Origin of the sequence: Streptomyces griseoviridis (assembly GCF_005222485.1) — a bacterium.
Lineage (GTDB): Bacteria > Actinomycetota > Actinomycetes > Streptomycetales > Streptomycetaceae > Streptomyces > Streptomyces hintoniae.
In genome coordinates, this window is sequence record NZ_CP029078.1 from 6,129,544 (window position 1) to 6,186,177 (window position 56,634).

Annotated in this window: 49 protein-coding genes (2 of these 49 cut by a window edge); 38 read left to right on the forward strand and 11 right to left on the reverse strand. The window is 71.9% G+C overall.

The window, feature by feature from the left end:
• The 6 genes from DDJ31_RS26630 to DDJ31_RS26655 all read left to right on the forward strand — a co-directional run.
• Positions 1–1,012, forward strand: the 3' portion of a protein-coding gene (locus tag DDJ31_RS26630; RefSeq protein WP_127177843.1) for an ABC transporter substrate-binding protein. 782 nt of this gene lie to the left of the window's left edge; 1,012 of the gene's 1,794 nt are visible here — the last part of the coding sequence; the start codon falls outside the window, past its left edge; the stop codon is at positions 1,010–1,012.
• Between the two features lie 110 nt (positions 1,013–1,122).
• A complete protein-coding gene (locus DDJ31_RS26635) occupies positions 1,123–2,121 on the forward strand; it encodes an ABC transporter permease (RefSeq protein ID WP_127177842.1) in 999 nt (332 codons plus the stop codon).
• Positions 2,118–3,215 carry an ABC transporter ATP-binding protein gene (locus tag DDJ31_RS26640; protein WP_127177841.1) on the forward strand — a complete coding sequence of 366 codons (1,098 nt, stop codon included), beginning with the start codon at positions 2,118–2,120 and terminating at the stop codon, positions 3,213–3,215. The genes DDJ31_RS26635 and DDJ31_RS26640 overlap by 4 nt, the downstream gene beginning before the upstream one ends.
• A gap of 23 nt (positions 3,216–3,238) precedes the next feature.
• Complete coding sequence (locus tag DDJ31_RS26645; RefSeq protein ID WP_240678070.1) at positions 3,239–4,561, forward strand: ABC transporter ATP-binding protein; 1,323 nt, start codon at positions 3,239–3,241, stop codon at positions 4,559–4,561.
• A 96-nt stretch (positions 4,562–4,657) separates the two neighbouring features.
• Complete coding sequence (locus DDJ31_RS26650; RefSeq protein WP_127177840.1) at positions 4,658–6,049, forward strand: M1 family metallopeptidase; 1,392 nt, start codon at positions 4,658–4,660, stop codon at positions 6,047–6,049.
• 96 nt (positions 6,050–6,145) lie between these two features.
• Positions 6,146–6,802 carry a trimeric intracellular cation channel family protein gene (locus DDJ31_RS26655; protein WP_127177839.1) on the forward strand — a complete coding sequence of 219 codons (657 nt, stop codon included), beginning with the start codon at positions 6,146–6,148 and terminating at the stop codon, positions 6,800–6,802.
• On the opposite strand, the gene DDJ31_RS26660 is transcribed toward DDJ31_RS26655, so the two are convergent.
• A complete protein-coding gene (locus tag DDJ31_RS26660) occupies positions 6,711–7,931 on the reverse strand; it encodes an alpha/beta hydrolase (RefSeq protein ID WP_127177838.1) in 1,221 nt (406 codons plus the stop codon). The genes DDJ31_RS26655 and DDJ31_RS26660 overlap by 92 nt on opposite strands.
• Positions 7,932–8,179: 248 nt before the next feature.
• On the opposite strand from DDJ31_RS26660, the gene DDJ31_RS26665 reads away from it, so the two are divergent.
• On the forward strand, positions 8,180–9,040 hold the full coding sequence (locus DDJ31_RS26665; RefSeq protein WP_127177837.1) for a thioesterase family protein: 861 nt from the start codon (positions 8,180–8,182) through the stop codon (positions 9,038–9,040).
• On the opposite strand, the gene DDJ31_RS26670 is transcribed toward DDJ31_RS26665, so the two are convergent.
• The gene (locus tag DDJ31_RS26670; RefSeq protein ID WP_127177836.1) at positions 9,027–9,614 is read right to left on the reverse strand and encodes a TIGR03086 family metal-binding protein; all 588 of its coding nucleotides are present in this window, start codon (positions 9,612–9,614) and stop codon (positions 9,027–9,029) included. The genes DDJ31_RS26665 and DDJ31_RS26670 overlap by 14 nt on opposite strands.
• Positions 9,615–9,921: 307 nt before the next feature.
• Between DDJ31_RS26670 and DDJ31_RS26675 the strand changes: the two genes are divergently transcribed.
• Positions 9,922–10,293 (forward strand): hypothetical protein, encoded by a 372-nt coding sequence (locus DDJ31_RS26675; RefSeq protein ID WP_127177835.1) that lies wholly within the window; start codon positions 9,922–9,924, stop codon positions 10,291–10,293.
• Between the two features lie 61 nt (positions 10,294–10,354).
• On the opposite strand, the gene DDJ31_RS26680 is transcribed toward DDJ31_RS26675, so the two are convergent.
• Positions 10,355–10,981 (reverse strand): TetR family transcriptional regulator, encoded by a 627-nt coding sequence (locus tag DDJ31_RS26680; RefSeq protein WP_127177834.1) that lies wholly within the window; start codon positions 10,979–10,981, stop codon positions 10,355–10,357.
• Positions 10,982–11,124: 143 nt separating this feature from the next.
• Here DDJ31_RS26680 and DDJ31_RS26685 point away from each other — a divergent pair, with 143 nt between their 5' ends.
• From DDJ31_RS26685 to DDJ31_RS26695, 3 genes are all read left to right on the forward strand, one after another.
• Positions 11,125–11,304: a hypothetical protein gene (locus DDJ31_RS26685; RefSeq protein ID WP_127177833.1), complete on the forward strand. Its 180-nt coding sequence runs from the start codon at positions 11,125–11,127 to the stop codon at positions 11,302–11,304.
• 97 nt (positions 11,305–11,401) lie between these two features.
• Positions 11,402–11,671: a DUF4190 domain-containing protein gene (locus tag DDJ31_RS26690; protein ID WP_127177832.1), complete on the forward strand. Its 270-nt coding sequence runs from the start codon at positions 11,402–11,404 to the stop codon at positions 11,669–11,671.
• 86 nt (positions 11,672–11,757) lie between these two features.
• On the forward strand, positions 11,758–12,921 hold the full coding sequence (locus DDJ31_RS26695; RefSeq protein ID WP_127177831.1) for a cysteine desulfurase family protein: 1,164 nt from the start codon (positions 11,758–11,760) through the stop codon (positions 12,919–12,921).
• Between the two features lie 209 nt (positions 12,922–13,130).
• Here the strand turns inward: DDJ31_RS26695 and DDJ31_RS26700 are convergent, their stop codons facing one another.
• A complete protein-coding gene (locus tag DDJ31_RS26700) occupies positions 13,131–13,808 on the reverse strand; it encodes an N-acetylmuramoyl-L-alanine amidase (protein ID WP_127177830.1) in 678 nt (225 codons plus the stop codon).
• Positions 13,809–13,868: 60 nt separating this feature from the next.
• On the opposite strand from DDJ31_RS26700, the gene mnmA reads away from it, so the two are divergent.
• A complete protein-coding gene (gene mnmA, locus DDJ31_RS26705) occupies positions 13,869–14,999 on the forward strand; it encodes a tRNA 2-thiouridine(34) synthase MnmA (protein ID WP_127177829.1) in 1,131 nt (376 codons plus the stop codon).
• A 61-nt stretch (positions 15,000–15,060) separates the two neighbouring features.
• Here the strand turns inward: mnmA and DDJ31_RS26710 are convergent, their stop codons facing one another.
• Entirely contained in the window at positions 15,061–15,396 is a 336-nt protein-coding gene (locus DDJ31_RS26710; protein ID WP_127177828.1) for a DUF427 domain-containing protein, read from the reverse strand.
• A 50-nt stretch (positions 15,397–15,446) separates the two neighbouring features.
• Here DDJ31_RS26710 and DDJ31_RS26715 point away from each other — a divergent pair, with 50 nt between their 5' ends.
• The 13 genes from DDJ31_RS26715 (at position 15,447) to DDJ31_RS26775 (ending at position 28,686) form a co-directional block, all read left to right on the forward strand.
• Positions 15,447–15,986, forward strand: coding sequence for a TIGR00730 family Rossman fold protein (locus DDJ31_RS26715; protein ID WP_127177827.1), 540 nt, complete (start codon positions 15,447–15,449; stop codon positions 15,984–15,986).
• A gap of 22 nt (positions 15,987–16,008) precedes the next feature.
• Complete coding sequence (locus DDJ31_RS26720; RefSeq protein WP_127177826.1) at positions 16,009–16,707, forward strand: SDR family oxidoreductase; 699 nt, start codon at positions 16,009–16,011, stop codon at positions 16,705–16,707.
• A gap of 101 nt (positions 16,708–16,808) precedes the next feature.
• Positions 16,809–17,816: a methionine synthase gene (locus DDJ31_RS26725; protein ID WP_127177825.1), complete on the forward strand. Its 1,008-nt coding sequence runs from the start codon at positions 16,809–16,811 to the stop codon at positions 17,814–17,816.
• A 14-nt stretch (positions 17,817–17,830) separates the two neighbouring features.
• Positions 17,831–20,104 (forward strand): NAD-dependent DNA ligase LigA, encoded by a 2,274-nt coding sequence (ligA, locus tag DDJ31_RS26730; RefSeq protein ID WP_127177824.1) that lies wholly within the window; start codon positions 17,831–17,833, stop codon positions 20,102–20,104.
• Positions 20,105–20,473: 369 nt separating this feature from the next.
• Positions 20,474–22,726: a putative bifunctional diguanylate cyclase/phosphodiesterase gene (locus DDJ31_RS26735; protein WP_127177823.1), complete on the forward strand. Its 2,253-nt coding sequence runs from the start codon at positions 20,474–20,476 to the stop codon at positions 22,724–22,726.
• A gap of 123 nt (positions 22,727–22,849) precedes the next feature.
• Positions 22,850–23,146: an Asp-tRNA(Asn)/Glu-tRNA(Gln) amidotransferase subunit GatC gene (gatC, locus tag DDJ31_RS26740; protein WP_127177822.1), complete on the forward strand. Its 297-nt coding sequence runs from the start codon at positions 22,850–22,852 to the stop codon at positions 23,144–23,146.
• Positions 23,147–23,151: 5 nt separating this feature from the next.
• Positions 23,152–24,645, forward strand: coding sequence for an Asp-tRNA(Asn)/Glu-tRNA(Gln) amidotransferase subunit GatA (gatA, locus tag DDJ31_RS26745; RefSeq protein ID WP_127177821.1), 1,494 nt, complete (start codon positions 23,152–23,154; stop codon positions 24,643–24,645).
• The gene (locus DDJ31_RS26750; protein WP_127177820.1) at positions 24,642–24,884 is read left to right on the forward strand and encodes a hypothetical protein; all 243 of its coding nucleotides are present in this window, start codon (positions 24,642–24,644) and stop codon (positions 24,882–24,884) included. The genes gatA and DDJ31_RS26750 overlap by 4 nt, the downstream gene beginning before the upstream one ends.
• 15 nt (positions 24,885–24,899) lie before the next feature.
• Positions 24,900–26,414 carry an Asp-tRNA(Asn)/Glu-tRNA(Gln) amidotransferase subunit GatB gene (gatB, locus tag DDJ31_RS26755; protein ID WP_127177819.1) on the forward strand — a complete coding sequence of 505 codons (1,515 nt, stop codon included), beginning with the start codon at positions 24,900–24,902 and terminating at the stop codon, positions 26,412–26,414.
• Between the two features lie 138 nt (positions 26,415–26,552).
• Entirely contained in the window at positions 26,553–27,116 is a 564-nt protein-coding gene (locus DDJ31_RS26760; protein WP_127177818.1) for a GNAT family N-acetyltransferase, read from the forward strand.
• 77 nt (positions 27,117–27,193) lie between these two features.
• Positions 27,194–27,781 carry a hypothetical protein gene (locus DDJ31_RS26765; RefSeq protein ID WP_127177817.1) on the forward strand — a complete coding sequence of 196 codons (588 nt, stop codon included), beginning with the start codon at positions 27,194–27,196 and terminating at the stop codon, positions 27,779–27,781.
• A 382-nt stretch (positions 27,782–28,163) separates the two neighbouring features.
• Positions 28,164–28,403 carry a hypothetical protein gene (locus DDJ31_RS26770; RefSeq protein ID WP_127177816.1) on the forward strand — a complete coding sequence of 80 codons (240 nt, stop codon included), beginning with the start codon at positions 28,164–28,166 and terminating at the stop codon, positions 28,401–28,403.
• 70 nt (positions 28,404–28,473) lie between these two features.
• A complete protein-coding gene (locus DDJ31_RS26775; protein ID WP_127177815.1) occupies positions 28,474–28,686 on the forward strand; it encodes a DUF6191 domain-containing protein in 213 nt (70 codons plus the stop codon).
• Positions 28,687–28,884: 198 nt separating this feature from the next.
• Here DDJ31_RS26775 and DDJ31_RS26780 read toward each other — a convergent pair whose 3' ends face one another.
• Together DDJ31_RS26780 and DDJ31_RS26785 are read right to left on the reverse strand one after the other, a co-directional pair.
• On the reverse strand, positions 28,885–30,093 hold the full coding sequence (locus DDJ31_RS26780) for a PQQ-dependent sugar dehydrogenase (protein WP_127177814.1): 1,209 nt from the start codon (positions 30,091–30,093) through the stop codon (positions 28,885–28,887).
• Between the two features lie 189 nt (positions 30,094–30,282).
• Positions 30,283–31,281: an aldo/keto reductase gene (locus DDJ31_RS26785; protein ID WP_127177813.1), complete on the reverse strand. Its 999-nt coding sequence runs from the start codon at positions 31,279–31,281 to the stop codon at positions 30,283–30,285.
• Positions 31,282–31,354: 73 nt separating this feature from the next.
• Here DDJ31_RS26785 and DDJ31_RS26790 point away from each other — a divergent pair, with 73 nt between their 5' ends.
• From DDJ31_RS26790 to serA, 6 genes are all read left to right on the forward strand, one after another.
• The gene (locus DDJ31_RS26790) at positions 31,355–32,296 is read left to right on the forward strand and encodes a 2-hydroxyacid dehydrogenase (protein ID WP_127177812.1); all 942 of its coding nucleotides are present in this window, start codon (positions 31,355–31,357) and stop codon (positions 32,294–32,296) included.
• 460 nt (positions 32,297–32,756) lie between these two features.
• Positions 32,757–35,762 carry a putative bifunctional diguanylate cyclase/phosphodiesterase gene (locus DDJ31_RS26795; RefSeq protein WP_127177811.1) on the forward strand — a complete coding sequence of 1,002 codons (3,006 nt, stop codon included), beginning with the start codon at positions 32,757–32,759 and terminating at the stop codon, positions 35,760–35,762.
• A gap of 237 nt (positions 35,763–35,999) precedes the next feature.
• Positions 36,000–37,856 (forward strand): acetolactate synthase large subunit, encoded by a 1,857-nt coding sequence (locus DDJ31_RS26800; protein WP_127177810.1) that lies wholly within the window; start codon positions 36,000–36,002, stop codon positions 37,854–37,856.
• A 22-nt stretch (positions 37,857–37,878) separates the two neighbouring features.
• The gene (gene ilvN / locus DDJ31_RS26805) at positions 37,879–38,403 is read left to right on the forward strand and encodes an acetolactate synthase small subunit (protein WP_127177809.1); all 525 of its coding nucleotides are present in this window, start codon (positions 37,879–37,881) and stop codon (positions 38,401–38,403) included.
• A 108-nt stretch (positions 38,404–38,511) separates the two neighbouring features.
• Positions 38,512–39,510 (forward strand): ketol-acid reductoisomerase, encoded by a 999-nt coding sequence (gene ilvC, locus DDJ31_RS26810; RefSeq protein ID WP_127177808.1) that lies wholly within the window; start codon positions 38,512–38,514, stop codon positions 39,508–39,510.
• 275 nt (positions 39,511–39,785) lie between these two features.
• The gene (gene serA / locus DDJ31_RS26815) at positions 39,786–41,375 is read left to right on the forward strand and encodes a phosphoglycerate dehydrogenase (RefSeq protein ID WP_127177807.1); all 1,590 of its coding nucleotides are present in this window, start codon (positions 39,786–39,788) and stop codon (positions 41,373–41,375) included.
• A 162-nt stretch (positions 41,376–41,537) separates the two neighbouring features.
• On the opposite strand, the gene DDJ31_RS26820 is transcribed toward serA, so the two are convergent.
• Complete coding sequence (locus DDJ31_RS26820) at positions 41,538–42,833, reverse strand: PucR family transcriptional regulator (protein ID WP_127177806.1); 1,296 nt, start codon at positions 42,831–42,833, stop codon at positions 41,538–41,540.
• 142 nt (positions 42,834–42,975) lie between these two features.
• Between DDJ31_RS26820 and DDJ31_RS26825 the strand changes: the two genes are divergently transcribed.
• The 3 genes from DDJ31_RS26825 (at position 42,976) to DDJ31_RS39710 (ending at position 46,069) form a co-directional block, all read left to right on the forward strand.
• The gene (locus DDJ31_RS26825) at positions 42,976–43,902 is read left to right on the forward strand and encodes a proline dehydrogenase family protein (RefSeq protein WP_127177805.1); all 927 of its coding nucleotides are present in this window, start codon (positions 42,976–42,978) and stop codon (positions 43,900–43,902) included.
• Positions 43,903–43,935: 33 nt separating this feature from the next.
• A complete protein-coding gene (gene pruA / locus DDJ31_RS26830; RefSeq protein ID WP_127177804.1) occupies positions 43,936–45,567 on the forward strand; it encodes an L-glutamate gamma-semialdehyde dehydrogenase in 1,632 nt (543 codons plus the stop codon).
• 370 nt (positions 45,568–45,937) lie between these two features.
• Entirely contained in the window at positions 45,938–46,069 is a 132-nt protein-coding gene (locus DDJ31_RS39710) for a hypothetical protein (RefSeq protein WP_127177803.1), read from the forward strand.
• A gap of 56 nt (positions 46,070–46,125) precedes the next feature.
• Here DDJ31_RS39710 and DDJ31_RS26835 read toward each other — a convergent pair whose 3' ends face one another.
• The gene (locus DDJ31_RS26835; protein WP_127177802.1) at positions 46,126–47,721 is read right to left on the reverse strand and encodes a purple acid phosphatase family protein; all 1,596 of its coding nucleotides are present in this window, start codon (positions 47,719–47,721) and stop codon (positions 46,126–46,128) included.
• Positions 47,722–47,873: 152 nt separating this feature from the next.
• On the opposite strand from DDJ31_RS26835, the gene DDJ31_RS26840 reads away from it, so the two are divergent.
• From DDJ31_RS26840 to cimA, 3 genes are all read left to right on the forward strand, one after another.
• Positions 47,874–48,917: a 3-isopropylmalate dehydrogenase gene (locus DDJ31_RS26840; protein ID WP_127177801.1), complete on the forward strand. Its 1,044-nt coding sequence runs from the start codon at positions 47,874–47,876 to the stop codon at positions 48,915–48,917.
• 246 nt (positions 48,918–49,163) lie between these two features.
• Positions 49,164–50,252, forward strand: a complete 1,089-nt coding sequence (locus DDJ31_RS26845) for a branched-chain amino acid aminotransferase (protein WP_127177800.1) — start codon at positions 49,164–49,166, stop codon at positions 50,250–50,252.
• Positions 50,253–50,723: 471 nt separating this feature from the next.
• Positions 50,724–52,328: a citramalate synthase gene (gene cimA, locus DDJ31_RS26850; protein WP_127177799.1), complete on the forward strand. Its 1,605-nt coding sequence runs from the start codon at positions 50,724–50,726 to the stop codon at positions 52,326–52,328.
• A 108-nt stretch (positions 52,329–52,436) separates the two neighbouring features.
• On the opposite strand, the gene DDJ31_RS26855 is transcribed toward cimA, so the two are convergent.
• A complete protein-coding gene (locus tag DDJ31_RS26855) occupies positions 52,437–54,302 on the reverse strand; it encodes a ricin-type beta-trefoil lectin domain protein (RefSeq protein WP_127177798.1) in 1,866 nt (621 codons plus the stop codon).
• A 267-nt stretch (positions 54,303–54,569) separates the two neighbouring features.
• Here DDJ31_RS26855 and DDJ31_RS26860 point away from each other — a divergent pair, with 267 nt between their 5' ends.
• A complete protein-coding gene (locus DDJ31_RS26860) occupies positions 54,570–55,934 on the forward strand; it encodes a hypothetical protein (protein WP_127177797.1) in 1,365 nt (454 codons plus the stop codon).
• Between the two features lie 179 nt (positions 55,935–56,113).
• Here DDJ31_RS26860 and DDJ31_RS26865 read toward each other — a convergent pair whose 3' ends face one another.
• On the reverse strand, positions 56,114–56,634 hold the 3' portion of the coding sequence (locus tag DDJ31_RS26865; protein ID WP_127177796.1) for a YceI family protein. The gene runs 94 nt beyond the window's last position; 521 of the gene's 615 nt are visible here — the last part of the coding sequence; the start codon falls outside the window, past its right edge — the gene reads right to left on this strand; its stop codon occupies positions 56,114–56,116.

A 56,634-nucleotide genomic window follows, 5' to 3' on the forward strand; every position in this document is an offset into this window, starting at 1 on the left:
GGTGCGCAACCCGGAGTGGAAGCAGGCGTCGGACCCGGTCCGCAAGGCCTACCCGGACAAGATCACCGTCCAGTTCTTCTCGGACGCCAACCAGCTCGACCAGCGCCTGCTCAACGGTGACCTGGACCTGGACATCAACCAGACCGGCATGTCGCCGCAGGGCCGCACCACCGCCCTGAAGGAGCACAAGGCCAACCTGGACAACCCGGTCTCCGGCTACGTCCGTTACGCCGTCTTCCCGCAGAGCGTGAAGCCGTTCGACAACATCGAGTGCCGCAAGGCCGTCATCTACGGCGCCGACCACGTCTCGCTGCAGACCGCGCGCGGCGGCCCGGTCGCCGGTGGCGACATCGGCACCAACATGCTCCCGCCGTCCGTCCCGGGCGCCGAGGGCCAGAAGTACGACCCGTACGAGATCGCCGGTGCCAACAAGACCGGTAACGCCGACGAGGCCAAGAAGGCCCTGAAGGCGTGCGGCAAGCCGAACGGCTTCTCCACCACGATCGCGGTGCGCAACAACAAGCCGGTCGAGGTCGCCACGGCGCAGTCGCTCCAGGCGTCGCTGAAGAAGGTCGGCATCAACGCCCAGATCGACCAGTACGACGGTTCGCAGACGGCCGGCATCATCGGCTCCCCGTCGAACGTCAAGAAGAAGAACTACGGCATCATCATCATGGGCTGGGGCCCGGACTTCCCGTCCGTCCAGGGCTACGGTCTGCCCCTGTGGGACAGCAAGTACATCCTCGACAGCGGTAACAACAACTACGCGCTGATCAAGGACAAGGCGATCGACGGTCTCTTCGACACCTACGTCAAGACCCTCGACGACGCCGGCAAGACCAAGATCTCGACCGAGATCAACCACAAGGTCATGGAGGGCGCGTACTACCTGCCCTTCACCTTCGAGAAGTTCATCAACTGGCGCTCGGACAACCTGGCGAACGTGTACACGTCGAACGGCTACAGCGGCATGTACGACTTCGTCAACCTCGGTCTGAAGTCCGCGAAGTAATCCCGGCACACCCGCCGTACGGCACGAAAGGCAGGTGAAGGCCGGCGCGGCGGATCCGCGGGCCACCGGAAGACCTCCGGTGGCCCGCGGTCCGCAGCGGGCCGTTAGCTGTGCTCGCTTACCTCATCAGGCGGTTGTTCGCCGCCGCAGTGATGCTCGTGGTCATCGTCATGGTGGTCTTCGGCATCTTCTTCCTCGTCCCGAAGTGGGCGGGCGTCGACATCGCCGCGAGCTTCGTGGGCAAGCAGGCCGACCCTGCCGCCGTCGAGGCGGTCCGGGAGAAGCTCGGACTGAGTGACCCGATCTACCACCAGGTCTGGGAGTTCTTCAAGGGCATCTTCGTCGGACGCACCTACTCGGGCGGCGGCGACGTCACCGAGTGTGCCGCGCCCTGCTTCGGCTACTCCTTCCGCAGCGAGCAGGCCGTCTGGCCGGTGCTCACCGACCGCTTCCCGGTGACCCTGGGTCTCGCGCTCGGTGCCGCCGTGCTGTGGCTGGTCCTCGGCCTCGCGGCGGGTGTGCTCTCCGCGCTCAAGCGCGGCACCTTCTGGGACCGCGGCGCCATGGTCGTCGCCCTGGCGGGTGTCTCCCTCCCCATCTACTTCACCGGTCTGCTCAGCCTCGCGATCTTCGCGTTCGGGCTGCACTGGCTGGACGCCCAATACGTGCCCCTCGACCAGAGCTTCGGCGGCTACCTCGGCGGCATGATCCTGCCCTGGATCACCCTCGCGTTCCTGTACGCGGCGATGTACGCCCGGATCACCCGCGCCACCATGCTGGAGATCCTCGGCGAGGACTACATCCGCACCGCGCGCGCGAAGGGGCTCAAGGAGCAGGTCGTCATCGGCAAGCACGCCATGCGCTCCACGATGACGCCCATCCTGACCATGCTCGGCATGGACCTCGGCGCCCTCATCGGCGGCGCCATCCTGACGGAGTCGACGTTCAACCTGCCCGGCCTCGGCCGCGCGGTCCTCGACGCCATCAAGACCCAGGACCTGCCGATCATCCTGGGCGTCACCCTCATCACTTCTCTCGCGGTGCTGCTCGCCAACCTCGTGGTCGACATCCTGTACGCCGTGATCGACCCCCGAGTGAGGCTCACATGAGCGACCTGAGCAAGAGCGGCGCGGCCGTGGGCGAGCCCACCGGGGCCTCGCCCGCGCCGACGGCCTTCCTCGAGGTGCGCGACCTCAAGGTGCACTTCCCGACCGACGACGGCCTCGTGAAGTCCGTCGACGGACTCAGCTTCCAGCTGGAGAAGGGCAAGACCCTCGGCATCGTGGGCGAGTCGGGTTCCGGCAAGTCGGTGACCTCGCTCGGCATCATGGGCCTGCACACCGCCGGCCAGTACGGCAAGCGCAAGGCCCAGCTGTCCGGCGAGATCTGGCTGGACGGCACCGAGCTGCTGTCGGCCGACCCGGACCACGTGCGCAAGCTGCGCGGCCGCGAGATGTCCATGATCTTCCAGGACCCGCTGTCCGCGCTGCACCCGTACTACACGATCGGCCACCAGATCGTGGAGGCCTACCGGGTCCACCACGACGTCGACAAGAAGACCGCCAAGCGGCGCGCGGTCGAGATGCTCGACCGGGTCGGCATCCCGCAGCCCGACAAGCGGGTGGACAACTACCCGCACGAGTTCTCCGGCGGCATGCGCCAGCGCGCGATGATCGCCATGTCGCTGGTCAACAACCCCGAGCTGCTGATCGCGGACGAGCCGACGACCGCCCTGGACGTGACCGTCCAGGCGCAGATCCTGGACCTGATCAGGGACCTGCAGAAGGAGTTCGGCTCCGCGGTCATCGTCATCACCCACGACCTGGGCGTCGTCGCCGAACTCGCCGACGACATCCTGGTGATGTACGGCGGACGGTGCATCGAGCGCGGCCCCGCCGAGAAGGTGTTCTACGAGCCGAGGCACCCCTACACCTGGGGTCTGCTCGGCTCGATGCCGCGGCTCGACCGCGAACAGCAGGAGCGCCTGATCCCGGTGAAGGGCTCGCCGCCCTCGCTGATCAACGTTCCGTCGGGCTGCGCGTTCAACCCGCGCTGCCCCTACGCCGACATCCCGAAGGACAACGTCACCCGCACGGTCCGCCCCGAGCTGACCGAGGTCGACACCCGGCACTGGGCCGCCTGCCACATGACGCAGGAGCAGCGGGAGCGTATCTGGACCGAAGAGATTGCGCCGAAGCTGTGAGCGAGAAATCCAAGGACACGGCAGTGACCATTCCCGCCCAGGGTGACGGCGCGAGGACGGCCGACGACCCCGAGATCCTGCTGAAGGTGACCGGGCTCCAGAAGCACTTCCCGATCAAGAAGGGCCTGCTCCAGCGGCAGGTCGGGGCGGTGCACGCGGTCGACGGCATCGACTTCGAGGTCCGCGCGGGCGAGACGCTCGGCGTCGTGGGCGAGTCCGGCTGCGGCAAGTCGACGATGGGCCGGCTGATCACCCGGCTGCTCGAACCGACCGGCGGCACGGTCGAGTTCCAGGGCAAGGACATCACGCACCTCGGCATGGGCGGCATGCGCCCGCTGCGCCGCGACGTGCAGATGATCTTCCAGGACCCGTACTCGTCGCTGAACCCGCGCCACACCATCGGCACCATCGTGGGCGCCCCCTTCAAGCTGCAGAACGTCACCCCCGAGGGCGGTCTGAAGAAGGAGGTCCAGCGGCTGCTGTCGGTGGTCGGCCTCAACCCCGAGCACTACAACCGCTACCCGCACGAGTTCTCCGGCGGCCAGCGCCAGCGCATCGGCATCGCCCGCGCGCTCGCGCTCAACCCGAAGCTGGTCGTGGCGGACGAGCCGGTCTCCGCGCTCGACGTGTCGATCCAGGCGCAGGTCGTCAACCTGCTGGACGACCTCCAGCAGGAGCTGGGCCTGACGTACGTGATCATCGCGCACGACCTCTCGGTGGTCAGGCACGTCTCGGACCGGATCGCGGTGATGTACCTCGGCAAGATCGTGGAGCTGGCCGACCGCGAGTCGCTGTACAAGGCGCCGATGCACCCGTACACCAAGGCGCTGATGTCGGCGGTGCCGATCCCCGACCCGCGCCGCAAGGACGCCAAGAGCGAGCGCATCCTGCTCCGCGGCGACGTGCCCTCGCCGATCTCGCCGCCCAGCGGCTGCCGCTTCCACACCCGGTGCTGGAAGGCGACGGAGATCTGCAAGACGACCGAGCCGCCGCTGCTTGAGCTGCGTCCCGGTCAGCGGGTGGCCTGCCACCACCCGGAGAACTTCGAGGACCAGGCCCCGCAGGACACTGTGCTGCTGACGGTGGCGAAGGAGGCGGCCGAGCTGGTCGCCGACGAGGTGCTCGCGGAGTCGGCGGAGACGTCGGCGGCGGTCGCGGCCGAGGTCTCGGGCGCGACGACGGCTGAGACGACGGCGACGACGGCCGGGACGACGACGACGACGGACGCCTCAGGCGCGGAGGCCGGCACCGCGTCGACCGCGCCCGCGTCCACCGGCACCCCGGCGCCCGGCACCCCGGCGACCGGCACCGAGCCGGCCGCGGGTCAGGAGCCGACCGACAAGTAGCGCATGATGGCTTGGCAAAGTCATGTACATGTCTGAACGGGAGAGTTCAGAGTCGTCCGTGCCCGCATGATCGGTCACGCTCGAAAGGGACGACTCATGGAACTCTCCCGTTCGGCACGTCGGGGAGCCGTCGCGGTCGCGGCGGCTTCCTTCTTCGCCATCGCGGCCGCCCCGGCCCCCGCCCCCGGCGCCCCCGGCATCGGCGACCCCTACTTCCCCGAGCTGGGCAACGGCGGCTTCGACGCCCGCCACTACGCCCTCGACATCGCCTACGACCCGGACACCGACCGCCTCGACGGCCGCACCACGCTCACCGCCCGCGCCACCCGGAACCTCTCCTCCTTCGACCTCGACCTCCAGAAGCTCGACGTCACCGGCGTCCAGGTCGACGGCAGACGGGCCGCGTTCACCCGGCAGGGCGACGAACTGCGCGTCACCCCGCGCGCCTTCCTGCGCGAGGGCCGCGACTTCGACGTCACCGTCACCTACGGCGGGACACCCGAACCGCTGAACGGCCCCATCGTCTTCGGCTCCGACTACGGCTGGATGAAGACCCCCGACGGCGTCTTCGTCGCCTGCGAGCCCAACGCGGCCTCCACCTGGTTCCCGTCCAGCGACCACCCCTCCGACAAGGCCACCTACGACATCCGCATCAAGGCGCCCCGCGGCCTGACCGGAGTCTCCAACGGGCGGCTGGTGTCCACGCGCGACAAGGGCGGCTCCACGTACACCCACTGGCGCGAGTCGCGGCCCATGGCCAGCTACCTCGCCACCGCCACCATCGGGAAGTTCGACGTCAGGACCGGCCGGACACCCGGCGGCACCCCGATCTACGTGGCGATCGACCCGGTCCTCGCCGACAGCAACAGCGTCGACGTGTACGCCGTGACCGCCGCCGCCACCGACTACTGGTCGACGCTGTTCGGGCCCTACCCCTTCGAGGAGACCGGCGCGATCGTCGACGACATGCCGGAGGCCGGCTTCTCCCTCGAAGTGCAGTCGAAACCGGCCTACTCGGCGGTGCGCAGCGAGACGACGATCGTCCACGAACTGGCCCACCAGTGGTTCGGCGACTCCGTGTCGGTGGCCCACTGGAAGGACATCTGGCTCAACGAGGGCTTCGCCACCTACGCGCAGTGGCTGTGGGGCGAGCACCAGGGCACCCGCACCGCGCACGACGCGTTCCTGGCCGGCTACGGCTCCCGCCCCGCGGACAGCGCCTTCTGGCAGACCCTCCCCGGCGACCCCCAGCGCGACACCATGTTCGCCTCCGCCGTCTACCAGCGCGGCGCGATGACCCTCCAGATGCTGCGCGAACGCATCGGCGACAGGGCCTTCTTCGCGCTGCTGCCCGCCTGGACGAAGCTGCACCGCTACGGCAACGCGGACACCGCCGACTTCGTGCGGCTGGCCGAGAAGGTCTCAGGACAGCGGCTGGACGACCTCTTCGACACCTGGCTGTTCACGGCGGGCAAGCCCGCCCTGTAGCCCCTCGGCTACGAAAGTCGGGAAAGCCGGGCCGACGGGCCGCCGGGATTCCCGCCCCCGAACGGTCCGTTCCGGTTCCCGGGTGAGAATACGGGGGTGCTCCCGCAACTCTTCAATCCCTCCGTCCAGCACACCCTCGACCTCGTCGGGATCTTCGTGTTCGCCATCTCCGGCGCGCTGCTGGCGGTCCGCAAGAACTTCGACGTGTTCGGCATCGCCGTCCTCGCCGAGGTCACCGCGCTGGGCGGGGGACTCTTCCGCGACCTGGTCATCGGGGCCGTGCCGCCGGCCGCCTTCACCGACCTCGGCTACTTCCTCACCCCGCTGCTCGCCGCCCTCCTGGTCTTCTTCCTGCACCCCCATGTGGAGCGCATCCAGGCCGGGGTGAACGTCTTCGACGCGGCGGGCCTCGGCCTGTTCTGCGTCGCCGGGACGACGAAGGCGTACGAGTACGGGCTCAGCCTCACCTCGTCCGCGGTCCTCGGCCTGGCCACCGCCGTCGGCGGGGGTGTGCTGCGGGACGTGCTCGCCAACGAGGTGCCGTCGCTGCTGCGCTGGGACCGCGACCTCTACGCGGTCCCGGCGATCGTCGGCGCCACCATGGCCGTCCTGTGCATCCGTTACGACGTGCTCACCCCGCTCACCGGCGGCTTCGCGGCCGTCACCGCCTTCGCCCTGCGCCTGCTCGCGATGCGGTACCACTGGCGAGCGCCGCGTGCGTGGAACCGCCGCTCGACGGTGCGCGAGGAGTAGCGCCGCCGGCCGCCCGGCGCCCGCCCATCTGCTGGGTGAGCCACTGGAACGACGGCACCACCTGCGGCCGCCACAGCGCCATGGTGTGCCCGCCTGCGCTCTTCGGGACGTACACCACGTGCACGGTCGTCGGCGCCTTCGCGCTCTGCGCCAGGGCCACGGCGGCCTCGTAGCCGTCGTGCGGCTGGCCGGAGAGGTAGAGCGCGATGCGGGGCGGCGCGGCGGCCCCGCGCAGCAGCAGGTAGGGGTTGTTGGCCGCGCGCAGCGCGGGCGTCTGGGCGGCGAGCGAGGCGCGTTCGCCGATCGGGTCGTTGTAGCCGGACATGCTGACGGCGGCCAGATAGCGGTCCGGGTGCGCGATCGCCAGCTTGGTGGCGCAGTGGCCGCCCGCCGAGTACCCGGACACCGCCCACCCCCTGGGCGCGGGCTCGGCGCGGAAGGTGTCGAGGACCATGCGCGGCACGTCGACGCTGAGCCAGCTGTCGGCGTCGACCGTGCCGGGGATGTTGGCGCAGCCGGTGTCCACGCCTGCCAGCAGGTTGGTGCGCGGCGCGACCAGGATGAACGGCGTGATCCGGCCGTCGCGCATCAGCGGGGCGAGCTGCCGGGTGGCGTCCATCGACCCGAACCACGCCTTCGCCGAGCCGGGGTAGCCGGGCAGCAGCTCCACGACGGGGAACGCGTGGTGCCGGTAGGCCGGTTCGTCGTACTGGGGCGGCAGCCAGACGTAGACCTCGGCGTCGACCCCGGAGACGCGGCCCTTCAGCTGGGTGACGCGGACACCGGCCATGCCTGGACCGGTCGCGGGGGTGAAGGTCTGGCGCACCTTGGGCAGCCGTTCCAGCGCTATCCCGCCGGTGCCGTCGGCGCCCAGATCGGCGGCCCGCCGCACGTGGTCGCCGGTGCCGAGCAGGTCGGCCCAGTTGTCGTAGAGGCTGTTGGCGTTGTTGACCAGGACGAAGACCAGGGCGACCGCGGTGCCCTGGGCGAACAGCAGCATCAGTGTCCGGGCCGCGGCTCGCAGGGTCCTGGGGCCGCGCAGGCGGGACCAGAGGCCGAGGGGGAGGGCGAGTGCGATCGCGAACAGCACGATCAGCAGGTAGAGGAACGGAGTCCCGGTGAGGCTCATGTCCCGGTAGAGGGGGACGCGGAGGGCCCGGTTTCGGGCGGGTGGGGACACTTACCAAGAAATTGCCGGTCCCTCACCGAGGTCGAACCCCGCGCGGCGCACGGGCCCTGGGGGTCCCGCAGGTCCCGGGGGCCGCACGGGGCTCGGGGCCGCCCGGGTCTCAGGGGCGCGCGGCTCCCGGCCTGACAGGGCACGGGCCGCACGGGTGAAAGCTACCGCTTAGTAATGCCTTGTTGTACGGTTCGGGCATGTCAGACGCAGCTTCCGCGCCCGCCGTCCGGGCCGCGATCGGCGACAGCGAGTTCGACCGGGACACCGCCCTCGTCCCGCGCGGGCCCGGTGTCCACGACATCGACCTCTCGGCCGGCTGGACCATCATGAACGCCGTCAACGGCGGCTACCTCCTCGCCGTCATCGGCCGCGCCCTCGGACAGACGCTGCCGCACGCCGACCCGTTCACGATCTCCGCGCACTACCTCACCGCGTCCCGCCCGGGGCCGGCCGTCGTGCGCACCGAGACCGTCCGCACCGGCCGCACCCTCTCCACCGGCCAGGCCTCCCTCGTCCAGTACGACGACGACGGCACCGAGGTCGAGCGCATCCGCGTCCTCGCCTCCTACGGCGACCTCGACGCCCTCCCCGACGACGTCCGCACCACCGCCGAGCCCCCGGCGATGCCGCCGCTCGAACAGTGCGTCGGCGCCGAGGACGGACCCGCGCCCGGCTCCGTCAGCTCGCCCATCGCCGACCGGCTGCGGCTCAGGCTCGACCCCTCGACGCTCGGCTGGGCGGTCGGCGCCCCCTCGGGCCGGGGCGAGATGCGGGCCTGGTTCGCGCTCGCCGACGGCCGGGACGCCGACCCGCTCTCGCTGCTGCTCGCGGTGGACGCGCTGCCGCCCACCGCGTTCGAGATCGGCCTGTCCGGCTGGGTCCCGACGGTCGAGATGACCGTCCACGTCCGCCGCCGCCCCGCGCCGGGACCGCTGCGGGTCTCCATCACCACCCGCAACCTCGCCGGCGGCTTCCTGGAGGAGGACGCCGAGGTCTGGGACAGCGACGACCGGCTGGTCGCGCAGTCCCGCCAGCTCGCCCGGGTCAGGCTCGGCTGACCGGCTCCCGGCCGAGCCAGGCCGCCAACCGGCCGTAGACGTCGGCCCCTTCGGGGGCCGGCCGGGCCGACGCGAACGGCAGGCCCGAGCCCTCACGGTCCTCCGGCAGCATCTGCCGCGCCGACGCGAGCGCGAACTCGCCCACCACCGGGTCGAGTTCGACCGGGTGGCCGAGGGCGTCGGACAAGTCCCAGGTGTGCGCGACCAGTTCCATCACATACCCGGGCAGCGCCTCCCGGCCAGGCACCTCACCCCACGGCGCCCGCACCGGCGCCGCCATCCGCTCGTCGCTCTCCCAGGCCCGCAGCACCCGCACCCTGACCTCGTCGAAGGCGGCGGGCCAGCCGTCGTCGGGCACCCCCTCGGCGAGCGCCCGCACCCCGCCGCCGTCGCCGTTCTCGCCGACCACCGCGATCCTGAGGGTGCCGCCGACGATGTGCGCGAGCAGCGTCCGGACGTCGAACTCGGCGCAGGCCGTGGGACCGGCGAGCACCTCGGGCGTCACCGCCTTGATCACCGCGGCGGTCTGCTCGGTGGCGCGGGCGTAGAGCGGTCGGGGGTCGATGGCGTCCATGGCGGGCCTTCCTGTCCGGGGGTGCGTCGCCTGTGAGGTTCCCCCACGGGAGGTGACGGTATCCGCGGAGGGTGCCGCGAACGGCGGTCGCAGTGAGGTGAGTTGGGCCCGCGTGGGCGGACGTCCTGTCACGGAGCTGTACCGGTCGGCGGGCCGGTGCGGGCGTGAAGTGCCTGGTCGCAGACGGCACTTGAAGGTCCCTTTGCCTCGCTGACAGGCCGCCCACAGAGCAGCCCCAACGCCCGCCTAAGCGCCGTTGGTTGAGTGCCGGTCTAAGCCCCCCTCATCGTCCCTGGAGCTGTTCCTCATGAAGCGTGCGCGTCTCCTTTCCGCCGTGGCCCTGCTGGCGCTCTCGCCCCTGGCCCTGGCGGCCTGCGGCTCGGGCGACTCGTCGTCCTCGTCGAGCGGAGGCGGCTCCGGGCAGGGGCAGTCCTGCGCGCCGCCCTCCGGCATGCCGACCGGCAACGCCTCCGCCCGGCCCAGCGGCGCCCCCTCGGGCGCCCCCACCGGCGATGCCTCCGCCCGGCCGAGCGGTGCCCCCTCGGGCATGCCGTCCGGCGGTCCGGGCGGCGGCGAGGGGGGTCCCGGCGGGCAGGGCGGCGGCTGCGGCGGCCCCGGCGGCGGTCAGGGCGGTGCCGCGCCGAGCGGGGCCCCCAGCAGGCAGGCCACGGCGAACTGACGCCGGGGCGGGGGCGGTTGGCCCGCCGCCCGGGGGAGGGCCGCCCCGCCGCCGGTCCCGGTCAGTCCAGCCAGTGGGCGCGTCCGGTGCTGATCAGCCGCAGCTGCCGGGCCGCGAGGCGGGCCACCCGCTCGCGCTCCCCGGGCGCGTCCCGCGGGGTCTCCAGGAAGAGGGAGGCCGTGCTGAGCATCTGGTCCACGTAGAGGTGGGCCAGCATCAGCAGGTCGTCGTCGCTCCAGCCCGCCGCGTGCGGGTCCTTGGCCAGCTCCGCCTTCACCTCCCCGGCGAACCGGGCCAGTTGCTCCCCGATCGCCTCCCGCACCGGCTGCACCCCGCCGTGCCGCTCGCGCGCGACGAAGCGGACGTGCGCGGGATGGGCGTCCACATGGCCGGCGATCAGGGCGACCGCGCGGGCGATGCGGCGGTCGCTGTCGTCGTCGGGCGAGACCGTCGTCCCGATCATCGGGTGCAGGCTGTCGAGGGCCTCCTCGACCAGCGCCACCCCGAGGTCGGCGGTGGAGCGGAAGTGCCGGTAGAAGGCGGTCGGGGCGACCCCGGCGGCCCGGGTGACCTCGCGCAGCCCCAGGCTGCTCAGGCTCTGCTCCGCCAGCAGTCCGAGCGCCGCGTCCAGGAGCGCCTGCCGGGTCCTCCGCTTCTGGGCCTGCCGGACGCCGAGCGTGTGACTCATGTCATCCAGTTAACAACTGTTCTCCCTCTTGGGGAAGTGACCCGCGCGCTAGACTGGGTAGTCAGTGAACAACTGTTACCGCATTCGTTCACCGACATGACACGAGAGACGCCCGAGGCGTCTCGGAGGGGGTACTCCTTCCCATGCTGTTCCTCGTCGCCGCTCTCCTCCTGCTGGGCATCGTCATGGGCACCGTCGCCCACGCGCCCGTCCCCGTCAGCCTGGCCGCCGCCGCCGTCATCGGCGTCTGGCTCGTCGTCTTCGCGGTCCGCGAACGCCACGGCCGCCGCCGTGCCGCGTCGACCTCGACGACGGCGCGCTGACCCGCGGTCCCCAGGGGCCCGCAGGTCGCCCCGGCTGGACCCGCCGCGCGCACCGACCGTTCCCATCCCACCCCCGACCGTCGGGAGCTGATCCGTCATGCACCTCACCGCACCCGCCGCCGGCCGCCGGGCCGGCGCCCGTGACGCCGACGGCATGGCCGTCGCGTCCTTCGTCCTCGGCCTGCTCGGCCTGCTGGTCCTCAATGTCTTCCTCGGCCCGATCGCCATCGCGCTGGCCGGCGTCGCCCTCTGGCGCGGCACCGCCCGCCGGGGCCGCGCCCTGCTCGGCCTCGGCCTCGGCGTGGCCGACCTGCTGGTCCTGGTCGCCGCCATGCAGTGGAGCGACACCGTCTCCTGGAGCCTGTGACCCGCACCGGCCGCCCCGCGGACGACGGGGCGCCGCCGACCTGCCCCACGGACCGGCCGGTGCGGCGCCGTAGACTCGGGCCCACCATGGCTTACCTCGACCACGCCGCGACCACCCCGATGCTCCCCGAGGCCGTCGAGGCCCTCACGGCGCACCTGGGCACCACCGGCAACGCCTCCTCCCTCCACGCCTCCGGCCGCGGGGCCCGCCGCACCGTCGAGGAGTCCCGCGAGACGCTGGCGGAGGCGCTCGGCGCCCGCCCCAGCGAGATCGTCTTCACCTCCGGCGGCACCGAGGCCGACAACCTCGCCGTCAAGGGCCTGTACTGGTCCCGCAGGGACGCCGACCCGGCCCGCACCCGCGTTCTGTCGAGCCCCGTCGAGCACCACGCGGTCCTCGACGCCGTGCACTGGCTCGGCGAGCACGAGGGCGCCACCGTCGAGTACCTGCCGGTCGACCGCCACGGCCGGGTCCACCCGGACGCGCTGCGCGAGGCCATCACCCGCAACCCCGACGACGTCGCCCTGGCCACCGTGATGTGGGCCAACAACGAGATCGGCACCATCCTGCCGGTCCGTGAACTCGCCTACGTCGCCGCCGAGTTCGGCGTCCCGCTGCACGCGGACGCGGTCCAGGCGTTCGGCCAGGTCCCGGTCGACTTCGCCGCCTCGGGGCTCGCCGCGATGACCGTCTCCGCGCACAAGGTGGGCGGCCCCTACGGCATCGGCGCGCTGCTGCTGGGCCGCGAGCACACCCCCGTCCCCGTCCTGCACGGCGGCGGCCAGGAACGGCATGTGCGCTCCGGCACCCTGGACGTCCCGGCGGTCGCTTCCTTCGCGGTGGCCGGCCGGCTCGCCGCCGAGCGGCGCGCGTGGTTCGCCCGCGAGATCGGGGCCCTGCGCGACAGCCTCGTCGAGGCGGTCAGGGGCGCGGTGCCCGACGCGATCCTCGGCGGGGACCCGGCCCACCGGCTCCCCGCCAACGCCCACTTCACCTTCCCCGGCTGCGAGGGCGACTCGCTGCTGCTGCTGCTCGACGCCCAGGGCATCGAGTGCTCCACCGGCTCCGCCTGCACCGCGGGCGTCGCCCAGCCGAGCCACGTCCTGCTGGCCACCGGCACCGATCCCGACCTGGCCCGCGGCACCCTGCGCTTCTCCCTGGGCCACACCTCGACCCCGGCCGACGTCGAGGCCGTGGGCAAGGCGATCGGCCCGGCGGTGGAACGCGCCCGCGCCGCGGGCCTGACCTGACGGGCCCTGGCTCTCCGTCGCCATCAAGGGCGCCATCATGAAGTCGGAGGTGTCGTACCGGCCGATGGTGGGGACGGAGCCGGCAGCGGGCCAGGACCGCCGTGCGATCACCCTGGAAGCGCCGGGCTCTTGCTAGCTGGGCGAATTGCGGTGCCGCTGCTCACCCGGCGGGCGCGGGACGAGTCGGACACATGGTTCTCGGAGCCCGCTCACAACTCCGCCTTCGAGTGATCTGCGTCACGTTTCGCCTCGCGGACGAGCTTCATGTACCGCTTCCAGTCCCAGTGCGGACCCGGGTCCGTGTGGTCCGTCCCCGGCACCTCCACGTGCCCGATCACATGCCGCCGGTCGACGGGTATGCCGTACCGCGCGCAGATCCCCGCCGTCAGCCGCGCCGACGCCGCGTACATCGCGTCCGTGAGGTCCTGCGGACGGTCCACGAAACCCTCGTGCTCGATGCCCACGCTCCGCTCGTTGTACGACCGGTTCCCCGCGTGGAACGCCACGTCCAGCTCCCGGATCATCTGCGTGATCCGGCCGTCCTTGCGCACGATGTAGTGCGCGGCGGCCTGGTGCGACGGGTCCTTGAACACCCGCACCGCGCTCTGGTAGCTGCCCTGCGTGACATGAATGATCACGCGGTCTATCCGGTAGTCGTCCGGCCGCTGTGCCCACCGGAAGTTCCCCGACGACGCCGCCGTCCACAGCGCGCCCCTGAAGTCCACCGCGCCCTCGACCCGCGGCGTGCGGGGACCGGGCAGCCGCCCCCACAGCCGGGCCAGCTCGTCGCGGGCCAGCGCGGCCGTGCCGAGCGCCGCCGCGGCGCCGCCGATCAGCAGCCCGCGCCGGCCGAGGTGCCGGTCCGTGTCCTTCTTCGTCGCCCCCATGTGATCCACAACGGATATCCGCGAGATCCGGTTCCCGACCGCCCTTACCCTGGAAGGGCTATGACTGACACCCCGCAGCGTTCCCGTCCCCTCCGCGTCCTCGCCGCCATGTCGGGCGGCGTGGACTCCGCCGTGGCCGCCGCCCGCGCGGCCGACGCGGGTCACGACGTGACCGGCGTCCACCTGGCGCTCTCGGCCAACCCCCAGTCGTTCCGCACGGGCGCCCGGGGCTGTTGCACCATCGAGGACTCCCGCGACGCCCGCCGTGCCGCCGACGTCATCGGCATCCCGTTCTACGTCTGGGACCTCGCCGAACGCTTCCGCGAGGACGTCGTCGAGGACTTCGTCGCCGAGTACGAGGCCGGCCGCACCCCCAACCCCTGCCTGCGCTGCAACGAGAAGATCAAGTTCGCCGCGCTCCTCGACAAGGCGCTCGCCCTCGGCTTCGACGCCGTCTGCACCGGCCACTACGCCCAGGTCGTCACCCGCGCCGACGGCAGCCGCGAACTGCACCGCGCCTCCGACATGGCCAAGGACCAGTCCTACGTCCTCGGCGTCCTGGACGAGCGGCAGCTCGCGCACGCCCTCTTCCCGCTCGGCGACACCCTCACCACCAAGGACGAGATCCGCGCCGAGGCCGAACGGCGCGGCCTCGCCGTCGCCAAGAAGCCCGACTCCCACGACATCTGCTTCATCGCCGACGGCGACACCCAGGGCTTCCTCGCGAACCGGCTGGGCAAGGCCGAGGGCGACATCGTCGACGAGTCGGGCACGGTCGTCGGCTCGCACGAGGGCGCCTACGGCTTCACCATCGGCCAGCGCAAGGGCCTGCGGATCGGCACCCCGGCCGCCGACGGCAAGCCCCGCTACGTCCTCGACATCTCCCCGGTCGACAACACCGTCACCGTCGGCCCGGCCGCCGCCCTCGACGTCAGCGCGCTGACCGCCGTCCGCCCCCGCTGGTGCGGCACCGCCCCGATCGCCCCCGGCACCTACACCGCGCAACTGCGCGCCCACGGCGGCGAGACGGAGGTCCACGCGGCGCTCGTCGACGGCACCCTGGAGGTCACCTTCACCGAACCGGTCCGCGGGGTCGCGCCCGGCCAGGCGATCGTCCTGTACGACGGCACACGTGTGGTGGGGTCGGCGACGATCGCGACGACGGCGCGGGCGGCCACCGCCGACGTCTGACCGGCCCCGCACGGCGGAAGGCCACGGACGCGGGCTCGCACCCGCGCCCGTGACCCGCGGCTCAGGCCGCCTCCTCCAACTCCTCGACCTCGTAGAAGCACAGGTGGTCCTTGATCTCCGCCACCCCGGGCTTCGGCTCGGGGTAGGACCACACCAGGTCCGCCGCGTCCGGCAGCGACCAGTAGCGGGCGTCGCCCTTGAAGGGGCAGTGGGTGCGGGTGTCCGACGGCGTCAGCAGGTCGAGGCGGACGTCCTCGGCCGGCAGGTAGTAGCGCACCGGACAGCCCGTCTCTCTCAGCAGCAGGGGGCGCCCGCTCTCCGCCAGGATCTGGTCGCCGTGCCTGACCCTGACCCGCCGGGTGCCCTGTTCGATGGTGATCGTGTGTCCTTCGGCCATACCCGGAAAACGACTGCGGGGCCCCGGATGTTCCGCCGTACCGTGACCCCATGCGTATCTGTGTCTTCCTCTCCGCCGCCGACCTCGACGACCGCTACACCCGCCCCGCCGCCGAATTCGGGAAACTCCTCGGAGAGGGCGGCCACACCCTCGTCTGGGGCGGCTCCGACACGGGCCTGATGAAGGTCGTCGCCGACGGCGCCCAGGAGGCGGGCGGCCGGCTGGTCGGCGTCTCCGTCGGCTTCCTCGCCGCCAAGGCGCGCGCCGGCGCCGACGAGATGGTCATCGCGGCCGACCTCGCCGAACGCAAGCGGCTGCTCCTGGAGAAGGCCGACGCCGTGGTCGTCATGGTCGGCGGCACCGGCACCCTCGACGAGGCCACCGAGATCCTGGAACTGAAGAAGCACCGGCACACCGACAAGCCCGTCGTGGTGCTCAACACCGACGGCTTCTACGACGGCCTCAAGCAGCAGTTCCAGCGCATGGAGGACGAGGGGTTCCTGACCCGCCCCCTGACCGAACTGGTCCTCTTCGCCGAGGAGCCGGTGGGCGCGCTCGCCTTCCTGGAGGAGAGCCAGGGCATCCAGTAGCCGCCACCGGCGAGGTGCGAGCATGGCCGGCATGGCAACCCATGTGATCACCGGAGCCGGTTCCGGCATCGGCGAGGCCGTCGCCCACCGCCTGCACGCGCGCGGCGACGACCTCGTCCTGCACGCGCGCGACGCCGGCCGCGCCAAGGAACTCGCCGCCGCGTTCCCCGGCGCGAAGACCCTGGTCGGCGACCTCGCCGACCCCGACAAGCTGTCCTGGGCCTTCTCCCACCAGCCGCTGCCCGAGCGGGTGGACTCGCTGCTGCACATCGCGGGCGTCGTCGACCTCGGCCCGGTCGGCGACCTCACCCCCAAGTCCTGGCACCACCAGCTCAACGTCAACCTCGTCGCCCCCGCCGAGCTGACCCGGCACTTCCTGCCCCAGCTCCGCGCGGCCCGCGGCCACGTCCTCTTCGTCAACTCCGGCGCCGGCCTGGCCGCGCACGCCGACTGGTCCGCCTACGCGGCCTCCAAACACGGCCTCAAGGCGCTCGCCGACGCGCTGCGCAACGAGGAGCACGGCAACGGCGTCCGCGTCACCTCCGTCTACCCGGGCCGCACCGCGAGCCCCATGCAGGTCAAGGTCCACCAGCAGGAGGGCAAGGCGTACGACGCGGCCCGCTGGATCGACCCCGAGTCCGTCGCGACGACCGTCCTCACCGCCCTCGACCTGCCCAGGGACGCGGAGGTGACCGACCTGACGGTCCGCCCGGGGCGCTGACCGCGCGCCCACCCGCCGAACTGTCCACGCGCCCGCGTCCGCCCGGCGGCCGGTGGCGCCCGCCGTGCCCCGCCCCCCGCGCGGGCGCATAGTCTTCCCGGGTGAGTGACAACAGCCAGTTCACCTTCGGTCCCGCCACCGGTGTCGGCTCGATGCCGGGCGGCGACGCCCGGGAGACCGCCAAAACCGTCACCGGCTCCTTCGACGACTTCCCCCACCTCGCCGAACTGCCCGCCAGGGGACCGGGCGCCGACATGATCGGCCGCACCGCGGGGCTGCTCGTCGAGCTGTACGCGCGCGTGGAGCCCAGCGGCTGGCGGCTCGGCGACCGCCCCGGCCGGGACACCAAGCGGGCCAGGGCCTGGCTCGGCGAGGACCTGGACGCGCTGGAGGAGTTCACCCAGGGACACACCGGCCAGGTCAAGGTGCAGGCCGTCGGCCCCTGGACGCTCGCCGCCGCCCTCGAACTGCGCAACGGCGAGGCCGTCCTCTCCGACCCGGGCGCCTGCCGCGACCTCGCCGCCTCCCTCGCCGAAGGGCTGCGCCTGCACCTCGCCGAGGTCGCCCGCCGCGTCCCCGGCGCCCAGCTCGTCCTCCAGCTCGACGAACCCTCCCTCGTCGCCGTCCTCACCGGCCGGGTGCGCAGCGCCAGCGGCTACCGCACCCACCGCGCCGTCGACCGGCAGCTCGTCGAGTCCACCCTCCGCGACGTCGTCGGCGCGCACCCGGGCGGACCCGTCGTCGTCCACTCGTGCGCCCCCGACGTGCCGTTCGCGCTGCTGCGCCGGGCGGGCGCGGCCGGCGTCTCCTTCGACCTCTCCCTCCTCACCGAGCGTGACGACGACGCGATCGGCGAGGCCGTCGAAGGCGGCACCCGGCTTCTCGTCGGTGTCGTACCGGGCACGGACACGGCATTGTCAGACCCTGCCGGTAGCGTCATGGGGGTCAGGACGCTGTGGCGCAGGCTGGGGCTGCGGCCGGGGCTGCTCGCGGAGGCGGTCACCCTCACCCCGACGTGCGGACTCGCGGGAGCCTCCCCGCAGTACGCGCGCCAGGCCCTCGCCCACTGCGTCCGGGCGGCGAGATCACTCGCGGACAACCCTGAGTAACGGGAGGAAACACGGTGGCCGGCGACAAGCAGGCGGATACGACGGTGCCCAGTGAGGCACGGGAGAAGCACGCGCAGCTCGCTGAGCGGATCGAGGAGCACCGCTTCCGGTACTACGTGAACGACGCCCCGGTCGTCAGCGACGCGGACTTCGACGAACTCCTGCGCTCCCTGGAGGCGCTGGAGGAGGAGTACCCGCAGCTGCGCACCCCGGACTCCCCGACCCAGAAGGTCGCGGGCGCCTACCAGACGGACTTCACGTCCGTGCGCCACCGCACCCGGATGCTCTCCCTCGACAACGCCTTCAACGACGAGGAGCTGGCCGCCTGGGCGGAGCGGATCGCCAAGGACGTCGGCACCACCGACTACCACCTGCTCTGCGAGCCGAAGGTCGACGGCCTCGCCGTCAACCTCACCTACGAGCACGGCCGTCTGACCCGCGCCGCGACCCGCGGCGACGGCCGCACCGGCGAGGACATCACCCCCAACGTCCGCACCATCACCGAGATCCCGGACCGGCTCGCCGGCACGGTGGTGCCCGACCTCGTGGAGATCCGCGGCGAGGTCTACTTCCCGATGGAGGAGTTCCAGGCCCTCAACGCCCGGCTGGTCGAGGCAGGCGAGAAGCCCTTCGCCAACCCCCGCAACGCGGCGGCCGGTTCACTGCGCCAGAAGGACCCGCGGGTCACCGCGGGACGCCCGCTGCACATGGTCGTCCACGGCATCGGCGCCCTGGAGGGCTACGAGGGCCTCACCCGCCTCTCCCAGGCGTACGACCTCCTCAGGTCCTGGGGCCTGCCCACCGGCCGCCACAACAAGGTGGTCGAAGGGCTCGACGGCGTACGCGGGTTCATCACCTACTTCGGTGAGAACCGGCACTCCGTGGAGCACGAGATCGACGGCGCCGTCATCAAGCTCGACGAGATCGCCCTCCAGGGCAGGCTCGGCTCCACCTCCCGCGCGCCGCGCTGGGCCATCGCGTACAAGTACGCGCCCGAGGAGGTCAACACCAAGCTCGTCAACATCCGGGTGGGCGTCGGCCGCACCGGCAGGGTCACGCCGTACGCGCAGGTCGAGCCGGTCACGGTCGCCGGTTCCGAGGTCGAGTTCGCCACCCTGCACAACCAGGACGTCGTCAAGGCCAAGGGCGTCCTCATCGGCGACACCGTGGTGCTGCGCAAGGCCGGTGACGTCATCCCGGAGATCCTCGGCCCGGTCGCCGACCTGCGCGACGGCAGCGAGCGCCCGTTCGCGATGCCCGCCGAGTGCCCCGAGTGCGGGACCCCGCTCAGGCCGATGAAGGAGGGCGACGTCGACCTGCGCTGCCCCAACGCCCGCAGCTGCCCCGCCCAGTTGCGCGAGCGCCTGTTCTACCTCGCGGGCCGCAAGGCGCTGGACATCGAGAACTTCGGCTATGTCTCCGCGGCGGCCCTCACCCGGCCGCTCGAGCCCGCCGAGTCACCGCTGAGGGACGAGGGCGACCTCTTCGACCTCACCATCGAGCAGCTGCTGCCGATCAAGGCGTACGTCCTCGACCAGGACAGCGGGCTGCCGAAGCGGGACCCGAAGACCGGCGAGGAGAAGGTCGCCACCGTCTTCGCCAACCAGCAGGGCGAACCCCGCAAGAACGCCCTCGCGATGCTGGAGAACATCGCGGCCGCCAAGGAACGCCCGCTGGCCCGGGTCCTCACCGGCCTGTCGATCCGTCATGTCGGTCCGGTCGCCGCCGAGGCGCTGGCCCGCGAGTTCCGCTCGATCGAGCGCATCGAGCGGGCCACCGAGGAGGAGCTGTCGAACACCGACGGCGTGGGCGGCATCATCGCCGCCTCCCTCAAGGAGTGGTTCGCCGAGGAGTGGCACCAGGAGATCATCCGCAAGTGGCGGGCGGCCGGTGTGCGGATGGAGGAGGAGGGCTCGGGCGAGGACGAGGGCCCGCGCCCCCTCGAAGGGCTCACCGTCGTCGTCACCGGCACCCTCGAACGGTTCACCCGCGACGGCGCCAAGGAGGCCCTCCAGACCCGGGGCGCCAAGGTGACCGGATCGGTCTCCAAGAAGACGTCGTTCGTGGTCGTCGGCGAGAACCCCGGCTCGAAGCACGACAAGGCGGTGCAGCTCAAGGTGCCGGTGCTCGACGAGGCGGGGTTCGAGATCCTGCTGGAGCGGGGACCGGACGCCGCGGCCGAGGTCGCCCTCCGGGACGAGCAGACCGGCGAGCAGGCCGGCGAACCGACCGGCGAGCAGGCCCCGGCGGAGGGCGAGGCGCAGGCCGAGGGGCAGGCCGAGGCGTAGAGCGGCGGGCGGCGGCACCGGCCGAGGGGCCCGGCGAGGGGCCCGGCGGGGGGCCCGGCGAGGGGAGGGGACGATGGCCGGGAAACGGCCCAGGAGCAGCGACCTGGGGCGGTTGAAGGTCACCCGATCGGCGCATACCAGATGCATAAGGGTGGCGGGGGCGCATTCGGGCAACCGTCGGCGACCGCTGCCCCTGGAAGCCTTCCGCGGCCTACTGTTGAGGGATGCGCCTGCCGCGCCCAGCTGCGGTCGGGGCATCTTCCCGCTCCTGACGAGCGGGGCAAGGGCTTTCCGACGCGGTGCCGTTGAAGGCTGTCGGACAGCGGACCGCATGGCGTGGGCACCGCCGGCTGGGTGAGAGGGACGCGAATGGAACCGACCGAGAGCGCCGCCCCGGACTCCCGGCTGCCCCGACGCCGGGTCACCGGCCCCCTGCGGGCGGGCCGGTGGACGGTGCGGGCGTCGGAGCGTCCCGGCCTGGAGACCCGAGCCGTCGGACAGTTCGCGGTACCCACCGGGCCCGGCTCCCCGCGCCAGGGAGCGGGCCACCTCGGCGTCGGCCACCCGGCGGGGACCGCGCACGACGCCGAACGGCAGCCGGCCTGGCCCGCGCTGCCCGCGGCGGTCGTCACGGCGGCGGTCCTCGTCCTGGGCGCCGGTTTCTACCGGGCGTTCAGCGGAGCGCACGCGCTCTTCCCGGCCGGCACCGTCGGCTGGTCCCTCGCCCTGCTCACCGGCGTCATCGTCGGCCACCTCGTGATGCTCGGCCGCGCCCGCTGGTGGGGCGGCACCGGGTCGGGCGCCGCGCTCACCCTCGCCGTGCTGCTGCTGTACGGCTGGGTGCCGGCCGGCATGGTCAGCCTCGTCGTCGTCGTGCTGGTCGGCACCGCCCGCCGCAACCGCTGGCGCCAGGGCGTCAGACACGGCGCGGTCGACATCCTCGGCATCGGCGCGGGCGCCCTGGTGCTCAGCGCCTGCGGCCGGGTGCCGTCGGTCGAGCACCCCTGGAACCCGGACGGCTGGACCCTCTACACCGTCCCCGAGGTCCTCCTCGTCGCCGCCGCCTACCTCCTCGTCACCCGCGCCCTGCTCTGGTTCCTGAACGTGCCGCACCGCGGCGGACTGCCCACCGCCGCCCGCACCGCCCTGGTCAGACAGGGCCTGGTGGCCGTCGCGCTGCTCGGCATCGCCCCGCTGGTCTGCGTGGTCGCCGTCGCCCAGCCGGTGCTGCTGCCGCTGTTCGCGATCCCGCTGATCGCCCTCGACTCCACCCTGTGGATCGCCCGCGCCCGCGCCGAGGAGCAGCTGCGCGACCCGCTGACCGGACTCCCCAACCGGCAGTGGCTCCTCGAACGCATCTGGACCGCGCTCGACGACGCCGAACGCATCGGCGCCCGCTCCGCGCTGATGCTCATCGACCTCGACCGGTTCCGGTCCGTCAACGACACCCTCGGCCACCTCGCCGGGGACCGGCTGCTGCTCCAGATAGCGGACCGGCTGCGGGTGGCGCTGCCGCGCGGCGCGGAGGCCGCGCGGCTCGGCGGCGACGAGTTCGCGGTGCTGCTGCCGGTCGCCGACTCCACGACGTCCGCCACCCGGGTGGCCCGCGCCCTGGTCTCCGCGCTCTCCTCGCCGCTCGACCTCGACGGCCTCACCCTCGTCCTGGAGGCCAGCGCGGGCGTCGCCGTCTTCCCCGACCACGCGCTGGACGCCGAGGGGCTGCTGCGCCGGGCCGACGTGGCGATGTACCAGGCGAAGCGGGACCGCACGGGCGTCGAGGTCTACGAGTCCAAGCGGGACTCCAACACCCCCGACCGGCTCGGTCTCCTCGGCGATCTGCGCCGGGCGCTCGACGCCCACGAGGTGCAGCTGCACTACCAGCCCAAGGTCCGCTTCGACGGCCAGGTGGCCGGTCTCGAGGCGTTGGTGCGGTGGGTGCACCCGGAGCGCGGCAAGGTCCCGCCGGACGAGTTCATAGCGATCGCCGAGTCGTCGGGCCTCATGCCCCACCTCACCGAGTACGTCCTGGACACGGCGCTCGCGCAGGTCGCCAGGTGGCGGGCGCAGGGCCTGTACGTGCCGGTGGCCGTCAACGTCTCCCCGCGCGACGTGCACACCCCGGGGTTCGCCGGGTCGGTCGCCGCGCGGCTCGCCCGGCACGGTGTTCCGGCCGGCTCGCTCCAGCTGGAGATCACCGAGCACGTGCTCCTCGAGGACCCGCAGCGGGCCGCCGACACCCTCGCCGGGCTGACCGGGCACGGCGTCAAGATGTCCCTCGACGACTTCGGCACCGGGTACTCGTCGCTGGTGCACCTGCGGCGGCTGCCGGTCAGCGAGCTGAAGATCGACCGCTCGTTCGTGGCCCGGCTCGCCGTCGACACCGAGGACGCGGAGATCGTGCGCTGCACGGTCGACCTCGCGCACTCCCTCGGGCTGCTCGTCGTCGCGGAGGGCGTCGAGGACGACGAGACCTGGGAGCGCCTGCGCGACCTCGGCTGCGACGCCGTGCAGGGCTGGCTGGTCGCCGCGGCGATGCCTCCCGAGGAGACGACGGCCTGGCTGCTGGCCCGGGGCTCGCGGGGCTGGCAGCGCCCGCGCGCCGTGCTCCCGGCCGCCGAGTGACCCGCGGGCCGCGCCTCCTCGCGCCCGCGGCCCGGGGCCCCCGCGAAACCGTTTAACGGGTATCCGGTCGCGCGGCCTAGGATTGGGCCCACATCACTCCCACTCACCCCAGAGGAACGCTGCATGCCTGGCATCACGCGCGAGGAGGTCGCCCACCTCGCCCGGCTGGCGCGTCTGGAGCTGCAGAGCGAAGAACTCGACCACTTCGCGGGACAGCTGGACGACATCATCGGCGCGGTCGCCCGCGTCAGTGAGGTCGCCGACCAAGACGTGCCGCCGACCTCGCACCCGCTCCCGCTGACGAACGTCATGCGGGCGGACGAGGTCCGTCCGTCGCTCACCCCCGAGCAGGCGCTCTCCGGCGCCCCGGCCCAGGAGCAGCAGCGTTTCAAGGTGCCGCAGATCCTGGGGGAGGACTAACCACCATGACGGACATCATCAAGCTCACCGCGGCCGAGACCGCGGCGCGGATCGCCTCGGGCGACCTCACGGCCGTCCAGGTCACCGAGGCGCACCTGGCCCGCATCGAGGCCGTCGACGAGAAGGTGCACGCCTTCCTGCACGTCGACCGCGAGGGCGCGCTGGCCCAGGCCCGCGCCGTCGACGACAAGCGCGCCCGGGGCGAGAAGCTCGGCCTGCTGGCCGGCGTCCCGCTCGCGCTGAAGGACATCTTCACCACCGAGGGCATCCCGACGACCGTCGGCTCCAAGATCCTCGAAGGCTGGATCCCGCCGTACGACGCGACCCTCACCAAGCGCCTGAAGGCCGCCGACGTGGTCATCCTCGGCAAGACCAACATGGACGAGTTCGCCATGGGGTCCTCCACCGAGAACAGCGCGTACGGGCCCACCGGCAACCCCTGGGACCTGACGAAGATCCCCGGCGGCTCGGGCGGCGGTTCCTCCGCCGCGCTCGCCTCCTTCCAGGCGCCGCTGGCGATCGGCACCGACACCGGCGGCTCCATCCGCCAGCCCGCCGCGGTCACCGGCACGGTCGGCGTGAAGCCGACCTACGGCGCGGTCTCCCGCTACGGCATGGTGGCGTTCTCGTCCTCCCTCGACCAGGGCGGCCCGTGCGCCCGTACGGTCCTGGACGCGGCGCTGCTGCACGAGGTCATCGCCGGTCACGACCCGCTCGACTCGACGTCGATCGACGCGCCGGTCCCGCCGGTCGTCGAGGCCGCCCGCAGCGGCAGCGTCGACGGCATGCGCGTCGGCGTCGTCAAGCAGTTCCGCGGCGAGGGCTACCAGGCGGGTGTCATCCAGCGGTTCGACGAGTCGGTCGAGCTGCTGAAGTCGCTGGGCGCCGAGATCGTCGAGCTGGACTGCCCGTCCTTCGACCTCGCCCTTTCGGCCTACTACCTGATCGCGCCCTCGGAGTGCTCCTCGAACCTGGCGCGCTTCGACGGTCTGCGCTACGGCGCGCGGACCGGCGACGACGGCACCCGTTCGGCCGAGGAGGTCACCTCCCTCACCCGTGAGGCCGGCTTCGGACCCGAGGTCAAGCGGCGCATCATGCTCGGCACCTACGCCCTGTCCAGCGGCTACTACGACGCCTACTACGGCTCGGCCCAGAAGGTGCGCACCCTCATCACGCGCGACTTCGAGCGGGCCTTCGAGCAGGTGGACGTGATCGTCTCGCCGACGACCCCGACCACCGCCTTCGCGATCGGCGAGCGCGCCGACGACCCGATGGCGATGTACCTCGCGGACCTGTGCACCATTCCGACCAACCTGGCGGGCAACGCGGCCATGTCGCTGCCCTGCGGTCTGGCCCCCGAGGACAACCTCCCGGTCGGGCTCCAGATCATCGCCCCGGCGCTGAAGGACGACCGCCTTTACAAGGTGGGTGCCGCCGTCGAGGCCGCCTTCGTGGAAAAGTGGGGTCACCCGCTGCTTGAGGAGGCACCGTCGCTGTGAGCAATGCACTGACCAAGGCCAAGGGCTTCAAGAAGTCCAAGTCCGGCACGTACCTGTCCATGGCAACCACGGCCTTCGGCGCGCTGAGCGTCGCCAAGCAGATCAAGAAGGCCCGGACCGAGCAGGACACCCTGCGGCTGGTCGACGCCACCGTCTCGGCGGTCGCGATCGCCACCGGCCTCGCCATCCTGTACCGCGAGCTGAAGCGGCTGGGCGACGACGACGTCCTGCTGGGCTGAGAGGGAAGTTTCACCGTGACCACCACGACCGACCTGGTGTCGTACGAGGACGCGCTCGCGTCCTACGACCCCGTCATGGGCCTTGAGGTCCATGTCGAACTCGGCACCAGGACCAAGATGTTCTGCGGCTGCTCGACCGAGCTGGGCGCCGAGCCCAACTCGCAGACCTGCCCGACCTGCCTCGGCATGCCCGGCGCGCTCCCGGTCGTCAACGCGATCGGCATCGAGTCCGCCATCAAGATCGGTCTCGCGCTGAACTGCGAGATCGCCGAGTGGTGCCGGTTCGCCCGGAAGAACTACTTCTACCCGGACATGCCGAAGAACTTCCAGACCTCCCAGTACGACGAGCCGATCGCCTTCGACGGCTACCTCGACGTACAGCTGGAGGACGGCGAGACCTTCCGGGTGCAGATCGAGCGCGCCCACATGGAGGAGGACACCGGCAAGTCCACCCACGTCGGCGGTGCGACGGGCCGTATCCACGGCGCCTCGCACTCGCTCCTGGACTACAACCGGGCCGGCATCCCGCTCATCGAGATCGTCACCAAGCCGATCGAGGGCGCGGGCGAGCGCGCCCCCGAGGTCGCGCGGGCGTACGTCCGCGAGCTGCGCGAGGTCATCAAGGCGCTCGGCGTCTCCGAGGCCCGGATGGAGATGGGCCAGATGCGCTGCGACGTGAACCTGTCGCTGCGCCCGAGCCCCACCGCGAAGTTCGGCACCCGCTCGGAGACCAAGAACGTCAACTCGCTGCGGTCCGTGGAGCGCGCGGCCCGCTTCGAGATCCAGCGGCACGCGGCCGTGCTGTCCTCGGGCGGCACGATCATCCAGGAGACCCGCCACTTCCACGAGGACACCGGGTCGACGACCTCGGGCCGCGTGAAGGAGGAGGCCGAGGACTACCGGTACTTCCCGGAGCCCGACCTGGTGCCGGTCGCGCCGTCCCGCGCGTGGGTCGAGGAGATCCGCTCCGCGCTGCCCGAACTGCCGCTGGCCCGCCGCAACCGGCTCCTCGCCGACTGGGGCATCTCGGCCACCGACATGCAGTCCATCACCAACGCGGGCGCGCTCGACCTGATCGTCGCCAGCATCGACGCCGGTGCCGACGCGGCCTCGGCCCGCAAGTGGTGGATGGGCGAACTGGCCCGCAGCGCCAACGAGTCGGGCACCCCGCTCGACGAACTGCCGATCACCCCCGAGCAGGTCGCCCGGGTCACCGCACTGGTCAATTCCGGTGACCTCAACGACAAGCTGGCCCGCCAGGTCATCGAGGGCGTCCTCGCGGGCGAGGGCACCCCGGACGAGGTCGTCGACAAGCGCGGTCTGAAGGTCGTCTCCGACGACTCCGCGCTCGGCACCGCCGTCGACGAGGCCATCGCCGGCAACCCGGGCGTCGCCGACAAGATCCGCGGCGGCAAGGTCGCCGCGGCCGGCGCCCTGGTCGGCGCGGTCATGAAGGCGACCCGCGGACAGGCCGACGCGGCCCGCGTCAAGGAACTCATCCTGGAGAAGCTGGGCGTCAGCGAAGGCTGAGCCACGGCGGACCGAAGCCCCGGAGGTCTCCTCCGGGGCTTCTTCCGTCCGTCGGGATCCGGCCACCGCGGTGCCCCGCCGCCCATGAAAGGCTGATCACCACGACGGACGCCGGGACGGCGGAGGGGCGGGAGCAGCATGTACGTGACATCCCTGGGGGACGGGGCCGAACTGAGGCCGCTGGAGCCTTGGCGGGCCGAGGAGTTCCTCGCACACCTGGACCGCGGACGGGAGTTCATCACCCGGTTCATCTCCTTCGGCGCCCAGGCGACGGACGTCGAGTCCGCGCGGGCGCTGCTCCAGCGGTACGCCGACATGCGCGCCGCCGACACCGGCGCCCTGCACGGACTGTGGCGGGACGGCACCCTCGTCGGCGGTGTCCTGTTCCTCAACTTCGACGCCGCGAAGGGCAACTGCGAGGTCGGCTGCTGGCTGGAACCCGACGGTACCGGGCACGGTCTGGTGACCCGCGCGATGCGCGTGCTCCTCGACCACGCCGTCGAAGAGCGCGGCATGCACCGCGTCGAATGGGTCGCCGCGGCCGGCAACGAACCCAGCATCAAGGTCGCCCGGCGGCTCGGAATGCGCCGCGATGCCGTGCTCCGGGAGGCGCACCCCTATGGTGGGGTGCGGCACGACGTCGAGGTGTGGTCGATCCTCGCCCCGGAATGGCGGGAAGCACGCGCGCGTGCCACGCAGTAACGACAGGTAATGAGGGCTCGACGATCGCCAGCCGATCATTAAGAGACCTCTCAGACAGCGTCCGTACGGTGCGAGGTATGGGAACCAAGACTGAAGACGAGGCCGGGACCGAGGTCTCGGCAGTGAAGCCCGCCGACTCCGCCGAGGAGCAGGCCGAGGCCGCCGAGCCCAGGACGACCGAGCCGGTCGAGCCGACCGACGCCGAGCAGGTGGCGGACGGCGACGACGAGGAACCCGACGAGGACGTACCCGCCGTCGAGCAGAGCGCCGCGGGCGTCGGCCAGGGCGCGGGCGCGGTGGTGTCCGCCGCGCTCGGTCTGGTGTCGCTGACCGGCAGCTGGCTCGGCACGGTCGCCTCCGCCCGCGAGACCCTCATCGGCCAGCTCCGCACGTCGTCCTCGGCGTCGGTGGCCACGCAGGTCAAGGAGATCTACGGCGACGCCTGGCACGCCAGCGCCCTCTACGGCGGCCTCTTCGCGCTGCTCGCGCTGGTCGTCGGCGTCGTGGTGCTCGCCCGGCCCGCGTTCGGCGTCCCCGGCCGGGTCCAGCAGGCGCCGTGGATCAAGTCCGTCGCCTGGGCGGGCGTCGCCCTCGGCGTGATCGGCCTGATCCTCGCCGTCCTCAAGTACACCGACGTCCTGCTCGGCCTGCCTTCCACCAGCTGAGCGGGGTCCGCACCTAGGAGGGGCCTTAGGGTCTGTCGTTTGGATCAGGCGGCGCCTATGTGCGGCGCCTGATCAGCCGACCCGAGCGGGTCAGGACGCGTGCAGCTGCAAGGCGGAGGAGGGCGGCGACGCGGAGCGTCGGCAACCGACGACAACGCCGCAGATGTGCGTGGCCTGACCCGCGACCGCCGCATGATCCAAACGACAGGCCCTTAGGCGTCCGCAAGTCTCTCGCGGACGCCTAAGGCCCCTCCCGTGCGTTCCTAAGGCCCCCGCCACCTCGGAAGATGCGGAACTCTCCCGATGTGGCCCACCCCTCCGGGAGACGAGAGTCGAGGCATCGCACTCCGCGATGTCGCCCCGACTCCCCGAGGGAAACCCCATGTTCGAGTACCAGGCCCACCGCCAGCGCTCCGCCGACATCATCCGCCGCGCCGAACAGGAACGGCTGGCCCGCCAGCTGATCCGCACCCGCCGCGCGGCCCGCCGCACGGCGGCGGAGCACAGCGGGCACGCAGAGCACGCAGAGCACGCAGAGACCACCGAGACCACCGCAGAACCGGAAGCCGAGGCCCGCACCACCCGACCGCATCGCGAGGGGCTGTTTCCGGCCGTCCGCTGAGGGGAGTGCGCCGGGGTGGGTTCGGGGCGCCGGGCGTACCGTGGAGGGACCGGCGTACAGGGGAGGTGCCGTGTTCAGTCCCTTCGAGGAGTTGTTCTCACCGGGCCGCAAGCACACCACCGACGAACAGAACCGCCTGGAACTGACCCGCGAGGACGTCGGCGACGGCGATCCGGGCCGCGGTCCCGTCGACCTCGCTTCGGGCAAGGTCGTCGTCCGAAGGCCCGACCGGGAACCCGCGGACACGCGGCCGACGACGGGCGAGGAGCCCACGGAGAGCTGACGGGACGGGACGGGACGAGGGCCTACGGTCGGGGACGTGACCGGGAGCCGATAGCCGTGGACGGGACGGGGGCGGGAGCCTACGGCCGGGCGCGGAAGCCGATAGCCGGGTACGGGACGGGCGCGGGAGCCGATGGCCGGGGCGTCCGGCCGTCTGTCCACTCGCCGGGCAGCCCCTCCCGTCGGTCGCGACGCGTGGTCACTTCACCTTCAGTTCCAGGATTCTGTCGTCGCCCTTGCGCGGGGTGCCCCGGCCGTCCGTCGCGCTCGTCATCAGCCACAGCTTGTCGCCGCCCGCCGCCACCACCGTCCGCAGCCGGCCGTACTCGCCCTTCAGGAAGGGCTGCGGGTCCGCCGCCGCCTCCGTGCCCTTCAGCGGGATCCGCCACAGCCGCTCACCGCGCAGGCCCGCCATCCAGATCGAGCCACCGGCGTAGGCGATGCCGCTGGGCGAGGCATCGGCCGTGTGCCACTGGGCGATCGGGTTCTGGTAGGCCGGGTCCTTGGAGGTGCCCTCCGCGCTCGGCCAGCCGTAGTCGCCGCCCGGCTTGATCGCGTTGAGTTCGTCCCAGGTGTCCTGGCCGAACTCCGAGGCGTAGAGGCGCTGGTCGGAGTCCCAGGCGAGGCCCTGCACATTGCGGTGGCCGTAGGAGTACACGGGGGAGTCGGGGAACGGGTTGCCGGGCGCTGGTTCGCCCTCCGGGGTCAGCCGCAGGATCTTGCCGCCGAGGGACTTCCGGTCCTGGGCGAGTCCGCGGTCACCGCTCTCCCCGGTGCCCGCGTACAGCATCTTGTCGGGACCGAACGCGATCCGGCCACCGTTGTGGATCATGCCCTTGGGGATGCCGCGGAAGATCGTGTTCGGCGCCCCCAACTGCTGGCCCGACGGCTTGCGCGGGTCGTACACCATGCGGGCGATGCGGTTGTCGGACGCGGAGGTGAAGTACGCGTAGACCATGTGGTCCGCCGCGTAGTCAGGGGAGAGCGCGATGCCCAGGAGGCCGCCCTCGCCCGCGGCCGAGACCCCGGGCACCTCGCCCAGCTCGGTCTTCCCGCCGGTCTTCTCGTCGATCCGGGTGATCGTCCCCTCGTCGCGCGAGGAGACCAGCAGCCCGCCCTCGGGCAGCGCGGCGAGCCCCCACGGCGACTTCAGGTTCTCGGCGACCGTCCGCACCACCGTCACCGACCCCTTGGCGGGCGCGGCCGACGCGGTCGCCCGGGGCGGCGCGGCGGAGCTGGAGGGTCCGGTGCCCGACGGGGTGCCGGCGTCCCCCGAAGGGCCGCCGTCCGGAGCTGAGGAGCAGCCCGCGGTCAGCAGGAGGGCCGACACGGCCCCCACAGCGAGCACAGCCGGCAGTGGTCGTCGCACGATCTCGGTCCCTTCGACGCGGCGGGTTCTCCCTGTCATACACCGCCCGCGCCCCACAGGTTCCCGATCACCGCGATCCGATGCGCGGTCCCGCCGATCCCGGCAACCCCGTCAACCGCGCCAGCCCCGCCGATCCCGCCAGCCCCGCTGATCCCGCCAGCCCCGCCGGTCCCGCCAACTCCGTCAACCGCGCCAGCCCCGCCGATCCCGTCAACCCCGCCGCCCCCCTCAGTCCCAGGAACCAAGCGCCCGGGGCAGTTCCGCGATCTCTGCGAGGTCCCGTGGGGTCAGCCGCAGCCGGGACGCCGCGCTGTTCTCCGTCACCCACCGCTCCCGCTTGGCGCCCGGCACCGGCACCACGTGCCGCCCCTGCGCCAGCACCCACGCCAGGGCCACCTGCGCCGGAGTGACGTTTCTGCCGTGCCGGGCGGCCACCCGGCGCAGGCCCACCACGATCGGCTGGTTCGCGGCCATCATCTCGGCCGTGAAACGCGGATGGCGGGCGCGCAGATCGTCCCGTTCGAACCCCTCGCCCGGGGTGAGCGTCCCGGTCAGGAAGCCGTTGCCGAGCGGCATCGCGGCGAGGAAGCCGATGTCCCGCGCCACGCACCACGGCAGCAGCGACTCCAGGGCCTCGGGCGACCACACCGACAGCTCCGCCTGCACCGCGCTCACCGGGAACACCTGCTGCACGCGCCGCAGTTGCCGCAGCGTCCCGTCGTGCAGACCGCCGACCGAGCGCCGGCCGCCGCGCGCGCCCACCGCGCAGAGCCCGAGCGCCCGCACCTTCCCGGCCCCGACCAGCTCCGCCATCGCCCCCCAGGTCTCCTCGACCGGCACCTCGGGGTCGGCCCGGTGCAGCTGGTAGAGGTCGATCACCTCGGTGCCGAGCCGCCGCAGGGAGGCGTCGCAGGCGCGACGCACATAGCCGGGACGGCCGTTGGCCACGATGTGCTGCTCGCCCACCAGCAGCCCGACCTTCGTCGACACGAACGCCTCGTCGCGCCGCTCCCGCAACGCCCGCCCCAGTAAGAGCTCATTGGTGAACGGGCCGTACATGTCGGCCGTGTCCAGCAGGGTCACCCCCAGGTCGAGTGCCCGGTGCACCGCCCTGAGCGACTCGTCGCCGCGCTGCCGCGACCCGTTGTACGCCCAGCTCATCGGCATGCACCCGAGCCCGACGGCACCCACCGAGAGCGCCCCGGCGCCGATCGTCCTGCGCTCCACCTGCCGTGACCCTCCCTCTCCCTGACCCCAACCTAACCTCTGCCTCGCAGATGGCCTGACATAGCCTCCTGGCATGACTGCCGACGTGTGGCTCCCCATCCCCCCGGACGAGATCGACGGCCTCCCCGAGGGCCTCACCCCCCGCTACTGGAACGGTGCCGAGGAGTACCCGGCGGACCCGGCCGACTGCGTCTTCTACGTCGTCCCCTACATGCGGCCCGCCGAGACCGCGCTGCGCCCGCTCGCCGACCTGACCGGCGTGAACGTCGTCCAGACCCTCTCGGCGGGCGTCGACAGCGTGGAGCCGGGGCTCGGACTGCTGCCCGCGGGCGTGCGGCTCTGCAACGCGCGCGGGGTGCACGAGGCGAGCACCGCGGAGCTGGCGCTCACCCTGACCCTGGCCTCGCTGCGCGGCGTCCCGGACTTCGTGCGCGCGCAGGACCGGGGCGAATGGAACGGCGGTTTCCGGCCCGCGCTCGCCGACCGCACCGTCCTCATCGTGGGGTACGGCTCGATCGGGTCCGCGATCGAGGACCGGCTCGTCCCGTTCGAGGTCGCACGGGTGGTACGGGTCGCACGGTCGGCGCGCACCACGGAGCGCGGGCCGGTGCACCCCCTGACCGACCTGCCCGCGCTGCTCCCGGACGCCGACGTCGTCATCCTCTCCACGCCCCTCACCGCCACCACCCGTCACCTGGCCGACGCCGGGTTCCTGGCCCGCATGAAGGACGGCGCGCTCCTGGTGAACGTCGCCCGCGGCCCCGTCGTCGACACCGAGGCGCTCCTCGCCGAGCTGCGGGACGGCCGGATCACCGCCGCCCTCGACGTCACCGACCCCGAACCGCTGCCCCGCGCCCACCCGTTGTGGACGGCGCCAGGAGTGCTCGTCACCCCGCACGTGGGCGGGCCCACGTCCGCGTTCGCGCCCCGCGCCAAGCGCCTGCTGGTCGATCAGCTGACCCGGTTCGTGAACCGGGAACCGCTGCGGAACGTGATCCTCACGACGGGGGAGTAGCCGTCGCCGGCACCGCCGCCCGCCGTCGGTCCTGTCGCGGCCGGGGCCGCCGTGGGTGGCCCGAACGCCCTCCCGGGCACCCTCCGCAACCCTCCGGGCGCGTACCGTGCCCGCATCGCCGCTGGTCGTCACGGAGAGTAGAGGAACTATGTCCCTGAGTGACGAGTCTGGTGTATCGTCCGGGCAGGGGCTGCGCCGTGCACCGCTCGGCGCCGGGGATGACATGGAGACGGTGAGGGGGGCGACGGGCGATGCACGGCCTATGGACGAACGATCCGACGCGGCGAAGCCGCCGGCGGCGACCCTGCTGGTGTACGGACGCGCGCAGAAGCGGTCACGAGGGCGGCCACGGCTGCCGGCACAGCCATCACCACCCGCGGCACAGCGAGCGCCGCGGTCGGACGCATCCGGCGCACTGTGAACGGCGCGATCCGGGAGCGGCAAGCACCGGGAGGGCCCGGTGAGTTGGTCGACTTCCACCACCACCGTCGACGCGGCGCTGCGGGTGCACTCCGCCCCCACGCCGCCCCGGCCCCCGGCCGCCGGCGGTTGGACGAGCCTGGTCCACCAGCTTCTGCTGGCCCTGGTCTGCGCGGGATACGGCGTGGGCTCCGCACTCGGCTGGGGTTCCGAGCAATCCGCCCGTGTCATGGGTGACTTCGGGCTGAGTGCCGCGGCCGGCACCGCCGCGGTGTCCTGTTTCTTCTACGCGCGCACCCGTCGGATCCGCTTCCGACCCGCCTGGCTGCTGTTCGCGCTCTCCTCGGCGATGGCGGCTCTCGGCAACGGGGTCTGGGGGTGGTACGAGGTCGTCCTGGAGCGTCCGGTGCCCACTCCCAGTTACGCCGATCTCTTCTTCCTGTGCTTCGCGCCGCCGGCCATCGTCGGACTCCTGGTGCTCGCCAAGCGGCCCGTCACCAAGGCCGGTTGGGTCTGCCTCGGCCTCGACGCCTGGCTGATCGGCGGCTCGCTGCTCACCCTGTCGTGGAGCCTCGCGCTCGCCCAGGCCGCCAAGTTCGACGGCCCGAGCGTCGCCCACACCGCGCTGTCCCTGGCGTATCCGCTGCTGGACATCGCCCTGGTCAGCATGGTCCTCGCGCTGCACTTCCGGCGCTCAGCCGTCAACCGCACGGCGGTCAACATGGCGATCGGCGCCCTGGCGCTGACCGTGATGAGCGACGCCCTGTTCACCTCGCCGCTGCTGCACAACAACTACCGCTCGGGCCAACTCCTGGACGCGGGCTGGTTCGCGGGCTCGCTGCTGCTCGCCTACGCGCCCTGGGCCGCGACCCGGCACGCCTTCCCCGACGACGAGGGACTCGAACCGGAGCCGGCCACCCGCGTGGTGCGCGAGCACGTGCCCGGACGCCCGGCGGGCGGGCCGCCGTACCTGGCGCCGCCGCCCGGCGCCGACCACGGGCGCTACCCGGTCTCCCGGCCGATCGCCGGATCGCTGGCCGCGCTCACGCCCTATCTGGCCGCCGCCGTCTGCACGTTGGGGATTCTCTACAACGTCCTCAACGGCCGCAGCGTCGACCGGGTGGTGCTGATCACCGGCGGCACCGTGGTGCTCGCCCTCGTGGTCCGGCAGGGCATCATGCTGCTCGACAACATCACCCTCACCCAGGAACTGGCCCAGAAGGAGAGCCACTTCAGGTCGCTGGTGCAGGGGTCGAGCGACGTCATCATGATCGCCGCGCCGAGCGGGGTGCTGCGCTATGTCTCCCCGGCCGCCGCCGGTGTCTACGGCCGCTCGGCCGACGACCTGGTCGGCAGCGAACTGGCCGGTCTCATCCACCCGGAGGACCTGGGCTGCGTGGTGCACGAGGTGCGCCGGTTCCTCGCCGCCAGCCCGCTCACCGAACCCACCACCCGCATCGAGTGCCGCTTCCGCTCCGGCGACGGCGGCTGGCTCAACGTCGAGTCCACCGTCAACCGGCACCACGGCGGCCTCATCTTCAACAGCCGGGACGTGACCGAACGGGTCCGCCTCCAGGCCCAGTTGCAGCACAACGCCGAGCACGACCCGCTCACCGACCTGCCCAACCGCGCCCTGTTCACCCGGCGGGTCCAGCAGGCGCTCTCCGGCCGCCGCGTCTCCGACCGCGGAGCCCATCTGCGCGGCACCGCCGTGCTCTTCATCGACCTCGACGGCTTCAAGGCCGTCAACGACACCATCGGCCACCAGGCGGGCGACGAACTGCTGGTGCAGGCAGCCCGCAGGCTCCAGGACGCGGTACGGCACGGCGACACCGCCTCCCGGCTCGGCGGTGACGAGTTCGCCGCGCTGATCGTCGGGGACGGCACCCGGGACATGGCCGCCAGAGAGCGCCAGATCATGGAGCTCGCCGACCGGCTGCGCGTCACCCTGTCCCAGCCCTACCTGATCGACGGCAACGATGTCCGGGTCGCCGCCTCCATCGGCGTCGCCTTCGCCGAACCCGGGCTCGGCGCGGGCGAGTTGCTGCGCAACGCCGACCTCGCCATGTACCGGGCCAAGGCGGCGGGCAAGGGGCGCGTCGAGCTGTACGCGCCGCAGATGCAGCAGGACGTCGCGCGCAAGGCGGAGCTGGCCACCCGGCTGCGGGCCGCCCTGCACGACGGCGAGTTCACGCTGCTGCACCAGCCCGTGGTCTCCCTCGCCGACGGCCGGATCGCCTCGCTCACCGCGCAGGCGCGCTGGCGGTCCTCGCAGGGCGTCCTGTTCACCCCCGCCGAGTTCCTGCGGGTCGCCGAGGACAGCGACAAGACGCAGGAGCTGGGCCGCTGGGTCCTGGAGGAGGCCGTCGCGCGGGCCGCCGAGCGGTCCGCCACCGGTCTGAACGTACCGGTGGGCGTGCGGATGAGCGCAAGGAGGCTGCTCGACCGGTCGATGCCGCTCGGCTCCGTCGAGGCGCTGCTGACCCGGCACGGGCTGCCGTCCGGGTCCCTGGTGATCGAGCTGTCCGACACCGACCCCCGGGTCTCCCTCGACGAGCTGGAACGGCGTCTGGCGGCGCTCAGGCGGCTCGGCGTACGGATCGCGCTGGACGGCTTCGGCAGCGGCTACGCGGCCATCACGGCGCTGCGCAGGCTCCCCGTGGACATCCTGAAGCTCGACCGGGGGCTGGTCGAGGGCGTCGTCGAGTCGGCCAGGCTGCACAAGATCACCAGCGGGCTGCTGCGGATCGCGGGCGACCTCGGGCTCCAGTCCGTGGCCGAGGGCGTGGATCTGCCCGAGCAGGTGGTGGCGCTGCGCGCGATGGGCTGCACCCACGGGCAGGGCATGGCGTTCTCGGGACCGCTCGACGAGTACCGGCTGCGCCGCGCCCTGGGCTCGGGCAACTACCCGCTGCCGCACGGGCCCGTCGAACCGGTCTTCGCCGGCGGCGGCGGCGCCGGGGTGTACGGCGCGGGGGTGACCGCCGTCCTGGGAGGCGGCAGTATCCTCCGCTCACATAATGAGACTCCCGTCCCACCCACTTGACACGTGATACGTGCCGGGGGGAGGGTCAGTTCCATGCGCACCCGAATTCTCGTACTTGGAAAGCGCGTCGGCTGAAGCTGGTGACGTCCGGTCGGACCCGGAACTCCTGGCTGACACACCCGGCGCGCTCCCCTCGCTTGCCTTATGGCACGAGGGGTTTTTTGTTGCACAGACACCCGTGACGCAACAGTCAAATCCCGTACAAACCTCGCAAAAACCCTCAGCATCGAGAAGAGAATGCCGATGACCGAGCAGGCCTCCGGGGCCCACCATCCGCAGCCGCGGCCCCGATCCGGAGGACAGCACTCCGCCCCCGAGCACGTCACGGGTGCGAAGTCCCTCATCCGCTCGCTCGAGGAGGTCGGGGCCGACACGGTGTTCGGCATTCCCGGCGGCGCGATCCTTCCCGCGTACGACCCGCTCATGGACTCCACCCGGGTCCGCCACGTCCTGGTCCGCCACGAGCAGGGCGCGGGACACGCGGCCACCGGCTACGCCCAGGCCACCGGCAGGGTCGGCGTCTGCATGGCCACCTCGGGCCCCGGCGCCACCAACCTCGTCACCCCGATCGCCGACGCGCACATGGACTCCGTGCCGCTGGTCGCCATCACCGGCCAGGTCGCCTCCAAGGCGATCGGCACGGACGCCTTCCAGGAAGCGGACATCGTCGGCATCACCATGCCGATCACCAAGCACAACTTCCTGGTCACCAAGGCCGAGGACATCCCCCGGGTGATCGCGCAGGCGTTCCACATCGCCTCCACCGGACGTCCGGGCCCGGTCCTGGTCGACATCGCCAAGGACGCCCTCCAGGCGCAGACCACCTTCTCCTGGCCGCCCGTCATGGACCTGCCCGGCTACCGCCCGGTCACCAAGCCGCACGCCAAGCAGATCCGCGAGGCCGCCAAGCTCATCACCGCCGCCAAGCGCCCGGTCCTCTACGTCGGCGGCGGCGTCCTCAAGGCGCGGGCCACCGCCGAGCTGAAGGTCCTCGCCGAACTCACCGGAGCGCCCGTCACCACCACCCTGATGGCGCTCGGCGCGTTCCCCGACAGCCACCCGCTGCACGTGGGAATGCCGGGCATGCACGGTGCGGTCACCGCCGTCACCGCGCTGCAGAAGGCCGACCTGATCGTCGCCCTCGGCGCCCGCTTCGACGACCGCGTCACCGGCAAGCTGGACAGCTTCGCCCCCTACGCCAAGATCGTCCACGCGGACATCGACCCGGCGGAGATCGGCAAGAACCGCGAGGCGGACGTGCCGATCGTCGGGGACGCCCGCGAGGTCATCGCCGACCTCGTCCAGGCCGTCCAGAAGGAGCACAGCGAGGGCCACCGCGGCGACTACACCGCCTGGTGGAAGGACCTCAGCCGGTGGCGCGACACCTACCCGCTCGGCTACGAGCAGCCCGCCGACGGCTCGCTCTCCCCGCAGCAGGTCATCGAGCGCATCGGACAGCTCGCCCCCGAGGGCACGATCTTCGCGGCGGGCGTCGGCCAGCACCAGATGTGGTCCGCCCACTTCATCCAGTACGAGAAGCCCGCCACCTGGCTCAACTCCGGCGGCGCGGGCACCATGGGCTACGCGGTCCCGGCCGCGATGGGCGCCAAGGCGGGAGCCCAGGACCAGACCGTCTGGGCGATCGACGGCGACGGCTGCTTCCAGATGACCAATCAGGAACTGACCACCTGCGCCCTGAACAACATCCCGATCAAGGTCGCCATCATCAACAACGGCGCCCTCGGGATGGTCCGCCAGTGGCAGACCCTCTTCTACAACCAGCGCTACTCCAACACCGTGCTGCACAGCGGCCCCGGCGCCGACGGCAAGCAGCCCAGCGCCGGCACCCGCGTCCCCGACTTCGTGAAGCTGTCGGAGGCCATGGGCTGCTACGCGATCCGCTGCGAGTCCCCCGACGACCTCGACAAGGTGATCGAGGAGGCGAACTCGATCAACGACCGCCCGGTCGTCGTCGACTTCATCGTCCACGAGGACGCGATGGTGTGGCCGATGGTCGCCGCCGGCACCTCGAACGACGAGATCCTGGCCGCCCGGGACGTCCGCCCCGACTTCGGCGACAGCGAAGACGACTGAGCGAGAGAGACGAATCAGACCCATGTCCAAGCACACGCTCTCCGTCCTGGTGGAGAACACACCGGGCATCCTGGCCCGGATCGCCGCCCTCTTCTCCCGCCGGGGCTTCAACATCGACTCGCTCGCCGTGGGCGTCACCGAGCACCCCGACATCTCCCGCATCACCATCGTGGTCGGTGTCGAGGAACTCCCCCTCGAACAGGTCACCAAGCAGCTCAACAAGCTCGTCAACGTGCTGAAGATCGTCGAGCTGGAGCCGAACCACGCCGTCCAGCGTGAACTCGTTCTGGTGAAGGTGCGCGCCGACAACGAGACCCGCTCGCAGATCGTCGAGATCGTCCAGCTGTTCCGCGCCAAGACCGTCGACGTCTCCCCGGAGGCCGTCACCATCGAGGCCACCGGCTCGGGCGAGAAGCTGTCCGCGATGCTCAAGATGCTGGAGCCGTTCGGCATCAAGGAGCTGGTCCAGTCCGGCACCATCGCCATCGGCCGCGGCGCCCGCTCCATCACCGACCGTTCGCTGCGCGCGCTCGACCGGTCCGCGTAACCGGCGCGCGGGCGGCTCCGGCCGCCCGTATGCCGAGACCCCGAGACTTCCCTTCCGCCCACCGGCATACGGTGGAGAGCGACACCCGTACACAAGGAGAGAACCACAGTGGCCGAGCTGTTCTACGACGCCGACGCCGACCTGTCCATCATCCAGGGCCGCAAGGTCGCGGTCATCGGATACGGCAGCCAGGGCCACGCCCACGCGCTGTCGCTGCGCGACTCGGGCGTCGACGTGCGCGTCGGCCTGCACGAGGGCTCCACGTCCAAGGCGAAGGCCGAGGAGCAGGGCCTGCGCGTGGTGAGCCCGTCCGAGGCCGCCGCCGAGGCCGACGTCATCATGATCCTCGTCCCGGACCCGATCCAGGGCCAGGTCTACGAGGAGCACATCGCCCCCCACCTCAACGACGGCGACGCCCTGTTCTTCGGCCACGGCCTGAACATCCGGTTCGGCTTCATCAAGCCGCCGGCCGGCGTGGACGTCTGCATGGTCGCCCCGAAGGGCCCCGGCCACCTGGTCCGCCGCCAGTACGAGGAGGGCCGCGGCGTTCCCTGCATCGCCGCCGTCGAGCAGGACGCCACCGGCAACGCCTTCGCGCTCGCCCTGTCCTACGCCAAGGGCATCGGCGGCACCCGGGCCGGCGTCATCAAGACGACCTTCACCGAGGAGACCGAGACCGACCTCTTCGGCGAGCAGGCCGTCCTCTGCGGTGGCACCGCGGCCCTGGTCAAGGCGGGCTTCGAGACCCTGACCGAGGCCGGCTACCAGCCGGAGATCGCCTACTTCGAGTGCCTGCACGAGCTGAAGCTGATTGTCGACCTCATGTACGAGGGCGGCCTGGAGAAGATGCGCTGGTCGATCTCCGAGACCGCCGAGTGGGGCGACTACGTCACCGGCCCGCGCATCATCACCGACGCCACCAAGGCCGAGATGAAGCAGATCCTCGCCGAGATCCAGGACGGCACCTTCGCCAAGAACTGGATGGACGAGTACCACGGCGGTCTGAAGAAGTACAACGAGTACAAGAAGCAGGACTCCGAGCACCTGCTGGAGACCACCGGCAAGCAGCTCCGCAAGCTGATGTCGTGGGTGAACGAGGAGGCCTGAGCCTCCGGACGACGGGACCGGGGCCACCGCTCCGGTCCCGTCGTCCCGCCTGTCCCGTCACGGACGGGTGATCCTTCCGCAGCGGCGTAAGACGTCGCGCGCGACGCCACTACACTGCTGCACACATACGCGTCAGGCCCACAGCGTCGTGCGTCTTCCACGCGGCTCAGCGACACCGGGGGACTGCGGGTGCGCAGCTCCCCGGCGCCGCTTCCCTCCACCGCATGCGGCCGTCGGGACGGCCGTCCGCACGCACTGGACTTGTGAGGACTCACGTGAGCTCGAAACCTGTCGTACTCATCGCCGAAGAACTGTCGCCCGCCACCGTGGACGCGCTCGGGCCCGACTTCGAGATCCGGCACTGCAACGGCGCGGACCGGGCGGAGCTGCTCCCGGCCATCGCCGACGTCGACGCGATCCTGATCCGCTCCGCCACCAAGGTCGACGCGGAGGCCGTGGCCGCCGCGGGCAGGCTCAAGGTCGTCGCGCGGGCCGGCGTGGGCCTGGACAACGTCGACGTCTCCGCCGCCACCAAGGCGGGCGTGATGGTCGTCAACGCCCCGACCTCCAACATCGTCACCGCCGCCGAGCTGGCCTGCGGTCTGCTCCTGGCCACCGCCCGCAACATCCCGCAGGCCAACGCGGCGCTGAAGAACGGCGAGTGGAAGCGCAGCAAGTACACCGGTGTCGAGCTGGCCGAGAAGACCCTCGGCGTCGTCGGCCTCGGCCGCATCGGCGCGCTCGTCGCGCAGCGGATGTCCGCCTTCGGCATGAAGGTCGTCGCCTACGACCCCTACGTGCAGCCCGCGCGGGCCGCGCAGATGGGCGTCAAGGTGCTCTCCCTCGACGAGCTGCTCGAGGTCTCCGACTTCATCACCGTGCACCTGCCCAAGACCCCCGAGACCCTCGGTCTGATCGGGGACGAGGCGCTGCGCAAGGTCAAGCCGAGCGTGCGGATCGTCAACGCCGCGCGCGGCGGGATCGTCGACGAGGAGGCGCTGTACTCGGCGCTCAAGGAGGGCCGGGTCGCCGGCGCCGGGCTCGACGTCTACACCAAGGAGCCCTGCACGGACTCCCCGCTGTTCGAGTTCGACCAGGTCGTCGCCACCCCGCACCTCGGTGCCTCCACCGACGAGGCGCAGGAGAAGGCCGGTATCGCCGTCGCCAAGTCGGTCCGCCTCGCCCTCGCAGGTGAGCTGGTCCCCGACGCGGTCAACGTCCAGGGCGGGGTCATCGCCGAGGACGTCAAGCCCGGTCTGCCGCTCGCCGAGCGCCTCGGCCGGATCTTCACCGCGCTCGCCGGCGAGGTCGCGGTCCGCCTCGACGTCGAGGTGTACGGCGAGATCACCCAGCACGACGTCAAGGTGCTCGAACTGTCCGCGCTCAAGGGCGTGTTCGAGGACGTCGTCGCCGAGACGGTGTCGTACGTCAACGCCCCGCTGTTCGCGCAGGAGCGCGGCGTCGAGGTGCGGCTGACGACCAGCTCGGAGGCGTCGGAGCACCGCAACGTGGTGACGGTGCGCGGCACCCTCGGCACCGGCGAGGAGGTGTCGGTCTCCGGCACCCTGGCCGGCCCGAAGAACCTCCAGAAGATCGTCGCCGTCGACGACTACGACGTCGACCTCGCCCTCGCCGACCACATGGTGGTGCTGCGCTACGAGGACCGTCCCGGTGTCGTCGGCACCGTCGGCCGGGTCTTCGGCGAGGCGGGCATCAACATCGCCGGCATGCAGGTCGCCCGCTCGGCGGTCGGCGGCGAGGCGCTCGCCGTCCTCACCGTCGACGACACGGTCGCCCCCGCGGTGCTGGCCGAGGTCGGCGAGGAGATCGGCGCGACGTTCGCGCGCTCGGTGAACCTGGTCTGACGGACCCGCCACCGCACGTCCGAGGACAGCACGCCGGACGGACCGAGAACCCTCGGCCCGTCCGGCGTTCTCCGTCGACGGGCAGGTCGGCGGGTCGAACCTCCGGGCGCCGGGTGGGCGGCGGCGATCAGGGAGCGGCCGGCCCGCTGCCGGGTGCGGCGGTCACGGCAGGTGGCGGAGCCTGGCGTCCTTGAGGGCCATGTGCAGCAGCAGCCGGTCCTCGCCGTCGTCCAGGTCGAGGCCGGTCAGCCGCTCCACCCGGGACAGCCGGTAGTAGAGGGTCTGGCGGTGGATGCCCAGCTCGGCGGCGGTGCGGCCGGCCTGGCCCGCGCAGTCGAGGTAGACCTCGGCGGTGCGGGCCAGTTCGCGGTGGGCGGGGGAGAGGAGGGGGCCGACGGCCGGGTCCTGGGCCGTCTCGGGGGGCAGCGCCGTCAGCAGCCGGAACGGCCCGATCCGGCTCCACTCGGCGATCGGTCCGAGCCGCGGTTCGGCCAGCGCGGCCCGCGCGGCGGCCACCGCCTCCGTCCACGCCACCCCCAGCTCGGCCAGCCCGACCCGGGCGCCCCCGATCCCGGCGGCCGACGTTCCCGGCGGCTGCGGCGGGGGGCCGGCGGGCGCCTCGCCCGGCGCGGCGCTCTGCTCGGCGCCTGCCGCCCGTTCCAGGAGCCTGGTCGCCGCCGCGAGGGCCGGTCCCGGGGTGCCGGGGGAGCGCAGCCGCAGCAGGAGCGCCAGGCACTGCCCGGTCGCCCCCCACGGGACGGTGCACAGGGCCGTCGCGCCCTGGACGGTGCGGACGGAGGGGGCGTCGTCCGGGTCGGCGGACGGCCAGGGGGCCACGCAGACCACCGTGTGCAGGGCGTCGGCGCGCGGCCCGAGGGCGGTGCGCAGCTCCGCCACCGCCATGTCCCGCTGCCAGCCCCGCTCCGCCGTGAGGACCGCGCGCAGTTCGCGGGTGAGGTCGGCGCCGTGCTGGGCCTCGTCGGCGAGGAGGGCGCCGATCCTGGCGGCCACCGTCATCGCGGCGGAGAGCTGGCGCGCCGTCGGCCCCGGATCGTCGTCCAGGAGCCAGACGTAGCCGAGGACGACACTCCGATGGCGTACCGGCAGGCAGATCCGTCCGCGCAGCACGCCCGCCTCCGGGGTGGGCGGGATGCGGACCGGACCGGTCGCCCGGGTGATGCCGAACCCCTCGAACCAGGAGCGGACGGCGGCGGTGGAGCGGCGGGTGAGGATCGAGCGGGTGCGCACCGGGTCGAGCCAGGACGCGTCGAGGTCCCGTTCGCTGTCGTACGCGCCGAACGCGATCAGTTCGAAGTCGCGGTTCTCCAGCGTCGCGGGCGCTCCGAGCAGCTCGGAGATCTCGTCCACCAGGTCCTGGTAGTCGCTCGCGTAGTTGTAGGGCGCGGCATCCGACGTCACCTGGGCATTCTCCCTCAATTCGACAGTCCCTTCATACATCTGTCTGAGATCGGGGGCGTGAATGCCTGACAGCTGTCGATGGCCGACCGGCGGGGAGATCCATAGATTTCGCAGTGGTTCTCCGTGCCGTTCCCGACCTGTCGGGCAACGGCCTCGTCTGGGTTGGTATGTGGAGGTTCCCGTGCTGGGTCCCGTGATTCTCGCCGCGTCGCGCAGCGACCGGATGCGCCGCGTCATCTCCGCGGCCCCGGTGACCAAGCAGGTCGTCGACCGCTTCATCCCCGGTGAGACCGTCGACGACATCGTCCCGATCATCGAGCGCCTCACCGCCGACGGCCTCGAACTGACGATGGACGTCGTCGGCGAGGACATCACCACCCCGGAGCAGGCCGCCGCCGCCCGCGACGCCTACCTCGCCCTGATCGGCCGGCTCAAGGCGCTCGACCTCGGCGAGCGCGTCGAGATGTCCGTCAAGCTGTCGATGTTCGGGCAGGCCCTCGACGGCGGCCACGAGCTGGCCCTCGCCAACGTCCGGCCGGTCGTCGAGGCCGCCGCCGCGATCGGTACCACCGTCACCCTCGACGCCGAGGACCACACCACCCTCGACTCGATGTTCGCCATCCACGAGGAGCTGCGGAAGGACTTCCCGCAGACCGGCTGCGTCATCCAGTCCTACCTGTTCCGCACCGAGACCGACGCCCGCCGCCTCGCCGCGTCCGGCAGCCGGGTCCGGCTCGTCAAGGGCGCCTACAAGGAGCCCGCCGAGGTCGCCTACCAGCAGAAGCACGAGATAGACAAGGCGTACGTGCGGGTCCTGCGCATCCTGATGGAGGGAACCGGGTACCCGATGATCGGCTCCCACGACCCGCGCCTCATCAGCATCGGCCAGGAGCTGGCCCGCGCCGCCGGACGCAAGCCGGGCGACTACGAGTTCCAGATGCTCTACGGCATCCGGGGCGACGAGCACCTGCGGCTGGCCGCCGAGGGCCACCGGATGCGCGTCTACACGGCGTACGGCACCGACTGGTACGGCTACTTCATGCGCCGGCTGGCCGAGAAGCCCGCGAACCTGCGCTTCTTCGTCCGCAGCATGATCAGCAAGGGCTGAACCCCCACCGCTCAGTAAGGAGTTACGGAACCCATGGATGCTGTGACCCAGGTCCCCACCCCTGTCAACGAGCCGGTGCACGGCTACGCCCCCGGCTCGCCGGAGCGCGCCCGCCTTGAGGCCAAGCTGAAGGAGCTGGCCGAGAACCCGATCGAGCTGCCGATGACCATCGGCGGCGAGAAGCGGCTCGGCGGCGGTGAGACCTTCCAGGTCGTGCAGCCGCACCACCACAAGTCGGTCATCGGCACCGGCCGCCACGCCACCACCAAGGACGCGAAGGACGCGATCGACGCGGCCCTCGCCGCCGCCCCGGCCTGGCGCGCGATGGCCTTCGACGACCGCGCCGCGATCATCCTGCGGGCCGCCGAACTCCTCGCCGGGCCGTGGCGCGAGACGATCGCCGCCTCCACCATGCTCGGCCAGTCGAAGACCGCCCAGCAGGCGGAGATCGACAGCCCCTGCGAGCTGGTCGACTTCTGGCGCTTCAACGTCCACTACGCGCGCCAGATCCTCGCCGAGCAGCCCCCGGCGAACTCCCCCGGCGTGTGGAACCGCATGGACCACCGCCCGCTGGAGGGCTTCGTCTACGCGATCACGCCGTTCAACTTCAGCGCCATCGCCGCGAACCTGCCCACCGCGCCCGCCCTCATGGGCAACGTGGTGATCTGGAAGCCGTCCCCGACCCAGACCCACGCCGCGGTGCTGCTGATGCAGCTGCTGGAGGAGGCCGGGCTGCCCAAGGGCGTCATCAACCTGGTCACCGGCGACGGCATCGCCGTCTCCGAGGTCGCCCTGGCCCACCGCGACCTGGCCGGCATCCACTTCACCGGCTCGACCAAGACCTTCCAGCACCTGTGGAAGACGGTCGGCAACAACATCGAGAAGTACCGCGCCTACCCGCGCCTGGTCGGCGAGACCGGCGGCAAGGACTTCGTCGTCGCGCACCCGAGCGCCGACCGCGCCGTCCTGAAGACCGCGCTGACCCGGGGCGCCTTCGAGTACCAGGGCCAGAAGTGCTCGGCGACCTCGCGCGCCTACATCCCGGCCTCCATCTGGAACTCCGGGTTCAAGGAGGAGTTCGCGGCCGAGGTCGACTACCTGACCATGGGTGACGTCACCGACCTGTCGAACTTCGTCGGCGCCGTCATCGACGAGCGGTCCTTCGCCAAGAACAAGGCCGCCATCGACCGCGCCAAGCAGGACCCGACCTGCACGATCGTCGCGGGCGGCTCCTACGACGACTCGGTCGGGTGGTTCGTGCGCCCGACCGTCGTCGAGTGCAGCGACCCGGAGAACGAGGTCTTCACCACCGAGTACTTCGGCCCGTTCCTCGCCGTGCACGTCTACGAGGACGACGAATACGACGCGATGCTGACCCAGATGGAGTCCGTCTCCGACTACGCCCTGACCGGCTCGGTCATCGCCGGCGACCGCGCGGCGGCGGCGTACACCATGGAGAAGCTGCGCTACGCGGCGGGCAACTTCTACATCAACGACAAGTCCACCGGCGCCGTCGTCGGCCAGCAGCCCTTCGGCGGCGGCCGCGCCTCCGGCACCAACGACAAGGCGGGCGCCCCGCAGAACCTGATGCGCTGGACGCTGACCCGCGCCATCAAGGAGACGCTGGTCGCGCCGACCGACTACGGCTACCCGCACATGGGCTGAGCCGCACCGGCCGGCTGAACAGGTCGACGAAGCCGCCGAAGCCGACGAAGCCGACGAGAGGGAGGGGCACCCCGGTGCCCCTCCTTTCGCATGGTCCCCCGGCTCCCCGGTGGTATGAGGAAACCGCAGTTCACAGGGGTGTGACCGAAACCGCCGTCTCAGATAGTAGGAAGTCCGAGTAATGGTGGAGACAGACCAGGACTCCTCGCTTAGCTTTGTAGGAGCCGAACGTCTCGCTCGATCAAGCGAATGGCGGTCGTGAGCCGGGCCCCGAGCAGGCAACCCCTGCGGCACCGCTCCCCGCCCATCCGGCGTCTCGCAACCCCCCTCCGTTTCCGTACTCCAGTTGTGCCGAAGGAGTCGATCCCCCATGGCCGAGACGACCGTCCGCCGCCGAGTCCGCCACGAGTCCCGCACGAGCGACTCCGACCGCAAGAACGCCGCCGCCGCCCTCCAGCGCGCCCTCGACCGCCGGGACAACGGCGGTTCCACCGGCCACTGAGCCGGGCAGCACCCCCACGAACCGGGAGCCGCACCCGCTCGGGGTGCGGTGCGGGGTCACGCCCCGCGCCGCACCTCGAAGTGATCGACCCGGGTGCCGTCCTGCGCGAGCGCCGACACATCGAGGCGCGGTGAACCGCCCGTCCGCGCCTCCACCCGCAGCAGCGAGAACCCCCGGTAGCGCACCCGCGACCACTCCACGGTCTCCGGCTCCTGGGCCCGCGACCTCGTCCACGCGAAGCTGTCCACGGGCGTGTCGCGGGTGACGTGCCCCTCGTAGCTCTCCTTCACGCCCGACGGGAAGCCGTACAGGTCCTTGCCGCCGCCGCCCGCCGTCACGTACACCGTCCCGTCCCTGGTCGGGTCGGTCGACCCGCCGATCGGCACCGGACGGCCCACCGCGCCGTCCCGGATCGCGTCGGTCCGCTCATAGACATGGTTGTGGCCGTTGATCACCAGATCCACCTGGTGCTTCGCGAACAGCGGCAGCCACGCGGCCCGCACCCCGCCGTCCGAGGCGTGCGTGGACGTCGAGTACGCGCAGTGGTGGAAGAAGACGACGACGAAGTCGACGCCGTCGGCCGCCCGCAGCCGGGTCAGCTCCCTGTCGAGCCACGCCGTCTGCCGGCCGCCCGAGCAGCCCAGGTTGGCCGGGATCTCCCAGGACACGTCGTTGGCGTCCAGCGCGACGAACCCGACGTTGCCGTAGGTGAACGCGTACACGCCCGGCGCGGTGCGCGGGTCGAACCCGGTGTCGGGCAGCGACCAGCGGGCCAGCTGGCCGCCGTAGCCGTCGGGCGAGTACCAGGCCTCCATGTCGTGGTTGCCGGTCGTCACCATCCACGGCACGGTCCGCGCCACCGGCTCGTTCTGCTTCAGGAACAGGTCCCAGTAGCCGGGGTCGTAGCCGTCCGACGTCTTGCCCTGGCCGTTGACGTCGGCGTAGCAGATGTCGCCCGCGTGCAGATGGAAGGCGGGCTTCTGGCGCAGGATCACATCGTCGTTGGCCGCGGCCGCCTGGCTGACGCCCTGGTCGCCGAAGGCGGTGAAGACGAACGACTCGGGGCGCGCGGGCGCGGTGCGGAACGAACCGATCGCCGCGCGGTGCTCGGCGGCCGTCGGGTCGAAGCCGTCGTGGCCGACGCCGTAGTAGTAGGTGGTGCCGGGGAGCAGGCCGTCCACGGCGGCGTGCGCGTAGTACTGCTCGAACGCCGGGCGCACGCCGGTCAGCGCCGGCGTGTGCAGGTCCCGGATCTCCGCCTCGACGCGCCGGTCCAGCGCGTCCGGCGCCGTCCCGATCCGCGCGAACGGCTTCCGCACGGCGAGCGGCAGCTGCCAGGAGACCCGCATCCCGGTCCTCGGGTCGGCGCCGAACGCCAGATGGCGGCCGAACGGCACGACGGCCGAGCCGTGCACCGTGCCGCTCGCCGGTGCCGTCGCGGGGGAGCCGGACGGCCGGTGGCCCTTCGGGTCCGCCGCCTGGCGCTCCTTCGTCCCCGGGCCCGCGCAGCCGGCCAGCAGGCCGCCGGCCACGGCGCCCGCCGTCACCAGCGTGCGCCGCCTGGTCAGCTTCGTCCGCAGGTACTCGTGCTGCTCGGCCATGCTCATCCGGCGCGCCAGACGGGGCGGAATGCCGAAGTCGGGAAGGTCCATGACGGAGAAGTTCCCAGCACGGGCCGACATCCGCCCCACATTCGGGTGAACGGGTGACGACGACCGGCCGCCGGGCCGCCGCCCACCCCCACCGGCTGTCCGCATGCCGGACGGGCCGTGTCATCCCATGGGACGAGGAGTAGGGTGCCGACATGTCTCGCAGCATCGATCTCGCAGTGATTCCCGGTGACGGCATCGGCCAGGAAGTCGTCACCGAGGGCCTGAAGGTCCTCTCCGCCGTCCTTCCGCAGGATGTGAAGCTGGAGACCAAGGAGTTCGACTTCGGCGCCCGGCGCTACCACGCCACCGGTGAGACCCTCACCGACGCCGACCTCGACGCCCTCAAGGGGCACGACGCGATCCTGCTCGGCGCCATCGGCGACCCGAGCGTGCCGTCCGGCGTGCTGGAGCGCGGCTTCCTGCTCAAGCTCCGCTTCGCCTTCGACCACCACGTCAACCTGCGCCCCAGCAAACTGCTCCCGGGAGTGGCCACCCCGCTCGCCGGTGAGCCGCGGATCGACTTCGTCGTGGTCCGCGAGGGCACCGAGGGCCCGTACACCGGCAACGGCGGCACCATCCGCAAGGGCACCGAGCACGAGGTCGCCACCGAGGTCTCCGTCAACACGGCGTTCGGTGTCGAGCGGGTCGTCCGCGACGCCTTCGCCCGCGCCCAGGCCCGCCCCCGCAAGAAGCTCACGCTGGTCCACAAGAACAACGTGCTGACCTTCGCGGGCCACCTGTGGACGAACGTCTTCAACCGCGTCGCGGCCGAGTTCCCCGACGTCACCACCGACTACATCCACGTCGATGCCGCGACCATCTACCTGGTCACCGACCCCGGCCGGTTCGACGTCATCGTCACCGACAACCTCTTCGGCGACATCATCACCGACCTCGCCGCGGCCGTCTCGGGCGGCATCGGCGTCGCCGCCAGCGGGAACATCAACCCGTCCGGCGCGTTCCCCTCGATGTTCGAGCCGGTGCACGGCTCCGCACCCGACATCGCGGGCCAGGGCAAGGCCGACCCCACCGCCACGGTCCTGTCCGTCGCCCTCCTGCTGCGCCACCTCGGCTACGAGGCCGAGGCCGGCCGGATCGAGGAGGCCGTCTCCGCCGACCTCGCGGAGCGCACCGGCAACCCTGCCCGCAGCACGTCGCAGATCGGCGACGCGCTCGCGGAACGCGTAGCCGGCTGACCCGGCCGTCGAGTCTCCCTCGAAGCCGCCGGGTACACCGTCCCGGCGGCTTCCGTATGCCCGCCGCCGGGTGACACCATCTTCCTCCGGGTCGCATTCACGCTGTTTTCGTCCACGGCGTCCCGCGCGCGATAATCGAACGCGGAGCCGCGGTTTGAGGGAATGCTCGGACGTCCTAGTACTGGGTACTGGCCGTACGGACGTGAGCGCGGCCCGTCACACACAACCGGTGAAGGACAACCACTCATGACGACGCCCACGATCGAGCTCAAGCCCTCCGCCAGCCCGCTCTCCGCCGCCGAGCGCGACGCGATCCTGGTGGCCCCCGGGTTCGGCCGCCACTTCACCGACCACATGGTGACGATCCGGTGGACCGAGGGCCGCGGCTGGCACGACGGCCAGCTCGTCCCGTACGGCCCGCTCTCCCTCGACCCGGCGAACATGACCCTGCACTACGCGCAGGAGATCTTCGAGGGCCTCAAGGCGTACCGCCAGCCCGACGGTTCGGTGGCGACCTTCCGCCCGGAGAAGAACGCCACGCGCTTCCAGGCCTCCGCCCGCCGCCTCGGCATGCCCGAGCTGCCGGTCGAGACGTTCATCGAGGCGTGCGACGTGCTGGTCCGCCAGGACGCGGCCTGGGTCCCGGCGCACGGCGGCGAGGAGTCCCTCTACCTGCGCCCGTTCATGATCGCGACCGAGGTCGGTCTCGGTGTGAAGCCCGCCAACGAGTACCTCTTCCTGGTCATCGCCTCCCCGGCCGGCGCCTACTTCCCCGGCGGGGTGCGGCCGGTGTCGATCTGGCTCTCCGAGGACCGGGTGCGCGCGGTCCCCGGCGGTGTGGGCGACGCCAAGACCGGCGGCAACTACGCGGCCTCCCTGCTGGCCCAGGCCGAGGCCGCGGCCAAGGGCTGCGAGCAGGTCTGCTACCTCGACGCCGTCGAGCACCGGTGGGTCGAGGAACTCGGCGGGATGAACCTGTACTTCGTGTACGGCGACCGGATCGTCACCCCCGGCCTCACCGGCTCCATCCTGGAGGGCGTCACCCGCGACTCGCTCCTCACCGTCGCCCGTGACCTCGGCTACACCGCCGAGGAGGGCCGCGTCTCGGTCGAGCAGTGGCAGCGCGACGCGGAGAACGGCAGCCTCACCGAGGTCTTCGCCTGCGGCACCGCCGCCGTCATCACCCCGGTCGGCACGGTCAAGCGGGAGAGCGCCGAGTGGCGGCAGTCGGGCGGCGAGCCCGGCGAGGTCACGCTCAAGCTGCGCTCCGCCCTGCTGGACGTCCAGCGGGGCATCACGCCCGACCGGCACGGCTGGATGCACCGGCTCGGCTAGGCACTGTCCGGCACCTGCGGGAGCCGTCCCGGACCCGCCGTCCGGTACGGCTCCCGACGGCTCCCGCCCCCAGCGACAGCGGCGGGCCTCGTGCGACGGCGGGCCCTCCCGCGACGGCGGACCCGGTGCGTCGGCGGCGGGACGGCGAGCTGACCGGCCGCCGCAAGACGGACCGTTCGTATCCTGAGACGGAGGGTGAGGGCGGGGGCGCCTTGTGCCAGACTGCCCCCGTGCTCTCGTTCGCCATGATTATTGGCAGCAGGCGCGCCGGTCCGCAGTGACCGCCACGTACGACCAGGTACGGGCGGACACCGTTGTTCTCGACCCGCGCGCAGACCTCTCGCACCCGCGAGGGGTTTTTCGCTTTTCTGGCCCACCCCAGCCGGGAGCCGAGCGCGAGGGACCATGGGAGGACGGTGGAGCCGGTCATTCCGGTACGACCGAGATCCAACCTTCAGGAGCCTTGACACCATGACCGACACCAGCGAGCTCGACGACTCGTTCCACGTCTTCGACACCACCTTGCGCGACGGCGCCCAGCGCGAGGGCATCAACCTCACCGTCGCGGACAAACTGGCGATCGCACGGCACCTGGACGACTTCGGTGTGGGCTTCATCGAGGGCGGCTGGCCCGGCGCCAACCCCCGGGACACCGAGTTCTTCGCCCGCGCCCGGCAGGAGATCGACTTCCGGCACGCCACCCTCGTCGCGTTCGGCGCCACCCGCCGCCCCGGCGCCAAAGCGGCCGAGGACCCGCAGGTCAGGGCGCTCGTCGAGTCGGGCGCCGACGTCATCACGCTGGTCGCCAAGTCCCACGACCGGCATGTCGAACTGGCGCTGCGCACCACCCTCGACGAGAACCTGGAGATGGTCCGCGACACCGTCTCCCACCTGCGCTCCGAGGGCCGCCGCGTCTTCGTCGACTGCGAGCACTTCTTCGACGGCTACCGCGCCAACCCCGAGTACGCCAAGGCCGTCGTACGGACCGCCGCCGAGGCCGGCGCCGACGTGGTGATCCTGTGCGACACCAACGGCGGGATGCTGCCCGCGCAGATCCAGGCCGTCGTCGCCACCGTCCTCGCCGACACCGGCGCCCGGCTCGGCATCCACGCCCAGGACGACACCGGCTGCGCCGTCGCCAACACGCTGGCCGCCGTCGACGCGGGCGCCACCCACGTCCAGTGCACGGCCAACGGCTACGGCGAGCGGGTCGGCAACGCCAACCTCTTCCCGGTGGTCGCCGCCCTGGAGCTGAAGTACGGCAAGAAGGTGCTGCCCGAGGGCAAGCTCCGCGAGACCACCCGGATCTCGCACGCCATCGCCGAGGTCGTCAACCTCACGCCCTCCACCCACCAGCCCTACGTCGGTGTCTCCGCGTTCGCGCACAAGGCGGGGCTGCACGCCTCCGCGATCAAGGTCGACCCCGATCTGTACCAGCACATCGACCCGGCGCTGGTCGGCAACACCATGCGGATGCTGGTCTCCGACATGGCGGGCCGCGCCTCCATCGAGCTGAAGGGCAAGGAACTGGGCGTCGACCTCGGCGGCGACCGCGAACTGATCGGCCGGGTCGTCGAGCGGGTCAAGGAACGCGAACTGCGCGGCTACACCTACGAGGCCGCCGACGCCTCCTTCGAACTGCTGCTGCGCGCCGAGGTGGCGGGCAAGCCGCTGAAGTACTTCGACGTCGAGTCGTGGCGCGCGATCGTCGAGGACCGCCCCGACGGCAGCCACGCCAACGAGGCCACCGTCAAGCTCTGGGCCAAGAGCGAGCGGATCGTCGCCACCGCCGAGGGCAACGGCCCGGTCAACGCGCTGGACCGGGCGCTGCGGGTGGCGCTGGAGAAGATCTATCCGCAACTCGCCGACCTGGGCCTCGTCGACTACAAGGTCCGCATCCTGGAGGGCAAGCACGGCACCCAGTCCACCACCCGCGTCCTGATCTCCACCTCGGACGGCTCCGGCGAGTGGTCCACGGTGGGCGTCGCGGAGAACGTCATCGCGGCCTCCTGGCAGGCCCTGGAGGACGCGTACGCGTACGGGCTGCTGCGGGCCGGGGTGAGCCCCGCGGAGTAGGCCAGGCCCGGCGGCGCGCGGGCCGTCCGCACGGCGGCCGGCGCGGCGGGGGATTCACCACCGCCGCGCCGGCCGCCGCCGCGGGCACCGGCTCCGGCCGTCACGGTCTCAGCGCAACTGCCACTTCTGGTTCGACGCGCCCGTGCACGACCAGATCTGCGCCCGAGCCCCGTTCGCCGACGAGTTGTCCGTGACGTCCAGGCACTTGGCCGCCGCGGTGTTGACGACGTCGCCGGTGGCCGCGTCGTACGTCCACTGCTGGGCGCCGGTGCCGTTGCAGTCGTAGAGCTGGAGCTTGGCGCCGTTCGCGGTCGACGCGGAGGTCACGTCCAGGCACTTGCCGAGCGACTGCACCGAGCCGTCGGCGCGCACCGTCCAGGTCTGCGCGGCCGAGCCGTTGCAGTCGTAGAGCTGTACCGCCGTGCCGTTCGCGCTCAAACCGCCCGCCACGTCGAGGCACTTGCCGCCGAGGCCGACGAAGGTTCCGGAGGTCGCGGCGCCCCCCGTCGGGGTGCCGGACCAGGTGAAGGTGGCCGACGTCTTGCCGGGCAGCGAGTAAGTGGCGTGCTGCGAGCCCCAGTTGACGGTGACCGTCTTCGCCGCTGAACCGTCGTTGTACGCGATCAGGGCCTTGCCGCCGTCCGGGTTGCGCCAGGCCACGTTCGGCACCGACGAGGACGCCGTGGACGCGATGCGCTGGGCGCCCGGCCGGACGAACTTCGTCAGATGGCCCATCGTGTAGTACTCGACCGTGTAGTCCACCGTGCCGCTCGCGCCGTCGCCGTTGTGCACGGTGACCAGCCCGGTGCAGGTGCCGCAACCGCCGTTGTGCGGGCCCATGTTATGGTCCACGGCCAGCGACCACTTGGTCACCGACTTCGCCCAGTTGCGGGTGTAGTCGACGATGTTGAGCATGTCCTCGCGCTGCTGGTTGGCGATCCAGGTGCCGCCCGAGTGCTCGGTGCCGAACGCGTCGAGCGCCGGGTACTGGTTGTGCACGGCCGTCTGCTTGGTGACGTCACCGCCGTAGCCGTGCCAGGCGATCCCGCCGAAGTTGGGGTGGTTGCGGACCGCCGCGTCGTCGACCGTCTGCGCCGCGTAGGAGTCGTACACGTCCCAGTTCCAGTCGTGCGCGAGGACCTTGGTGGACAGACCGGCCGCCTGGAGCTTGGGCAGCAGCTCGCTCTTCACGAAGTACGCGAGCCCGCTGGCGTTCCAGCTCATCGAGGGGTAACCGCCGCAGCAGGTCGGCTCGTTCTGCGGGGTCACGTACCCGACGTTCACACCCTGGTCCCGGTACCCCTGGAGGTACTTCACGAAGTACGAGGCGTACGCGCCGTAGTCCTCGGCCTTCAGCCAGCCCCCGTTGAGGGAGCCGCTGTCCTTCATCCAGGCGGGCGCGGTCCACGGCGAGGCCATCACGGTGAGGGCCGGGTTGAGCCGGACGGCCTGCTGGGTGAGCGGCACCACGTCGGCGAGGTCGTGGGCGAGGGAGAACTTCGCGAGCGCGGGGTCGGTCTGGCCGGCCGGGACGTCGTCGTAGGTGTAGCCGTTCCTGGCCAGGTCGGAGGCGCCCATCGGGTTGCGCAGGAACGACAGTCCGATGCCGTCGGTGGGCGAGAACAGCTTGCGCATGGCGCTGTCCCGGGTCGCCTGGGACAGCGCGCCGCTGCTGTTCATCAGCCAGGCGGCGGTGTCCGTGAAGGACGCGCCGCCGCCGGCGAAGGTCTGGTAGCGGGTGTTCTCGTCGACGGTGATGTTCTCGCCGCCGCCTCCGGTGCCGCTCTGGAACGCGAACGGCGTCTGCGCCTGGAGTCCGCGCACGACATGGCGTCCGGCGGAGTCGTCGGTGGTGGTGAGCCAGGCGGTGACCTGTTCGCCCGCCGCGTGCGCGGGCGGTACCGCCGCCGTGAGACCGGCCGTGGAGAGCAGACCGGCGAGCAGCAACCGGATCGCGTGGGGGGTTCTCCTCATGGACACGTCGCCCTTCCTGACGAGATGTCGTGACGGGATGGTGCGGGCCGTTCAGTTAACTCACGGCGTGATCTAAGCCATGAGTGAACTGTGGGTGGCTGAGTGAACCAGAGAGCGGAGGGGAGGTCCATACCAAGGACCGCTCCGCTCGTCAGGACGCGCCCGGCCGCCAGGAATCGGCGGTGACGAAGCGGCCGACGCTCCCGGGCGACCTCGGCCCCCTCCGCCCAGGTGACCGTTTTGTACCGCTTCCGGTAGCTTCGGAGGATGAAGGCCGTTCCGCCGTCCCGATCCCTCCCCGCGCTGCTGGCGGCCATGGTCCTCGCCGTCCTGATGACGGTGCCCGGGGCCGGTGCCCCGGCGGTCGCGGCCACCGGCGTCTCCACCATCGCCGCCGCCCTGCGTGACAGCCCCGTCTACGTGGACCCGGCCGCCCGCGGACAGCTCTCGGCCGCGGCCGCCGACGCGCTGGCCGCGCGGATCAAGAAGGCGGACAGGCCCGTCTTCGTCGCGGTCCTGCCCGCCGGCTACCCGACGGCGAACCTCTTCACCGACCTCCGTACCGCCACCGGCGTCACGGGCCTGTACGCGATCAGGCTCGGCGACCGCTTCGACGCCCGCGCCGACTCCGCAGTGCTGCCGCGCACCTCCGTGGGCAACCTCGTCACCAGCGTCCAGGGCGCGCCCGACGCCAGGACCCAGCTCGACGACTTCACCGGCCGCGCCCTCGCGAGCATGCGCGGCTCGGCCCCGGCGAGCTGGGGCGGCCGGGCGGGCGGCACCGGGGTGTCGAGCACCGTGCTGATCGGGCTCGGCGCGGTGGTCGTCGTCGGCGGGGTGGGCGCCTACGCGCTGGTCAGACGGGACCGGCGGCGCCGGGAGGAGCGGCGGCTGGCCGACCTCGACCGGCTGCGGATCGTCGTCGACGAGGACATCACGGCGTTCGGTGAGGAACTGGACCGGCTCGACTTCCACCCCGCGGAGGCCGGCGCCGACGACGCGATGCGCGCGGACTACGAACGCGCCCTGGACGCCTACGAGCAGGCGAAGTCCCTGATGGCGGCGGCGTACGGGCCGCAGGACGTCCGGGGTGTCACCCAGGCCCTGGAGGACGGCCGGTTCTCGCTGGCCCAGCTCGCCGCGCGGCGCGCGCACCTCCCGCTGCCCGAGCGGCGCCCGCCCTGCTTCTTCGACCCGCGTCACGGGCCCTCGGTGGCCGACGCCGTGTGGACGCCGCCCGGCGGGGCCCCGCGCGAGGTACCGGTCTGCGCCGCCGACCGGACCAGGCTCGCGGACGGACGCGATCCGGTGATCCGCGAGGTGGACAGCGAGTACGGCCGCCGCCCGTACTGGGAGGCCGGCCCGGCCTACGGGCCCTGGGCCGGCGGCTACTTCGGCGGCGGACTGCTGCCTGGGCTGCTGGTCGGCACGATGCTCGGCGGGATGATGTCGGGCCCGGGGTACGGCTACGGCGCCGGGTACGGCGACACCGGCGCCGGATACGGCGGCTTCGGGGGCGGCGACGTCTCCGGCTCCAACTTCGACCCCGGGGACTTCGGCGGCGGCTTCGGCGGCGGGGGAGGTTTCGGTGACGGCGGCGGGGGAGGCGGGGACTTCGGCGGCGGTTTCTGACGCCGGACGGCCCATCACCCGGGCGCCCCGTCAGCCAGGCGACCTGCCACCCGGACGGCTCGTCACCCAGGCGGCCCGCACCTGGACGACCCGTCAGCCGGGCGGCCTGTCACCCGGACGGCCCGCCCCCCGGACGACGACGCTCCCGCCCCGCCCCCGTCCGTCCCCCCGCCCGCACGTCAGGCGTTCTTGATCGCCGAGATGTCGAAGTTCAGCTTGATCTTGTCGGAGACCAGGACGCCGCCCGTCTCCAGCGTCGCGTTCCAGGTCAGGCCCCAGTCGGAGCGCAGGATCTCGGCCTTGCCCTCGAAGCCGACGCGCTCGTTGCCGAACGGGTCCTTCGCGGCGCCGTTGAACTCCAGGTCGATGGTGATCGGCCGGCTGGTGCCGAGGATCTCCAGGTCGCCGGTGATCCGGTAGTCGTCGCCGCCCAGGGACTCCGCCGCGGTGGAGCGGAACGTCATGCGCGGGAACTCGTCGGTCTTGAAGAAGTCGGCGCTCTTGAGGTGCCCGTCGCGGTCGGCGGACCCGGTGTCGATGGAGTCCATCGTGATGTCGAGGGACGCCGTGGACTTCGACGGGTCCGAGCCGTCGAGGTGCAGCGAGCCGGTGAAGTCGAGGAACTTGCCCTTGACGTTGGTGACCATCGCGTGGCGGGCCACGAAGCCGAGCGTGGAGTGCGCGGGGTCGATGGTGTACT

Bases quoted from the DNA above. Each gene is read 5' to 3' on its own strand.
- DDJ31_RS26760 (WP_127177818.1), top strand. From the start codon at position 26,553: ATGTACGTGACATCCCTGGGGGACGGGGCCGAACTGAGGCCGCTGGAG.
- pruA (WP_127177804.1), top strand. From the start codon at position 43,936: ATGGATGCTGTGACCCAGGTCCCCACCCCTGTCAACGAGCCGGTGCAC.
- DDJ31_RS26720 (WP_127177826.1), top strand. From the start codon at position 16,009: ATGGCCGGCATGGCAACCCATGTGATCACCGGAGCCGGTTCCGGCATC.
- DDJ31_RS26835 (WP_127177802.1), bottom strand. From the start codon at position 47,721: ATGGACCTTCCCGACTTCGGCATTCCGCCCCGTCTGGCGCGCCGGATG.
- DDJ31_RS26715 (WP_127177827.1), top strand. From the start codon at position 15,447: ATGCGTATCTGTGTCTTCCTCTCCGCCGCCGACCTCGACGACCGCTAC.
- DDJ31_RS26845 (WP_127177800.1), top strand. From the start codon at position 49,164: ATGACGACGCCCACGATCGAGCTCAAGCCCTCCGCCAGCCCGCTCTCC.
- DDJ31_RS39710 (WP_127177803.1), top strand. From the start codon at position 45,938: ATGGCCGAGACGACCGTCCGCCGCCGAGTCCGCCACGAGTCCCGCACG.
- DDJ31_RS26790 (WP_127177812.1), top strand. From the start codon at position 31,355: ATGACTGCCGACGTGTGGCTCCCCATCCCCCCGGACGAGATCGACGGC.
- DDJ31_RS26860 (WP_127177797.1), top strand. From the start codon at position 54,570: ATGAAGGCCGTTCCGCCGTCCCGATCCCTCCCCGCGCTGCTGGCGGCC.
- DDJ31_RS26680 (WP_127177834.1), bottom strand. From the start codon at position 10,981: ATGAGTCACACGCTCGGCGTCCGGCAGGCCCAGAAGCGGAGGACCCGG.
- mnmA (WP_127177829.1), top strand. From the start codon at position 13,869: ATGACTGACACCCCGCAGCGTTCCCGTCCCCTCCGCGTCCTCGCCGCC.
- DDJ31_RS26670 (WP_127177836.1), bottom strand. From the start codon at position 9,614: ATGGACGCCATCGACCCCCGACCGCTCTACGCCCGCGCCACCGAGCAG.
- DDJ31_RS26765 (WP_127177817.1), top strand. From the start codon at position 27,194: ATGGGAACCAAGACTGAAGACGAGGCCGGGACCGAGGTCTCGGCAGTG.
- DDJ31_RS26855 (WP_127177798.1), bottom strand. From the start codon at position 54,302: ATGAGGAGAACCCCCCACGCGATCCGGTTGCTGCTCGCCGGTCTGCTC.
- cimA (WP_127177799.1), top strand. From the start codon at position 50,724: ATGACCGACACCAGCGAGCTCGACGACTCGTTCCACGTCTTCGACACC.
- DDJ31_RS26700 (WP_127177830.1), bottom strand. From the start codon at position 13,808: ATGGGGGCGACGAAGAAGGACACGGACCGGCACCTCGGCCGGCGCGGG.
- DDJ31_RS26735 (WP_127177823.1), top strand. From the start codon at position 20,474: ATGGAACCGACCGAGAGCGCCGCCCCGGACTCCCGGCTGCCCCGACGC.
- DDJ31_RS26660 (WP_127177838.1), bottom strand. From the start codon at position 7,931: ATGAGCCTCACCGGGACTCCGTTCCTCTACCTGCTGATCGTGCTGTTC.
- DDJ31_RS26780 (WP_127177814.1), bottom strand. From the start codon at position 30,093: ATGACAGGGAGAACCCGCCGCGTCGAAGGGACCGAGATCGTGCGACGA.
- DDJ31_RS26710 (WP_127177828.1), bottom strand. From the start codon at position 15,396: ATGGCCGAAGGACACACGATCACCATCGAACAGGGCACCCGGCGGGTC.
- gatC (WP_127177822.1), top strand. From the start codon at position 22,850: ATGCCTGGCATCACGCGCGAGGAGGTCGCCCACCTCGCCCGGCTGGCG.
- gatA (WP_127177821.1), top strand. From the start codon at position 23,152: ATGACGGACATCATCAAGCTCACCGCGGCCGAGACCGCGGCGCGGATC.
- DDJ31_RS26840 (WP_127177801.1), top strand. From the start codon at position 47,874: ATGTCTCGCAGCATCGATCTCGCAGTGATTCCCGGTGACGGCATCGGC.
- DDJ31_RS26685 (WP_127177833.1), top strand. From the start codon at position 11,125: ATGCTGTTCCTCGTCGCCGCTCTCCTCCTGCTGGGCATCGTCATGGGC.
- DDJ31_RS26695 (WP_127177831.1), top strand. From the start codon at position 11,758: ATGGCTTACCTCGACCACGCCGCGACCACCCCGATGCTCCCCGAGGCC.
- DDJ31_RS26640 (WP_127177841.1), top strand. From the start codon at position 2,118: ATGAGCGACCTGAGCAAGAGCGGCGCGGCCGTGGGCGAGCCCACCGGG.
- DDJ31_RS26770 (WP_127177816.1), top strand. From the start codon at position 28,164: ATGTTCGAGTACCAGGCCCACCGCCAGCGCTCCGCCGACATCATCCGC.
- ilvN (WP_127177809.1), top strand. From the start codon at position 37,879: ATGTCCAAGCACACGCTCTCCGTCCTGGTGGAGAACACACCGGGCATC.
- DDJ31_RS26665 (WP_127177837.1), top strand. From the start codon at position 8,180: ATGTCAGACGCAGCTTCCGCGCCCGCCGTCCGGGCCGCGATCGGCGAC.
- DDJ31_RS26820 (WP_127177806.1), bottom strand. From the start codon at position 42,833: ATGTATGAAGGGACTGTCGAATTGAGGGAGAATGCCCAGGTGACGTCG.
- DDJ31_RS26800 (WP_127177810.1), top strand. From the start codon at position 36,000: ATGCCGATGACCGAGCAGGCCTCCGGGGCCCACCATCCGCAGCCGCGG.
- DDJ31_RS26650 (WP_127177840.1), top strand. From the start codon at position 4,658: ATGGAACTCTCCCGTTCGGCACGTCGGGGAGCCGTCGCGGTCGCGGCG.
- DDJ31_RS26690 (WP_127177832.1), top strand. From the start codon at position 11,402: ATGCACCTCACCGCACCCGCCGCCGGCCGCCGGGCCGGCGCCCGTGAC.
- DDJ31_RS26675 (WP_127177835.1), top strand. From the start codon at position 9,922: ATGAAGCGTGCGCGTCTCCTTTCCGCCGTGGCCCTGCTGGCGCTCTCG.